Genomic DNA, 57010 nt, shown 5'->3' on the forward strand with positions numbered 1-57010 from the left:
GCTTCTCTACGCCCCATGTCGAAGCTCAGCGCTTCTCTACGCCCCATGTCGAAGCTCAGCGCTTCTCTACGCCCCATGTCGAAGCTCAGCGCTTCTCTACGCCCCATGTCGAAGCTCAGCGCTTCTCCTTGATCTTGGCCTTCTTGCCCCGCAGCTCGCGCAGGTAGTAAAGCTTCGCGCGGCGGACGTCACCACGGGTGAGGACCTCGATGTGGTCGATGTTCGGCGAATGCACCGGGAAGGTGCGCTCGACACCGACGCCGTAGCTCTCCTTGCGGACCGTGAAGGTCTCCCGGATGCCACCGCCGGAGCGGCGCAGCACGACACCCTTGAAGACCTGGACGCGCTGCTTGTTGCCCTCGATGACCTTCACGTGGACATTGACGGTGTCCCCGGGGCTGAAGGTCGGAATGTCGTCGCGCAGCGACGCCTGGTCGACGAAATCCAGCGTGTTCATCGGTGACACTTCCTTGCGGTTCGCGGCGCAGCCGACCACCTGCGTAACTACGCTGGCGGCCGCCGGGCCGATGGATTCGGGCACGTGGTTGTAGGTCGCAGCAGGCGGACAAGGGGTCCGGCCCGCGCGAGCAACTGCTCAATTGTGCCAGATGGGTCGCGAGCCGTGAAATCGCGCGATCCGTCGACAGCACCGCGATGTGTCGGCGAGCTGAAAGCGCGGTATACAACCAGTACCATTAGCCTGGTTATCGACCGGGCGGCAGCGTGGCAGCCCACCGCATTTCATACACCACACTTTCGAGGAGACGGCGATGCGACGGCATCTATCGATGCTGGTCACGGTATCGGCCGCGGTGGTGATCGGTGTTCTGGTAGCGGCGTCCTCGGCTCAGGTCAGCACAGCCCCCGCCGATGCGCGCCCGATGACGTTGCTGGCTGTCGATCCCAGCGCCGTCGCGCAGGCGCCCGCACTGGGCCCGCTGGCCGACGCTCCGCCGGACCCCACTGTGGGCCTGGACGTCCGCGCCAGGCAGGCTGCCGCCGATGCCCAGAACCGCGGCGCCGACATCAGCTTCACCATCCTCGATCGCACCACCGGCCAGACGCTGAGCGGCGGTGACAACAGCCCGTTCCCCATTGCGTCGGTGAGCAAGCTCTTCATCGCCGACGACCTCTTGCTGCAGGTGGCCAAGGGGCAACGGCAGCTCACGCCCGCCGAACGGCAGTCGTTCGACGTGATGCTGCGCTCCTCCGACGACAGCGCCGCCGAGGTGTTCTGGAGCGAGAGCGGCGGCAGCGCGGTCATCGGTCGCGTGACCGCTCGCTATGGCCTGAGCTCGACCAGCGCGCCCTACGACGGGCACTGGTGGAACACCATGAGCACCACCGGTGATCTGGTGCGCTACTACGACATGCTGCTTGACGGCGACGGCGGGCTGCCCGCCGACCAGGCGGCAGTCATCTTGTCCGACTTGGCTGCATCGACACCCAACGGCCTCGACGGCTACCCCCAGCGATTCGGGATCCCCGACGGCCTCTACGCCGAACCCGTTGCGGTCAAGCAGGGGTGGATGTGCTGCTGGAACGGCGGCAACTGGTTACACATGACCACCGGAGTGGTCGGACCCGACCGCCGGTTCGTGATCGCGATGGCCTCGCTGCAGCCCGTCGACGACGCCACCGCACGCAACACGATGACGCAGGCCATCAAGACGATGTTCCCCGGCGGCCGGATCTAGCCGCTCCGCGTCAGCGCGGCGGCCGGCCCGGTCGTTGGATCACCGGCGGGCGAAGTGGCCGGGTCGGTTGGTTGGCGAGCTCGACGGTGGGCAACCCACTGCGCAGTCTCATGGTGGCCGCCGGATCGGCCGCTGGACGTCGAGGACCCACCGCCAGCGGCCGGGTGGCCGTCTGATCGGTTCCGTCGTCTTGTTCCAAGACGCTGCGGGCGACCCGTTCCAGTACACCCTGCACCTGCATGCGGTCGGGACGTCCGTCGAACGCCGGAGACCGGGTCAGGGTGTCGGCAATCCAGCTCGCGATCAGATTGCGGGCATGGTTGACTTCCGCGGCGCCGGCCGCGGTCAGAGCGAAGTGGTCCCCGGTGCGCGAGGCGAACCCGTTCGCAACGAGCCGATCGAAGGTCGGTTCGAGGATCTCCGCGGGCACCCGATGGTGTGCGGCGATGGCAGCCAGGTCCGCGGCACCGGCGACCTGCGCGTGACGGTAGATCTGCAACAGCGCCCACATCCTCGGAGCGTCCAGACGGGTGGCGCCGGAGCGGACCACCGCCTGCAAATGCGCGCCCCGGGTCTCTCGCAGCAGTCGGCTGACGGCGACCTCGAGAACTTTTTCGGCCGGTTCCGTCGTGGGCATGCCGAAGCCCTCGCCCAGATCGGTGCTGCCCGTGGCGGCGGCGTCGCGCAGCGGAACCTGTTTGAGGAACAGCGCGAGCACGAAGCCGACCACCGCCACCGGCGCGGCGAACAGGAACACCTTGCTCAACGAGTCGGCGTAGGCGGCGATGATCGGCACCGCCACGTCATGCGGAAGACGGTGCAACGCCTGTGGCGACTGGGCCGCCGCGGCTGGCGTACCGCTGGCGGCCAGCGCCGCAGGCAACCGGTCGGCCAAGAAGTTGCTGAACAGCGAGCCGAAGATCGCAGCCCCGAAGGAACTCCCGATGGTGCGGAAGAAGGTGACGCCCGAGGTAGCCACACCCAGATCCGTGAAGTCCACGGTGTTCTGCACAGTCAGGACGAGCACCTGCATGCTCAGCCCGATGCCGGCCCCCAGTATCAACAGATACAGCGACTGCAGGACCGTCGACGTGTCGGCGTCCATCCGGGACAGCAGGACGAAACCGAGCGCCATGACCGCTGTACCGACGACCGGGAAGATCTTGTATCGGCCGGTGCGCCCGACGATCACACCGCTAGTCAGCGAGGTGGTGAGCAGGCCGAGCACCATCGGCAGCGTGTGCAGGCCCGACACCGTCGCCGACACCCCGTCGACGAACTGCATATAGGTCGGTAGGAACGTCAGTGCGCCCAGCATCGCAAACCCGACGACGAACGACAGCGCGCAGCACACCGCGAACACCGGGTCGGCGAAGAGCCGCATCGGCAGGATGGGCTCGGCGGCGCGCAGTTCGACCACGACGAACGCCACGATCGCGGCCACCGATCCGACGAACAGCCCGACAATCGTCACCGATCCCCAGGGGTAGGTCGTGCCGCCCCAACTGGTGGCCAGTGTCAGGCCCGCGGCACCCAGGCCCACCAGCACGATGCCCGGGTAGTCGATGGCCGGCCGGGCGGTGCGCCCGAGCGCTGGGATCGCAGAAGCCGCAACGGCCAGCACCACGACGGCGACCGGCACGTTGACCCAGAACGCCCAGCGCCAGCCGAGATGGTCGGTGAACAGCCCGCCGAGCAGCGGACCCACGACGGTCGTGACACCGAACACCGCACCGAGGGCACCCTGGTAGCGGCCCCGCTCGCGCAACGGGATGACCTCACCGATGACGGCCACGGCGGTGACCGTGATCGCCCCGCCGCCGATGCCCTGCAGGGCACGCGAGGCGACCAGCATGCTCATCGATTCGGCGAGCCCGCACAGGACAGACCCGGCGAGGAAGAACAGCACCGCGGCCTGGAACACCGTCTTGCGCCCGAAGGTGTCGCCAAGCTTGCCGACCACCGCGGTCACGATCGTCGACGCCAGCAGATAACTGGTCACCACCCAGGACTGGTGGCCCGCGCCGCCGAGATCGGCGACGACGGTGGGCAGCGCGGTGGCCACGATGGTCTGATCCAGCGCGGCCAGCAGCATGCCCAGCACGACAGCCAGGAAGACCATGTTGCGCCGGCGGCCCGTCACCTGCGCAGCCGCCGGCTCGGGCGGAGCGCCGGTTGATGGACGAGTCACGCCATCCTTCATACCCTGCGGCAGTGCTCGATAACCCGGCCTGCCGCGGACACGCCGGACCTCACCGTTCCAGCAGGTCCGGGCGGCGGTCTCGGGTTCGCTGCAGCGACTGCTCGTGGCGCCACGCCGCGACCTTGCCGTGGTCACCGGAGAGCAGCACGTCGGGCACCGGCAGGTCGCGCCACGTCGGCGGACGGGTATAGCTCGGCCCCTCGAGCAGACCGTCCTTCTCCGGTGAATGCGAATCATCTTGGTGCGAGCGCGGATTGCCCAGTACGCCTGCTAGCAGCCGGACCACCGCCTCGACCATCACCAGAGCCGCCGCCTCACCACCGGCCAGCACGTAGTCACCGATCGACACTTCTTCGACACGCATCCGTCGCCGCGCGTCTTCGGCCACCCGCTGGTCGATGCCTTCGTAACGGCCGCAGGCGAAAACCAGGTGCCGCTCCCCCGTCCAGGCTTGGGCGTCCTTCTGGGTGAACAGTCGGCCTGCCGGTGTCGGGATCACCAAAAGAGTTTCCGCGGTGCAGATCTCGTCGAGCGCCTCACCCCACACCGGCGCCTTCATCACCATGCCGGGACCGCCGCCGTAGGGTGCGTCGTCGACGGAGTGATGCACGTCATGGGTCCAGCGGCGCAGATCGTGCACGTCGAAGTCAAGAATGCCCGACTCGATGGCCTTGCCCGGCAAGGATTGTCGCAGTGGTGCGAGATAGTCGGGAAAGATCGAGATGACGTCAATATGCACGGCCGCGCGTCCTATTCCAAGCCGTCCAGATCCAAAAGCCCGGCGGGGGGATCGATTTCGACGATTCCGTCGGCTATGGACACCGACGTCACGATCGCACTGACGAAGGGCACCAGCAATTCGGCGTCATCGCCGGTGCGAACCGACAGCAGTTCACCTCCGGCCGTGTGCAACACCTCGATGACCGAGCCCACCTCGGCGCCGTCGACGGTGCGCACCGCCAACCCCTCGAGCTGATGGTCGTAGAACTCGTCGGGATCCTCGATCGGCGGCAGTTTGGCGGAGTCGACCACAAACAGGTTGCCGCGCAGCGCGTCGGCCGCATTGCGATCCGAGACGCCGTCCAGCCGGACCAGCAGCCGCGCACCGTGCGGGCGCGACGACTCCACGACGACCTCACGGCCGCCGCCTGCGCGGGAAGGCCTGAGCCACAGACGATTACCCGGAGCGAACCGATCGTCGGGGTCGTCGGTACGAACGTCGACCACCAGTTCGCCGGTAATCCCGTGCGCCTTGGCGACCCGCCCGACGACGAGTTCCATATCGCTCCCCGAGTTGCTTCGCTGCTACCCGCAGGACTACTGGTCGGTGTCCACCACGTCGACGCGGATACCGCGGCCACCGATACCGGCGACCAGGGTGCGCAGGGCTGTGGCGGTACGACCGCCACGGCCGATCACCTTGCCGAGGTCTTCGGGGTGGACATGCACCTCGACCGTGCGCCCGCGCCGGCTGGTGACCATGTCGACTCGGACATCGTCGGGGTTGTCGACGATCCCGCGGACCAGGTGCTCCACCGCGTCGACGACGACCGAGCTCATTCGGCGGCGACCTCAGCGGCCTCGGTGGTCTCGGCGGCCGGCGCGGCCTCAGCGGACTCGGCGGCCGGCTCGGCCTTCTTGGCCGGGGCCTTCTTCTTCTTGGGCGAAGTGGCGTCACCGGCGGGGGCACCGTCGGCCTCGGCCAGCGCGGCGTTGAACAGGTCGAGCTTGCTGGGCTTGGGCTCCTTGACCTTCAGCGTGCCCTCGGCACCGGGCAGGCCCTTGAACTTCTGCCAATCACCGGTGATCTTCAGCAGGTTGAGAACCGGCTCGGTGGGCTGGGCGCCGACCGACAGCCAGTACTGCGCGCGCTCGGAGTCGATCTCGATCAGGCTCGGCTCTTCCTTGGGGTGGTAGCGGCCGATGACCTCGATGGAGCGACCGTCGCGGCGGGTGCGCGAGTCGGCGACGGCGATGCGGTACTGGGGGTTGCGGATCTTGCCAAGCCGGGTGAGCTTGATCTTGACAGCCATGAATGAACTCCTGTGGGTGTCACGCTGCAATTCAGCGATACGGCGGGAGTGCCGGATCCGGTTTTGCCTCGCGTGTGTGACCGCGGTGCGGCGCATCCGTTCCCGGAAGCCGCACGCGGACAGCGGCCCATTCTGCCAGATCGCGCTGATCAGGTGTTAATCGCTCAGAAGACCTTCTGGATGCACTTGGTTTCCACGCGCCGCGTCATCCGCCAGCCTTCTGGCGTGCGGATGAACTCGTCGTCGTACCACAGTCCACAGAACATCACCTGGCCGTTGTCCCCCAGGGACATCGGGTTGAACAGGATGGCCCGCGACGTGGCGGAGTCCCCGTTCAACCGGATGTCGATGTTGCCGAGCATGTGGAAGTAGGCCGGGAAGTTGGGCAGCACGTCGGCCAGCCATGCCTTGACGTCGGGATAGCTGCCCGCGATCCCGCCGAGCTCGGTGTAGTCGATGTGCGCATCAGGGGTGAAGACCAGATCGAGGTCGTCGAATCGGCGACTGTCGATCGCGGTGGAGTAGTCCACCAACAGCTGCTGGATCTCCATCCGGTCGGAGATTTCTTCAAGGCTGAGCATCTCGTGATTCAACACCGGACCGCCAGCACCGGGGCGAGGAAGTCCACACCAGCGAGACGCACTCGACTAAGGTAAGCCTAACCAAGTTATGAGGAGCGTAGACGTGGTTGCGGACGGCCCGACCTTTTCCCTGATCATCGGCTACGGCAGCGACATGGGCACCGCCGAGTACATCGCCATGCAGCTCGCCGACGCCGCCAAGGCGCGCGGCATCGACGTCACCGAGACCGAACTCAACGACATCCGCCTCGACGAACTCGTCGCGACGACGCACTTCGTCGTGGTGACCTCCACCTTCGGCGAGGGTGAGGTGCCCGACAACGGCACCGTCTTCTTCGAAGAGCTCAGCGCCTGCACCGAGGACCTCGCACACCTGCGCTACGCGGTGCTGGCCCTGGGCGACAGCTCCTACGAACTGTTCTGCAACGCCGGCCGGCTTATCGACATCCGCCTGGCCGAACTGGGCGGACGGCCACTGGCCGGGCGCGTCGAATTGGACTGCTACCGCGAAGGCGACGCCCGGGGCTGGCTGGCCGAGATCGTCGAGCTGCTCGAGGATGCCCACACCGCCACATCGCAACCCGCTGCTGCCCCGGCGCCGATCCCCTCGGCCGCAGCGCGGCGCCCAGCGGCAACCCCGTGGCCGGAATCGCACCCCTACCGGGCCACTGCCGTGGTCAATCGCCGGCTGACGGCACCGGAGTCGGACAAAGAGGTCCGCCACATCGAACTGGATCTGGCCGACTCCGGTATCGCCTATCAGGCCGGAGATTCGGTGGCCGTGCACCCCGACAACTCCCTGGAGCTGGTCGAGGCGGTCCTGACGGCGCTGGGAGTCGACGACACCTACGTCACCACCGGATCCCCACTCCCGCTGGGGGAACTGCTCACCCGTCACCTGGAACTCCGGACCCCGTCGCGAGCGTTGCAGTCGCTGATCGCCACCCGCACACGCGATGCCGAGGCCGCCGCCGCGCTTGGTTCCGGTGACGCGTCCTGGTTGTATGGGCGCGATGTCGTCGACCTTCTCGAACTGGCCGACCTGGACGTCAGCGAGGTCCTGGAAACGTTGCGGCCCTTACAGTTTCGCGACTATTCGATTGCGTCCAGCCCACTGGCCCATCCTGGCCGGCTGCACCTGACGGTCGCCACCGTGCGCTATACATCCGGCGGACGCCACCGGGGTGGGGTCGCGTCGACCTTCCTGGCCGATCGCGGGCAGACGGTGCCGATCCATCTGCGGCCCAACCACAACTTCCGGCTACCCGACCCGGACGTGCCCATCATCATGGTCGGCCCGGGAACCGGCATCGCGCCCTTTCGGGCGTTCCTGCACGAGCGCCAGGCCACCGGCGCGCGGGGCAGGGCTTGGCTGTTTTTCGGCGACCGTCGGCGCGCCACCGACTTCCTCTACGGCGACGAGCTGACGGCATTCCGGGATTCCGGTGTCCTGACCCGCCTGGACCTGGCATTCTCCCGCGAAGCGGGCGCGCCGACGTGCTACGTCCAGCACCGGATGGCCGAGAACGCCGCGCAGATTTTCGGCTGGCTGAGCGACGGAGCGCACTTCTATGTGTGCGGGGACGCCGAGAAGATGGCCAAGGACGTCGACCTGGCACTGCACCGGATTGTCGCGTCCGAGGGCGGCATGGACGAGGCGGCCGCGCACTCCTATGTCAACGAGCTCATCAAAGCCCACCGCTACGTGCGCGACGTCTACTGACCCTGGGCGTCACCCAGCGGCTCGGGTTAGGCTCGTGGCCCATGCGCAGACTTCTCGCGGGCATCACCACGGCGTTGAGCCTGCTGATCTCGTCGACCGGAATTGCCAACGCGGACATCGCTGATCAACCGCCGGGGTCGGTGCCGGTGCCGGACGGCCCCGCGCCGGCCTGGATCATCGCCGACATGGACACCGGTCAGGTGCTCGCCGGTCGTGACATGTATGCCGCCCATCCCCCGGCCAGCACGATCAAGACATTGCTGGCGTTGACCGCGCTGGACGAACTGCCCGACCTCAACGCCACCGTCGTCGCCGACAACGCCGACACCCTGGTGGAGTGCAACTGCGCCGGCATCAAGCCGGGCCACACCTACACCGCCCGTCAACTGCTCGACGCGGTCCTGCTGGTGTCGGGCAACGACGCCGCGAACACCCTGGCCGACATGCTCGGCGGCTCCGACGCCGCGGTGGCGAAGATGAATGCCAAGGCAGCCGCCGTCGGGGCGAGCAACACCCACGCCACCACTCCCTCCGGGCTAGACGGCCCGGGCGGTCCGGGATGGACCACCCCGCACGACCTGGCGGCCATCTTCCGGGCGGCGATGGCCAACCCGGTGTTCGCCGAGATCACCGCACAGCCGGTGGCGATGTTCCCCACCGACGCCGGCGACAAGCCGCTGGTCAACCAGGACGAGCTGCTGGTGCGCTATCCCGGGGCGATCGGCGGCAAGACCGGCTTCACCGACGCCGCACGCAAGACCTTCGTCGGCGCCGCCGACCGGGACGGCCGCCGGCTGGTCATCGCGATGATGTACGGCCTGATCCACGAGGGCGGCCCGACCTACTGGGACCAGGCCGCCGCACTCCTGGACTGGGGATTCGCCCAGAACCGCTCGGACAGCGTCGCCGCGCTCTAGCTGCGCCGCGATTTCGCAATGCATTCGAGACCGCCGCGCGTCGTCATCGAGGTGATCGCTGGTTAGCCTCGGCAGTCATGCCGGCCCGCCCGTTGGTCGCGGTGCTCAGCATCGCCATATCGCTGTTGCTGGCGTCGCCCGTTGCGGCCCAACCGGGCGCCGAGCTGGCCGGCGCGGCCGTCACACCACCCGACGGACCGGCGCCCGCGTGGCTCGTCGCCGATCTGGACAGCGGCCGCATCCTGGGCAGCCGCGACCCGTACGGCGCCCACGCCCCGGCCAGCACCATCAAGCCACTGCTGGCGATGGTCGTCATGGATCAGGTCAACCCGGCAGCCGCGATGCGTGCCACGGCAGCGAACACCGACGTCGAATGCACCTGCGTCGGTCTGGTTCCCGGAGCGGTCTACACCGCGCGCCAACTACTCGACGCGCTGCTGATGGTGTCGGGCAATGACGCCGCCAACGCCCTGGCCGACATGGTCGGCGGCTATCGGGTTGCGGTCCAGAAAATGAACCTCAAGGCCTACCAACTCGGCGCCCGCAGCACACGGGCCGGCTCGCCCTCGGGATTGGACGGGCCGGGCTGGGAGTCGGTCACCACGCCCCACGACCTCGCCGTGATTTACCGAGCCGCGCTGAATTACCCGCTGTTCGGCCAGATCATCCACCAGAGCACCGCGGCGTTCCCGGACGGCAGGGGTGGGGTCAAACAGATCGCCAGCCATGACCACCTGCTGCCGAACTATCCCGGGTTCATCGGCGGCAAGACGGGTTACACCAGCCTGGCCAAGGAGACCTACGTCGCGATGGCACAGCAAGGTGGCCGGCGGCTGATCGCGGTACTGATGTATGGCAGCGACGAGTTGTGGGATCAGGGCCGCGCTCTGCTCGACTGGGGCTTCCGGGTCAACTAGAAGACACGGCCGCGCAGGATCACCCGGTCCGGATTGGCCAGGACGTGCGCTCCGTCGCGCGGATCCTGCTGGAAACACAGCAGATCCGCGGGGGCGCCCTCGTCGAGCGCCGGCTTGCCCAGCCAGCGGCGCGCATCCCAGCACGCCGCACCCAACGCCTCGGTCGGGCTCATCCCGATGCCCCTGAGCGCGGCGACCTCATCGGCGACGCGGCCGTGCTCGATGTTGCTGCCCGCGTCGGTGCCGGCGTAGATCGGCACGCCGGCCTCTCGGGCCGCGGCGATCCGCTGCGGGCAGCGAGCGTAGAGCTCCCGCATGTGGCTGGCATAGGTCGGAAATTTGGTTGCGGCATCGGCGAATCCGGGGAAGTTCTCGATATTGATCAAGGTCGGCACCAGCACGGTGCCGTGCTCGACCATCAACCCGACGGTGTCGTCGGTCAGGCCGGTGCCGTGCTCGATGCAGTCGATGCCGGCCGTGATCAGACCCGGCAAGGCGTCCTCGCCGAAGACATGGGCGGTGACGCGCACCCCTTCGTCATGCACCGCGGCGATCGCCGCGCGCAGGACGTCGTCGCTCCACAGCGGCGCCAGGTCACCCACCGACCGGTCGATCCAGTCGCCGACGAGTTTCACCCAGCCGTCACCGCGGCGGGCCTGCGCCACCAGCGCCTCGGGCAGCTGCCATTCGTCCTCGAGTTCGATGGCATGACCCCGCCCGTAGCGCTTGGGACGGGCCAGGTGCTTGCCGGCCCGGATGATGCTGGGCAGGTCGTGGTGGTCGTCGAGGCTTCGGGTGTCGGTCGGAGAACCGCAGTCGCGCAACAACAGTGCGCCGGCGTCGCGCTCGGCCTCGGCCTGGGCGATCGCCTCGTCGAGCGGCATCTCGCCGTGCTCACCGAGTCCGACGTGGCAGTGGGCGTCGACCAGGCCGGGAATGATCCAACCGCCGTCCCACAGGGTCTCGGCGCCGGCGACCGGGTCGCGGTGCAGGACGCCGTCGGCGATCCACCACTGGACGGGCTCACCGTCGGGCAAGCCGCGCCCCCGGACGTGAATGGCGCTGGTCGGGCGCACTACTTCTGGCCGGGGAACTTCAGCTTCGACAGGTCGAAGTCGGCCAGGCCGGGCGGCAGCTCGTTGAGCCCCTCCGGCATCTTCGACAGGTCGGGGAAGCCACCGGGCAGCCCGCCGGCAAGCAACGGATTGCGGGCCTTCGGCGGAGTCGGCCCGCGGCCCCCCTTCTTGCCCTTTTTGCCCTTGGCGTTCTTCTTCGCCGAGCGACGCCCGAACGGCATGCCCATGGCACCGGCCATCTGCGACATCATCTTGCGGGCCTCGAAGAACCGGTCGACGAGCTGGTTGACCTCGGAGACTGTCACACCCGAACCGTTGGCGATGCGCAGCCGCCGCGAGGCGTTGATGATCTTCGGGTCGGCTCGTTCCTGCGGGGTCATGCCGCGGATGATCGCCTGCAGCCGGTCGAGCTGTTTGTCGTCGACGGTGGCCAGGGCGTCCTTCATCTGGCCGGCACCGGGCAGCATGCCCAGCAGGTTGCCGATCGGCCCCATCTTGCGGATCATCAGCATCTGCTCGAGGAAGTCCTCCAGCGTCAGCTCGCCGGACCCGATCTTGGCGGCAGCATCCTCGGCCTTCTGCTGATCGAAGACCTGCTCGGCCTGCTCGATGAGGGACAGCACGTCGCCCATGCCCAGGATGCGGCTGGCCATCCGGTCGGGGTGGAAGACGTCGAAGTCCTCGAGCTTTTCCCCCGTCGAGGCGAACAGGATCGGCACGCCGGTGACCTCGCGCACCGACAGCGCCGCACCACCACGGGCGTCGCCGTCGAGCTTGGTCAGCACCACGCCGGTGAAACCGACGCCGGTCCCGAAAGCTTCGGCGGTCGCCACGGCGTCCTGGCCGATCATCGCGTCCAGGACGAACAGCGTCTCGTCGGGGTGGACGGCGTCGCGGATGGCGGCGGCCTGGGCCATCAACTCTTCGTCGATGCCGAGGCGGCCCGCGGTGTCGACGATGACGACGTCGAAGTGTTTTGCCTGCGCTTCGGCCAGGCCGGCGGCGGCCACGGCGACCGGGTCTCCCGGCGGCGAGTCGTGCGAACCCTCAGCGGTGCCCGGGTGCGGCGCGAATACGTTGACCCCGGCCCGTTCGCCGACGATCTTGAGCTGGCTGACCGCACCGGGACGCTGCAGGTCGCAGGCCACCAGCAGCGGGGTGTGACCCTGCCCCTTGAGCCATTTGGCGAGCTTGCCGGCCAGGGTGGTCTTACCCGCGCCCTGCAGGCCGGCCAGCATGATGACCGTCGGCGGGTTCTTGGCGAACGCCAGCTGGCGGGTCTGGCCGCCGAGGATGCCGATGAGCTCCTCGTTGACGATCTTGACGACCTGCTGGGCCGGGTTCAGGGCCGCGGAGACCTCGGCGCCCTTGGCGCGCTCCTTGATGCGGTTGACGAACTCGCGGACCACCGGCAGCGACACGTCGGCTTCGAGCAGCGCCAGACGGATCTCGCGGGTGGTGGCATCGATGTCGGCGTCGGTCAGCCGGCCCTTGCCACGCAGGCCAGCGAGCGCACCGGTCAACCGGTCGGACAGGGATTCGAACACGAGGTAAGCCTAGCGGGGCGACGGCGCCGACGGCGCGATGCCCACCGGCGCGAGTGGCCAGTTGACGCACGCGTTTGGCCCCGATCCGTGCCATAGGTGGCCACTCGCGCGCACCACAATGGGCCACGCGAGGTCGCGCTAACTCGCCTCTTGCACCGGCTTGGCCGGTGGCGGCGTCGGCAGTATGGCGTAGAGCTCACGTTCGAGCTGCGCTCGCACGTCGTCGACCGTGGCCGCCCCCGGTATGGAGATGCCGAACACGTCGACCACCGATGAGCCCAGTGTCGTGATTTTCGCCCAGGCGATGTCCACGTCGGCCCGCTCGAACACGACGGTGAGCATGGCTAGCAGCCCGGTGCGGTCGGTGGTGCGGATCTCCGCGAGCAGCTGACCTTCGGCGCTGCCGTCGCGCCACAGGATCCGCGGCGGGGCCGGTGCGGCGTTGACCGGCACCGCCGGCTTGGCCTCCCCGGCCCGGGCAGTGCCGTTCTGCGCCGCGTCACGGTCCCGTTTCTCCAGTGCCGTGATGACGTCGAGGTCTCCGTCGAGGGCCAGGATGAACTGTTGACGGAGCAGCTCTGCCGCGGGCGGGGAACCGAAGTGCGGCGAGACGACGAAGGTGTTGATCGCCGAACCACCCGCACTGTTGACCGATGCCGAATGCACCCGCAGCGAATTGAGGGCCAGCACCCCGGCCGCCTTGGACAACAGGCCGCGCCGATCCGGGGCGATCATGACGACGTTGTAGGTGTGCGCGCTGTCGCCAGGCACCAGTTCGACGTGCACCCCCCGGTCGGCGGCTAGCGAAAGATGATGGGAGTCAATTGGATCCGCCTGCGGCAGCGGTTCACCGGCCAGAACCAGCCGGCAGCGCCGCACCAGATCCCCGATCAGCGAGGCCTTCCAGTCACCCCACACCCCCGGCCCGGTCGCCAGCGAGTCGGCCTCGGCCAGCGCATCGAGCAGCTCCAACAGGACCGGATCGCCGTCGAGCGCGTCGACGACGCGGGAAATGGTGCGCGGGTCCTGCAGGTCCCGGCGGGTCGCGGTGTCGGGCAGCAGTAGGTGGTAACGGACCATGGCCGAGAGCATGTTGATGTCCGACGGCCATAGCCCCAGCCGGGTGCCGACCTGCACGGCCAGGTCCGCACCGATGACGCTGTGATCGCCGCCGCGGCCCTTACCGATGTCGTGCAGCAGCGCACCCAGCACCAGTAGATCGGGGCGCGATACCCGGGTGGTGAACGCGCTTGCCCGCGAGACGGTTTCCACCAGATGGCGGTCCACGGTCCAGATGTGCACGACGTCGCGGGGTGGCAGGTCACGCACCGCACCCCATTCGGGGAACAGCCGCCCCCACAGGCCGGTGCGGTCGAGCGCTTCCACGGTGGCCACCGTCGTCGGACCCGCCGCCAGCAACACCAGCAGATCCTTGAGCGCGTCGCGCGGCCACGGGGTACGCAGTTCGGGTGCCGAATCGGCGAGCCTGCTGAGTGTCGAACCCGAGATCGGCAGCCCGGTGGTGGCCGAGGCGGCCGCAACCCGCAGGATCAGTCCCGGATCGCGCTCCGGGCGGGCGTCGCGAGCCAGGATGACCTCGCCGGCGAACTCCACGACACCTTCGTCGAGCGGCCGACGGGACGGCCGACGAAGAACCGAAAGGCCCCGTCGGGGAAGGGCATTGGCCGCGGTTCGCAGTCCGGCATCGACGTAGTAGCTGATCGTGCGCGCCGCGTCGGAGAGCACCCGGGCGAGGTCGAAGCGGTCACCGATGCGCAGCGCGGCGCCGATGTCGTCGGCGTACTGGGCCAGCAGCTGGTCGCGACCGCGTTTGGACACCCGATGCAGCTCGGTGCGCACGTCGAGCAGCGACAGGTGCGCCCCGCCCAGTGAGCCGGTCGGCGAGACCACCGAGTGGTTCGGATAGACGTCGGCCAGCTGGGCTATCGCGAGCGCGTTGAGCAGCTGGACATCGCGTAGGCCGCCGCGGCCGCACTTGAGGTCGGGCTCGGCCCGGTGCGCGATCTGTCCGCTGCGCTGCCAACGGGCCTGGGTGTGCTCGACGAGTTCGTCGAAGCGCGACGTGATCCCGGTACGCCACTGGCGCCGGGCGCCGCCGATCAGCAGCGCCGACAACTCGGAGTCGCCGGCGATGTGGCGCGCCTCGAGCATCGCCAACCCCGCCGAGATGTCCTCACTGGCTACCTTGAGCGCCTCAGGCACGGTACGCACGCTGTGGTCGAGCCGAATGTTGGCGTCCCACAGGGGGTACCACAGCTGTTCGGCGACCTGGGTCACCAGGTCGGCGGGCATGTTGTCGTGCAGCAGCATCAGATCGAGATCGGAGTACGGAACGAACTCCCGGCGCCCGAGTCCGCCGGTGGCGACGATGGCGAACCCGCTGGTGGAAGTGATACCGATCTCGGTGGCCTTGGTGGCCAGCCAGAATTCGTGCAGGTCGAGCAGTGCGTCGCGCAACGCGGCCGAATCAAGCTGGCGCTGACCGCCTTCCAGTAACTGATGAGCCGCGGCGGTGAGATCCTTGGCGGGTTTGGGCGGTGCGACCGCCGGCCGGCCGGCGACGCGAGCCGCCGCCGGTGCCTCCGATCGGGAGGCGCCGGCGGCGGAATCTCTTGATTTCTTTGTCATTTCAGTCCTCCTGCGGCCGACCCCAACTAACGCTTACTCGGTGTGGCCGTAAGAAGACGTCACATCGGACGCGTCAGAGAGCGTCGGACCCCCGCTCACCGGTGCGAACCCGGACGACGGTCTCCACTGGGCTGACCCACACCTTGCCGTCACCGATCTTGCCGGTACGTGCGGCCTGCACGATGACGTCCACCACCTTGTCGACGGCGGAATCATCGACCAGTACCTCCACGCGAACCTTGGGCACGAAGTCGACGGAATACTCCGCGCCGCGGTACACCTCGGTGTGGCCCTTCTGACGTCCATATCCCTGGACCTCACTGACGGTCATCCCAAGGATACCCGTCTGCTCCAGACCGGTCTTGACGTCTTCCAGCGTGAACGGCTTGACGATCGCAGTAATCAGCTTCATTTCCCTCATTCCTCCGCGCCGTGACGACCGAGAACCGAGCCGGTGCCGGCTGTTGCGAAGTCGTATGCGGTTTCCGCATGTTCGGCTTCGTCGATGCCGGTTGCCTCTTCCTCGCGATCAAGTCGCAGTCCGATGGTGTACTTCACGATCAAGGCCAAGATAGCGGTGCCCACGGCCGAATAGAGCAAAACGGCACCGGCGCCAACAGCCTGTCGCCACAGCTGGTCAACCCCGCCGCCGTAGAACAGTCCGGTGACGGCCGCACCGGCCTCCGGGGTGGCGACCAAGCCGATGAGCAAGGTGCCGAGGATGCCGCCGACCAGGTGGACGCCCACGACGTCGAGCGAGTCGTCGAAGCCGAACTTGAACTTCAGCCCGACCGCGAGGGCGCAGAGCACGCCCGCGACGACGCCGATCACCAGTGCGCCAACCACATTCACCGACGAGCACGACGGCGTGATGGCAACGAGGCCGGCGACGATACCGGAGGCCGCGCCCAGCGAGGTGGCATGACCGTCGCGGATGCGCTCGGTGACCAACCAGGCCAGCATGGCGGCGGCGGTGGCCACCGTCGTGGTGACGAATGTCGAACCCGCCAGGCCACCGGAACCGATTGCCGAACCGGCGTTGAAGCCATACCAACCGAACCACAGCAGACCGGCACCGAGCATCACGAAGGGCAGGTTGTGCGGGCGCATCGGGGTACCGGGCCAGCCTGACCGCTTGCCGAGGATGATCGCCAGTACCAGGCCGGCGGTACCGGCGTTGATGTGCACCGCGGTACCACCCGCGAAGTCAACTGCCTTGAGCTTGTTGGCAATCCAGCCGCCGGTCTCGGCGGTGACACCGTCGAAGGCGAACACCCAGTGTGCGACCGGGAAGTAGACGAATGTCGCCCACAGACCGGCGAACACCAGCCAGCCGCCGAACTTCAGGCGGTCGGCCACCGAACCGGAGATGAGGGCCACGGTGATGATGGCGAACATCAGCTGGAAGGCGACGAAGACCGTGGCGGGGATCGTGCCGACCAACGGGATGTTCACCGCGTCGACCGCCGCGGTTCCGGTGCTCGGATCCGCCGATACCGCGGCAACCGAGTTGCCGCCGATCAGACCCTTGAGGCCGAAGTACTCGGTGGGGTCACCGAAGAGGTTGAACTTGTCGTTGCCGAAGGCCAGCGAGTAGCCGTAGAGCACCCACAGCACCGTCACCACACCCATGGCACTGATGCTCATCATGATCATGTTGAGCACGCCCTTGGCACGCACCATGCCGCCGTAGAAAAAGGCGAGGCCTGGCGTCATCAGCAACACCAGCGCGGCGCTCGCAAGCATCCACGCGGTGTCGCCGGTGTCCGGCGCGCCCAATACCGGGAATTGGTCCACTCGCAGTTTCCTCCTTCACCCATGCCACGGTTAGGCACCGTTGACCTAGGCCAAGACAATGCGCAGTGGTTGTTTCGACTAGGACGCCTGGGTGTTTCGCGCGTGTGAACGGATTGGCAGTCTTCGTTTCGCGGGTGTTACATCCCGCAATTCGCCCCGCTGGGAAGCGATTTGCGGCTAGCCGAGCAGCGCATCGACGAAGGCAGCGGGCTCGAAAGGCGCGAGGTCGTCGGGGCCCTCGCCCAGCCCGACCAACTTTACCGGCACACCCAGCTCCTGCTGGACTCGGAAGACGATGCCGCCCTTGGCGGTGCCGTCGAGTTTGGTCAGCACCACGCCGGTGATGCTGACAACATCAGCGAAGACCCGTGCCTGTGCCAGCCCGTTCTGACCGATGGTGGCGTCCAGCACCAGCAGCACCTCGTCGACGGCGGCACGCTTGCTCACCACGCGCTTGACCTTGCCGAGCTCGTCCATCAGGCCGGTCTTGGTGTGCAGCCGCCCGGCGGTGTCGATGACGACGACGTCAGCACCGGCGGCGACGCCCTTGTCGACGGCATCGAATGCCACTGACGCCGGATCGGCGCCCTCGGCACCGCGGACCACCTCGGCGCCGACCCGCGACGCCCAACTCTGCAGCTGATCGGCGGCAGCGGCACGGAAGGTGTCGGCCGCGCCGAGCACCACCCGTCGCCCATCGGCCACCAAGACGCGGGCCAGCTTGCCGACGGTGGTGGTCTTGCCGGTGCCGTTCACACCGACCACCAACAGCACCGACGGCTTGTCGGCGTGTGGCAGGGCCTTGATCGAGCGGTCCAGCCCCGGGTGCAGTTCGCTGATCAGCACCTCGCGCAGCACCGCCCTGGCGTCGGCCTCGGTGCGCACGGGGCTGGCGGCCAGCCTGCTGCGCAGTTGTTCGACCACCGAGGCGGTCACCACCGGTCCGAGGTCGGCGATCAGCAGGGTGTCCTCGACTTCTTCCCAGGACGCTTCGTCGAGGTCACCGCCGCCGAGCAGGCCGAGCATGCTGCGGCCGAGTGCGTTCTGGGACTTGGCCAGCCGCCCGCGCAGCCGCTCCAAGCGGCCTTCGGTAGGTGCGATGGCGTCGATATCCGGGGCCACCACGGCGGTCTCGGCGGCCGGCGGCGCCGGCGGAGAGGGCGCCGCGGGCGCGGGTGCAGGGGCTTCGGCGACCGGCGGCTCGGGCAGCCGCACCTCGGCGATGGGGCGCTTGACCGAGTCTCGCGGTACGGCGGCGTCATCCCCGACCCCCGGGCGGCCAGCACCGAAGTCCGGTCCGGCATCGCCGTGCTCGTCGGCGACCGGCGGAGCCGCCGTCGCAGTCCCTGACGATTGTGTGAACGTTATGCCCGACGAGGCTGCGTAACCGCCGGAGCGGTCGATCGATGTGGCACCCTCTGAGCTGCGGCGCAGACTGATCCGCCGCCGCCGGTACCGCACCAGACCGAGGACGAGTGCAGCGACGATCAGGACGGCGATGACCGCGATAGCGATCCAGAGACCCTGTGACACCGTGCCATTCTTTCAGGGCGCGATACGCTGCCGCGTCGCCCCTGTCCAACGGGGTACGCGCTGACGATGGCTGGCACTGACCCGGGGCCGATGGTGACGCGCAAACTGCGCCACATCGATGCCTGCCTGACCGGACCCGTCGAATACCAGACCGTCACCACCGGTTTCGAGAAGTATCGGGTGCCCTACAACGCGCTGACCCAGACCGACCTCGGCGCCGTCGACCTGAGCACCCGATTCCTCGGCAGTCGGCTGCAGGCACCGGTTCTGGTCGGTGCGATGACCGGTGGCGCCGAGCTGTCCAGGACCATCAATCGCAACCTCGCCGAAGCGGCGCAGAAGCTCGGCATCGGCATGATGCTGGGCTCCCAGCGCATCATGCTCGACGACTCCCCCGCCGGCACCGCGGCGGCGGCCAGCTTCGAGGTCCGCGAGCTGGCGCCCGACATCCTGCTGATCGGCAACATCGGCCTGGCGCAGCTCTCCGACGACGTGATCCCCAAACTGGCCGCCGCGCTACGCCGGGTCGGCGCCGACGCGCTGGCCGTGCACATCAATCCGCTGCAGGAAGCCATGCAGGACAACGGCGACACCGACTTCAGCGGTACCTTGCAGCGGCTGCGCCAGCTGGCCGAGGAGCTACCGTTCCCGGTGCTGGTCAAGGAGGTCGGCCACGGCATCGGTTCGGCGGCCGCCGAACGGCTGCGCGGGCTGCCCATCGCGGCGGTCGACGTGGCCGGCGCGGGCGGGACGTCCTGGGCGCGGGTCGAACAGCTGGTGCGCTACGGGCAGGTGCGCTACCCCGGGGTCGCTGAGTGGGGCGTGCCTACCGCGCAGGCACTACAGGAAGTGCGCTCCGCCCTGCCAGGGATGCCGCTGGTCGCCTCGGGCGGCATCCGCAGCGGGATGGACGCGGCCAAGGCGCTGGCGATGGGTGCCGACGTGGTCGCTCTGGCCCGCCCGCTGCTGGCGCCCGCGATCGAGTCGCCGGCGGCGGCACTGGAGGCGCTCGACGGTTTCATCGAGGAACTGCGGGTGTGCCTGCACGGTGCCGCGGCGGCCGACCTGGGCGCGCTGCGCGCCATCGGCGTCACGCCCGTGAACTGAGTCGGCGACCACCGAGAAGCCGGCGTCAGTTGGGCTGAGCGGCGCTCGCGACCAGTTCCTGGCCCCGCATCCGTTGCGAGATGACCGTTGTGATGCCGTCACCCTGCATGGTGACGCCGTAGAGCGCGTCGGCGATCTCCATCGTCGGCTTCTGGTGGGTGATCACGATCAGCTGGGACTGTGAGCGCAGCTGCTCGAACAGTCCGATCAACCGGCGCAGGTTGACGTCGTCGAGGGCGGCCTCGACCTCGTCCATCACGTAGAACGGCGACGGGCGAGCACGGAAGATCGCGACCAGCATGGCCACGGCCGTCAGGGATTTCTCGCCACCGGACAACAACGAGAGCCGCTTGACCTTCTTGCCCGGCGGCCGGGCTTCGACGTCGACACCGGTGGTCAGCAGATCGTTGGGGTCGGTCAGCAACAGCCGACCCTCGCCCCCGGGGAACAGGGTGGCGAACACCTGCTCGAATTCGCGCTCGACGTCGGCGTAGGCCTCGGCGAACACCTGCAGGATGCGGCCGTCGACGTCGGCGATGACGTCCATCAGGTCCTTGCGCGCGGCCTTGACGTCCTCGAGCTGGGTGGCCAGGAAGTTGTACCGCTCCTCCAGTGCGGCGAACTCTTCGAGCGCCAGCGGGTTGACCCGGCCCAGCTCGGCCAGTTCGCGTTCGGCACGCTTGGCCCGCCGCTCCTGAGTGGGCCGGTCGAAGGGCATCGGCGCCGGGGCCATCACCTGCTCGCCGCGTTCCTTGGCCTGCTCGTACTCGGCCATCTCCAGCTCCGTCGGCGGCAGGGTCACGTCCGGGCCGTACTCCGCCACCAGGTCGTCGGCGGCCATGCCGAACTGTTCGAGCACCATCTCCTCGAGCTGCTCGATGCGCATTGCAGCCTGCGCCTTGGCCACCTCGTCGCGGTGCAATGAGTCGGTCAGTGCGGTGATCCGGTTGTTCAGCGCAGTCACCTCCTCGCGCGCGGCGGCCATCGCGGCGGCACGTTCCTGGCGTTCGGCGGCCAACTCGTCGCGGCGCCGCGACGCGGCCGCCACCACACCGCCGAGCCTGCCGGCGACGACGCGCCCCGACTCGGCGACAGCGGCCGCGACCGCAGCGGCGTGCTCACGCGCAGCCCGGGCCCGTTGTGCGCGCACCCGCGCCTCTCGCTCGGCGGCCGCGGCTCGCCGCAACGAATCAGCCCGGCCCCGAACGGCATTCGCGCGCTCCTCGGCGGTACGAACCGCGAGCCGCACCTCGACCTCGACCGCGCGGGCCTCCTCGGCGGCGGCCTGCATCTCCTGGCGGTCGATCGGCGCGTCCTCGACGGGGGTCTGGCCTTCCTGCGCGGCGGCCAGCCGGTTCTCCAGCTCGGTGAGTTCTTCGACGGTCTGCACGCGGCCGGCCTCGAGCTGCTCGCGCTGGCCGAGCTGACGACGCCATTCCTCTTCGGCAGCCCGCGCCTCCTGGCCCAGCCGGCCGAGCTGCTCGTAGATCGCCGAGATCGCGGCGTCGGATTCGTTGAGCGCGGCCAGGGCCTCCTCGGCCGCTTCGCGACGGTCGGCCTGCTCACCGAGAGCCCCGGACAGCGCGGCCGACAACTCGCCGACCTGCGTCTCGGCAGCGACGAGCGCGGCTTTGGCCTTGTCGATCTCGGACGCGATCTCCAGGGTGCTGGGCTTGCGATCGGAGCCGCCCGTCACCCATCCGGGGCCGACGAGATCGCCGTCGAGGGTGACCGCACGCAATTCCGGTCGGGCCCTGACCAATTCGAGGGCGGCGCGCAGGTCGTCGACGACGGCGGCGTCGTCGAGCAGCGCGGTCATCGCGCCCTGAAGTCGTGCCGGCGCGTCGATCAGATCCAGCGCGCGCTGCGCCCCCAACGGCAATGGTCCGTCCTGCGCTCGGGGCTTGATCGGCCAGTCCCCCAACATAATTGCGGCTCGTCCGCCGTCGGCTTCCTTCAGCGCCCGCACCGCGGCGCTGGCCGCACCGAAGTCGTCGGCGGCCACCGCGTCGGCGGCCGAGCCGAGCACCGCGGCCAGCGCGACCTCGTAGCCGGCGCGCACTTTCACCAGCTTGGCGATTGTGCCGAAAAGCCCTGCGCCACTATGGTTCTGGGTCAGCCAGGCGGCGCCGTCCTTGCGCTCCAAACCCACCGACAGTGCGTCGATGCGGGCCCGCAGGGAAGCCACCTGCCGCTCGGCAGTGCGCTCGGCGGTCTGCAGCTCGGCCACCCGCTCGTCGGCCAGCCGCAGGGCGGTCACCGTGCGGTCGTGCTGCTCGTCGAGACCGACCTCGCCCTGGTCGAGTTCGCCGACCCGGCCCTGCACCGTCTCGAACTCGGCCCTGGCGTGTTCGGTGCGGGCCGCGGCCTCCTCGATGGCCGCGGTCAGCCGCGCCACTCCCTCGTCGATGGACTCCACCCGCGCGCGGACCGTCTCCACCTGACCGGCCAGTCGGGCCAGGCCCTCGCGGCGGTCGGCCTCGGCGCGCACGGCGGCCATGTGGGCACGTTCGGCGTCGGCGGCCGCCCGTTCCCGCTCCCCGAGCTCGGCGCGCGCATACTCCAGCCGGGACTGCGCTTCGGCGAGTTCGGCCAGCACCTCCTGTTCGCGGGCAGCCACCTCGTCGGCCTCGGCCTCCAGCGCGTCGGGATCCGGGCCGGCGCTGACGGCGGGCTCGGCCTCCAGGTACTGGGCACGCTCGCTGGCGATCCGGATCGTGGCGCTAACCCGCTCGGCCAGTGCGGAGAGCCGGAACCAGGTCTGCTGGGCGGCGTCGGTGCGCTCGGACAGAGTGGCGACCGCCGCTTCGTGCGCAGCGAGCGCCTCGGTGGCCACCGCCAGCCGTTCGGCGGCCTCGTCGTGCTCACGGCGCAGGGTCGTCTCGGTGGAGTTGGCGCCGGCGAACTCGGCGCGGCGGGCCACCAGGTCGTCGGCGGCCAGCCGCAGGCGGGCGTCGCGCAGGTCGGCCTGGATGGTCTGGGCACGCCGGGCCATCTCGGCCTGGCGGCCCAGCGGCTTGAGCTGACGGCGTAGTTCGGTGGTCAGATCGGTCAGGCGAGCCAGGTTGGCCGACATCGACTCGAGCTTGCGGACCGCCTTTTCCTTGCGTTTGCGGTGCTTGAGGACACCGGCGGCTTCCTCGATGAAGGCGCGGCGGTCTTCGGGGCGCGACTCGAGGATCTGGGCCAGCCGACCCTGCCCGACGATGACGTGCATCTCCCGGCCGATGCCGGAGTCGCTGAGCAGTTCCTGAACGTCCATCAGCCGGCAGCTGCTGCCATTGATCTCGTACTCGCCGGCGCCGTCGCGGAACATCCGGCGGGTGATGGACACCTCGGAGTATTCGATCGGCAGCGCGTTGTCGGAGTTGTCGATGGTCAGCGTCACCTCGGCGCGTCCGAGCGGCGCGCGCGAGGAGGTGCCGGCGAAGATGACGTCCTCCATCTTGCCGCCGCGCAGCGTCTTGGCACCCTGCTCGCCCATCACCCAGGTCAGGGCGTCGACGACATTGGACTTACCCGAGCCGTTGGGGCCGACCACGCAGGTGATGCCGGGTTCGAACCGCAGAGTCGTCGACGAGGCGAAGGACTTGAAGCCCTTCAGCGTCAGACTCTTGAGGTACACGAGCAGTGAGATTACCGGCGCGGCGATCAGCGCTCGCGGAACCCGCTCATCGGCTCGCCGGATTCGGGGAAGTCGGTGGTCAGCTCGGCGACGACGGTGTCCACCGAGCCGGGGGTGGAACCGCCGCGCAGCAGTTCCAGCAGCCGCTCGCAGTCGGCGCGTGGGCCCTGCGCGACGACGAGCACCCGGCCGTCGGGCTGGTTGGCGGCGTAGCCGACCAAGCCCAGCTCCAGCGCTCGAGACCGCGTCCACCAGCGGAAACCCACGCCCTGGACGTGGCCGTGCACCCAGGCAGTCAGCCGGACCTGCTCGGTCATGACCCGGTGTCGGTGACGCCGAAGCGCACCTCGGCGCCGTTCTTGAGGGTGCGCCCGACGGTGCAGACCTGATCGATGGCGCGGTTGACCACCACCAGCAGGCGTTCGATCTCCTCCGGGGAGAGCGCCGACAGGTCGATCTCGAGGTTCTCCTCGAGCAGCGGGTAGCGCTCCTGCTCACGGTCGGCCGCCCCGGAGACCTTGATCACCGCCGGGTAGTCGTCGCCGAGGCGGCGCCGCAGCGGCTGGTCGCTGCTCAGGCCACTGCAGCCGGCCAGCGCGATCTTGAGCAGCTCACCGGGTGTGAAGACGCCGTCGTCGGTCTCCGAGCCGATCAGGACTTCCGCGCCGCGGCTGCTGCGGCCGGTATAGCGGCGCACGCCGGTGCGCTCCACCCACAGTTCGGTCATGTGTCGTCCACTCCTTCGTTTTCCGCCCAAACCGACGTTTCGGCGAGAATGTGCGAGTAAATCACGCCAAAACGTCGATCTCGATGTCCATCAACGCCGCGGACGGGGCTGACATTTCGGGCAGTAGAACGACGAGCGGTTCATGAACTTCTCCCGCCGGATCACCGATCCGCAGCGCCGGCAGTGACGGTCTTCGCGACCGTAGACATTCAGCGACCGGTCGAAGTAGCCGGACTGCCCGTTAACGTTGACATAGAGCGAGTCGAACGACGTTCCACCCTGGCCCAGTGCCTCGCGCATCACCTCGGCCGCGGCGTCCAGCAGCTCGCCGAGCTCGCGCCGGGTCAGTTTCTCGGCCAGCCGGGCGCCGTTGATCTTGGCCCGCCACAGCGCCTCGTCGGCGTAGATGTTGCCGATCCCCGACACGACGGTTTGGTCCAGCAACTGGCGTTTGATCTCGGAATGCTTGCGGCGCAACACCGTAACCACGGATTCGCGGTCGAACAGCGGGTCCAGCGGGTCGCGGGCGATGTGGGCGACGGGAGCGGGCACCCGGCTGCCGTCGACGGTGACCAGATCGGCCAGTTGCCACCCGCCGAACGTGCGCTGGTCGACGAAGCCGAGCGCGGTGCCGTCGTCGAGCAGGACTGCGATGCGCAGGTGGTCGGTGTTGGGCACCTCGCCGAGCAGCATCTGCCCGCTCATCCCGAGGTGCACCACCAGCGCCGTCTCGTCGGTGTCTGATTCTCTTCGCGCAAGCGGCTCATCGGAGTCGAGAATCAGCCACAGGTACTTTCCGCGCCGGTCCGTCGCACTGATGCGCGCACCCAGCAGCCGCGCGGTCAGGTCGGCGGCCCCGGCTTCATGGCGGCGCACCGCACGGGGGTGGTGCACCCGCACCGCCGCAATCGACCGGCCCGCGACATGCGCCTGCAGACCGCGACGCACGACCTCGACCTCGGGAAGTTCAGGCATCGCCGTGACGACGGAAGTGGTTGTTGCTCAAGCGTTTTCCAACGCATTCCAGGCCGCCGCGGCGGCCTTCTGCTCGGCCTCTTTCTTCGACCGGCCTACGCCGCAACCGTATTCGCGCTCCATCACCATCACCACGGCGGTGAATTCCTTGTCGTGGTCGGGTCCGGTGGAGGTGACGACGTAGGACGGCGGACCGAGATTGCGGGCCGCGGTGAGCTCCTGCAGGCTGGTCTTCCAGTCCAGGCCGGCGCCCAGCGTCGGGGCGGTGTCCAGCAGCTCGCCGAACAGCCGCAGGATCACCTCCCGAGCGACATCGATGCCGTGGTGCAGGTACACCGCGCCGAGTAGCGACTCCATGCCATCGGCCAGGAGGCTGGACTTGTCCGCGCCACCGGTGTTCATTTCGCCCCGCCCCAGCAGCAGATGCGCGCCGAGACCCTGCTCGGTGAGCCCGCGGGCCACGTCGGCCAGCGCCTGGGTGTTGACCACGCTGGCCCGCAGCTTGGCCAGGTCACCCTCGGACCGGTCAGGGTGGCGATGGAACAGTTCATCGGTCACGGTCAGCCCGAGCACGGCGTCGCCGAGAAACTCCAGCCGCTCGTTGGTGGGCAGACCGCCATGCTCGTAGGCGTAACTGCGATGCGTCAGGGCCAGGGTCAGCAGTTCTTCGGGCAACATCACGCCCAGGGCCGCCTGGAGACTCTCGCGGGTCGGGCTCACGAAGCACCGGCCCCCGGCTCGGGGTGGTTTCCCTTCTCCGGGGCCTCCTCCGCGGTGGGACGCATGCCCACGAGCTTGGCCCACCGGGGGTCGATCAGGTCGTGGTCGTGATCCGGCTCGGCGGTGGCCAGCGCAACGCCGCACTGCGGACACAGCCCCGGGCAGTCCTCGCTGCACAACGGTGCGAACGGCAAGGCCAGCCCGACGGCGTCCACGATCGGCTGTTCGAGGTCGACGGTCTGGTCGACGACGTGACCGACTTCGTCCTCTTCGGTGGTGGATTCGGTGGCGCTGTCGGGATAGGCGTACAACTCGGTCAGGAAGATTTCGATCTCGCCGGTGACCGGGGTCAGGCACCGTGAGCATTCGCCGCTGGTGGGCGCCTGCACGGTTCCGCTGACCAGGACGCCCTCGGAGACCGACTCAAGGCGCAGATCCAGGTTCAGGTCCGCACCGGGCTGGATGGCGATCAGGTCCAGCCCGATCCGCGAAGGGCTCGGCACGCTCTGCCGCAGCTCCATCATGGTGCCCGGACGTCGACCCAGCCGCGAGATGTCGATCACGAGCGGCGAGCGCGAACGGTGCCGTTGGTGTGCACTCTTGAGCGTCGCCATACAGGTGATCTTAGGGCTCGGCCCGGCCCGATCGAGCCAATAGGCGGTGGCGGCGGGGTTCAGCGCTGGACGTAGTCGTGGGTGCCCGCGGCGGTCCGCAGCTGGTGGCGACCCCGGCTTACCGAACGCAGCGTGCCGTTGAGGTAGTCCTCGAACTGGGCCAGCTTGTTGTCGACGTAGATGTCGCACTCGCCGCGCAGCCGGTCGGCTTCGGCGTGCGCGGTGTCGATCAGCCGGCTGGCTTCAGCGTTGGCGGCCTGCACCACCTCGGTCTGCGAGACCAGACGCTGTTGCTCCTTGATCCCTTCCTGCACGGCCTTCTCGTAGGACATGTTGCCGTTCTCGACGAGCCGGTCCGCCTCGGCCTTGGCCCGGCTGCTGGCGGCCTCATATTCGCGCTTGGCGGTCGCGGCCAGGCGGGTGGCCTCTTCGCGGGCTTCGTGAACCATCCGCTCGCTGTGCTGGCGAGCCTCGGCGACCATGCGGTCAGCCTGAGACTTGGCGTCCGCGAGCAGCCGGTCGGCCTCCGCGCGGGAATGGCTGAGCAGCGAGTCGGCCTCGACGGTCGCGGTGGACACCATGGAGTCGGAATGTTCCTTGGCCTCCCGCAACAGGTTGTCGCGGGCGTCGAGGACATCCTGGGCGTCGTCGAGTTCACCCGGGATCGCGTCCTTGATGTCATCGATCAGCTCCAGCACATCACCGCGCGGAACCACACAACCAGCCGTCATCGGCACGCCGCGTGCCTCTTCGACAATTGCGCTCAGTTCGTCGAGTGCCTCAAAGACTCGGTACACGGCGCCACCCTCCTGGCCTTGTTGGTAGTGACCAGTGTGCCTGTTGTTACGGCTGTGACTGTGCTGGCGTGTCGGTGTGTCGAAAAGAACTTCCCGGTGGGCTGTCCAGCACGAGCGCATCCGCGACCCGATCGAGACGCACCGGACGGCCGGGCGCCACAGGTCAGGTGCGCTGGGCCAGCTTCGCCTGTAGCCGCCGGTTAACCGATTCCGGCAGCAGGGCCGAAACGTCACCGCCCAGTGCGGCAACCTCTTTGGCCAGCGAGGATGACACGAAGGAGTACTGCGGCGTGGTCGCCACGAAAAAAGTGTCGACGCCCGCGATGTGCTTGTTCATCTGGGCCATCTGCAGCTCGTACTCGAAATCGGTTCCGGTGCGCAGACCTTTGACGATCGCCGTGAAACCCCGCTGGTTGACGAAATCGACGACCAGCCCCTGGCCGGACTCCACCCGCAGGTTCGGCAGGTGCGGCGTGGCCTCGCGGATCATCGCGATGCGCTCGTCGATCGCGAACATGCCCGCCTTGTTCGGATTGATCAGGACGGCGACGATCACCTCGTCGAACTGGGCGGCGGCACGTTCGAAGATGTCGACGTGCCCCAGCGTCACTGGATCGAACGATCCCGGGCATACCGCGCCACTCATGAGCGGAGACGCTAGCAGGCGGCCAATTCGATGCGGGTATCCCCATAACGCCGTTCGGGCCACGGCGTCCAGCCCGGTGGCCAGGTCAGCGTCGGCGCGGATGCCGGGCGCTCCACCACGACGACGCTGCCCGCCGCCACCCAGCCGTTGCGGTCAAGAGCCGTCAGCACGTCGGCGATCTCGGCGCCGGTCACGGCATAAGGCGGGTCGGCGAGCACCAAGTCCATCGTTCGTTCGGCCGCGCCGGCCACCACCGTGGCCGCTGTGCCGCGGCGCACCGTGGCGCCCGCCAGACCCAGGGCCGTAACGTTGCGTGTGATGACCGCGGCTGCGCGCGAATCACTTTCGACGAACAGCGCCGAGGCCGCACCGCGCGACAGCGCCTCCAGCCCGAGCGCGCCAGAGCCGGCGTAGAGGTCGAGCACGTGCATACCGTCGAAGTCGCAGCGGGCGGTCAGCACGTTGAACAGCGCTTCGCGGACCCGGTCGGTGGTGGGCCGCGTTCCCCGCGCGGGCACGTCGATACGCCGGCCACCGGCAGTGCCCGCGACGATACGGGTCAGGTTTGTCCCCCCGCCGCTTCACCTGACGCGCCGATCACCACCAGCAGGTCACCGCCTTCGACCTGCGCGGTGCTGCCGACCGCGACCCGGCGGACGGTGCCTGCCTTGTGCGCGGTGATGGCGGCCTCCATCTTCATCGCCTCGATGGTCGCGATGGTCTGGCCTGCAGCCACGTCGTCGCCGACGGTCACCCCGACGGTGACCACTCCGGCGAACGGCGCGGCGACGTGGTCGGGGTTGGTGCGGTCGGCCTTCTCGGCGGCCGGCACGGTCTCGGCGATGCTGTTGTCGCGCACCAGCACCGGACGCAGCTGGCCGTTGATGATGCACATGACCGTACGCATCCCGCGCTCGTCGGGCTCGGAGATTGCCTCCAGCCCGACGATGAGTTCGACGCCGCGCTCGAGTTGAATGCGATGCTCGTCGCCGTGGCGCAGGCCGGAGAAGAACTGGTTGGCCGACAGCCCCGACGTGTCGCCGTACTCCTCGCGGTGTGCCTCGAATTCTCTGGTGGGGCCGGGAAAGAGCAGCCGGTTGAGCGCGGCCTGCCGGGTCGCGCCGGGTTCGGCGAGCACCTTCTCGTCCTCGACCGACAGCGGCTGTTCGGGCTTGGCGGGCCCACGGCCCTCTAATGCCCTGGTGCGCAAAGGTTCTGGCCAGCCGCCAGGGGGATCACCCAGCTCGCCACGCAGGAAGCCGATCACCGAGTCGGGGATGTCGTGGCGGGCAGGGTCTTCGGCGAACTCCTCGGCGGTGATTCCCGCGCCGACCAACGCCAGCGCCAGATCGCCGACCACCTTGCTCGACGGCGTTACTTTCACCAGCCGGCCCAGGATCCGGTCGGCGCCGGCATAGGCGTCCTCGACATCCTCGAACCGATCACCCAAGCCCAGCGCCGTCGCCTGCGTCCGTAGGTTGCTCAGCTGGCCGCCCGGGATCTCGTGGGTGTAGACGCGGCCGGTGGGTGCGGGTAAGCCGGCCTCGAAGGGGGCGTACACCCGCCTCAGCAGCTCCCAGTAGGGCTCCAGGTCGCAGACCGCGGCCAGGCTCAGGCCGGTGTCGAACGGGGTGTGCGCCGCGGCGGCGATGATCGCCGACAGCGGTGGCTGGCTGGTGGTGCCCGACAGCGGGGCCGCCGCGCCGTCGACGGCACTGGCTCCCGCATGCCACGCCGCGGTGTAGGTGGCCAACTGGCCGCCCGGGGTGTCGTGGGTGTGGACGTGCACCGGCAGGTCGAAGCGGCTGCGCAGCGCCGACACCAGTGTCGCCGCTGCGGGTGGGCGCAGCAGGCCGGCCATGTCCTTGATCGCCAGCACGTGAGCGCCCGCCTCGACGATCTGCTCGGCCAGCCGCAGCCAGTAGTCCAGTGTGTACAGCGTCTCGGCCGGGTCGGCCAGGTCGCCGGTGTAGGACATCGCGACTTCGGCCACCGCCGAACCGGTTTCGCGCACCGCGTCGATGGCCGGTCGCATCGATTCGATGTTGTTGAGAGCGTCGAAGATTCGGAATATGTCCACGCCGGTACGGGCGGCCTCGTCGACGAAGGCATGCGTCACCGTCTCCGGGTACGGCGTGTACCCCACTGTGTTACGGCCGCGCAGCAGCATCTGCAGGCAGATGTTGGGGATCGCCTCCCGCAGCGAGGCCAGCCGCTCCCACGGGTCTTCCTTCAGGAAGCGAAGCGCCACATCGTAAGTCGCACCACCCCAACATTCGATCGACAGCAGCTCCGGCATCATGTGCGAGATGTAGGGGGCGACTTTCAGCAGTCCCGACGAGCGCACCCGGGTCGCCAACAGCGACTGGTGGGCGTCGCGGAACGTCGTATCGGTGACGCCGACGGCCGGGGAGTCCCTGAGCCAACGGGCGAATCCTTCGGGACCCAGTTCGACCAACCGCTGCTTGCTGCCCGGCGGCGGATCACTGGACACGACGTCGACGTCGGGGAGCTTGTCCTGCGGATAGAACCGGGGCCGGTCGCGGTAGGGCGAGTTGACGGTCACCTCGGCCAGGAACTTGAGCATCTTGGTGCCGCGGTCGGCCGACGTGCGTGCGGTCAGCAGTTCCGGACGCTCGTCGATGAACGAGGTGGTGACCCGCCCGGCCTGGAAGTCGGGATCGTCGAGAACCGCTTGCAGGAACGGGATGTTCGTCGACACACCGCGGATGCGGAATTCGGCGACCGCCCGCTTGGCCCTGGCGACGGCGGTCGGAAAGTCACGACCGCGGCACGTGAGCTTGACCAGCATGGAGTCGAAGTGGGCGGTGACATCGGCACCGAGATGAGTGCCGCCGTCGAGCCGGATACCCGCTCCGCCCGGGGAGCGGTAGGTGGTGATGCGACCGGTGTCGGGCCGGAAGCCATTGGCGGGGTCCTCGGTGGTGATACGGCATTGCAGTGCCGCACCATGGGGCCGGATCGCGTCCTGGTTCAGACCCAGATCGGCGAGGGTCTCGCCGGCCGCGATCCTCAGCTGCGCCGACACCAGGTCGACGTCGGTGATCTCCTCGGTCACGGTGTGCTCCACCTGGATCCGGGGATTCATCTCGATGAAGACATGCCGACCGCGCTCGTCGAGCAGGAACTCCACGGTGCCGGCGCAGCGGTAGCCGATGGACCGGGCGAACGCCACGGCGTCGGCGCAGATCTGGTCGCGCAGCGCGGGATCCAGGTTGGGCGCCGGGGCGAGTTCGATGACCTTCTGGTGGCGGCGCTGCACGCTGCAGTCGCGCTCGTAGAGATGAATGACGTTGCCGTGATTGTCGGCGAGGATCTGGACCTCGATGTGGCGCGGGTTGACCACCGCCTGCTCGAGAAACACCGTTGGATCGCCGAAGGCGGATTCCGCCTCGCGGCTGGCCGCTTCGATGGCTTCGGGCAGCGCCGCTGGGTCCGTGACCCGGCGCATGCCGCGCCCGCCGCCACCGGCGACCGCCTTGACGAACAACGGGAAATCCATGGCCTGGGCGGCTTCGACGAGTTCGGCCACCTCCGACGACGGCGCCGAGGAGGCGAGTACCGGCAGCCCGGCCTCGCGGGCAGCGTCGATCGCCCGCGACTTGTTGCCGGTCAGCTCTAGGATCTCCGCACCAGGGCCGACGAAGGTGATGCCCGCTGCGGCGCAGGCGGCGGCGAGTTCGGGATTCTCCGAGAGGAATCCGTAACCGGGATAGATGGCGTCCGCCCCGCATGCCAACGCCGTGTCGACAATCTCCTCGACCGAGAGATACGCGCGTACCGGATGGCCGATGTCACCGATCTGATAGGACTCGTCGGCCTTGAGCCGGTGCAACGAGTTGCGATCTTCGTACGGGAAGACCGCCACCGTCCCGATGCCCATCTCGTAGGCGGCACGGAAGGCACGGATCGCGATTTCACCGCGGTTGGCGACGAGGACTTTGGAGATCACAGGCAGACCCTACCTTCGGGTTTCGGCCGCAGCGTCACGCTAGATGAGCGTCGACCAGTAATTCCAGAACCGGACCAGGATCATCAGAACGATCGCGGTGAACCACAGGGCCACGATCGACCAGCGCCAGGTATAGAGCACCCGGGCGACCGGGTTACCGGCTAGCGGCCGCAGCGCGATCGCGGCGGTCACCACCAGCAGTGGGATGGTCACCGACCACACCACCATGCAATACGGGCACAGCGCGCCGATCCGGTAGAGCGTCTGGAAGATCAGCCAGTGCACGAACACCGCACCGCCGGCCACGCCCACCGCCAAGCCCGCCCAATACCACCGCGGGAGCCGCACCTTGGCCACCGCGAGCACACCGGTGACCACCACCACCGAGAACCCGGCGACACCCATGAGCGGGTTGGGGAATCCGAACACCGAAGCCTGGTGGGTCACCATCACCGAACCGCAGGACAGCACCGGGTTGATGCTGCAACTCGGCACATAGGCCGGGTTCTTGAGCATCTCGACCTTCTCGATCATCAGCGTGAGGGAGGAGACGAGTCCGATGACGCCGGCGATGAGCACCCACCACGCGCTGGGCGGCCGGACCGTGACGCCACCCGCCGCATCCGCCGGCACGGCGGGCTGGGTGGGTTCGACCGGGGCCGGTGTCGCCAGGCTCATGGCGCGGCGGGAGCCGGGGCTGCCGGAGCCGGGCTCGGCGCCGACGCGAGTCCGGGGACGTTGCCGACGATCGCCTTCACCTTGGCGATCAGGTCATCCGGGGAGGCGGGGCTGATGTCCTGGCCGTTGAGCCGAATCGTCGGCGTCGCGGTGATCTTGGTGGCCGCGGCCAGCCCCTCCACCATCGAGGAGTACTTGCCGGAGTTGATGCACGAGGAGACCTTGTCGGTCGGCACCCCGGACTGGCGGGCGGTCTCGATCAGCGCGTTGTTGTCCGGAGCGGCGCCGGAGTTTTCTTCCGGCTGCTGGGCGAACAGTGCGGAGTGGAACCGGACGAAGGCTTCCTTGTCCACGTCGGCGACGCAGTACGCGGCGTTGGCGGCGCGGGTCGAGTAGTTCTTGTTCGACGACGAGTTCAGGATCGCGACCGGGTAGTAGTCGACGGCGACCGCCCCGCTTTGGACCAGCTTGTCGATGGTGGAGCTGTAGGCCTTCTCGAAGTCGCGGCAGTGCGGGCACTGGAAGTCCTCGTAGACCGCCAGCACCGCCTTGGGCTCGTCGGTGCCGTCCTTCTTGATCAGCGCACTCGAGGTGATCTGGACCGGCTTGGCATCGCCGGCGGCGAGCTTCTTGTCGTGGCCCATCACGATGTAGAGCACAAGACCGACGGCGAAGATGACGACGATCGCGGTCAGCCCCAGCTGGATAGCCAGGTTGCGCTTACGGTCCTGTGCGCGCAGGTCGTAACGCGGTGCGCTTTTCTTATTGGTGGCCACGGGTCGGCTGATCCTCGCTGTTCAGAACTCGGTGTTGGCGCCTCTAGCGTACCGGCGCGGCGAGGACACCCGGTCAACCCCGGGCAAGGTGCGCGCGCAGCGCGGAGATCATCTCGGCGTTGGCCCGGCTGACGTGCCCACCCAGCGCATTCAGGTTGAGGAATGCGTGGGTCATCGAACCCATCCGTCGCAAGTCGGTCGGTACGCCCGCTGCCTGCAGCTTTGCGGCGTACTGCTCGCCTTCGTCGCGCAGCGGATCGAACCCCGCGGTGATGACCAGCGCCGGTGCGAGCCCGCTGAGATCGTCGGCCAGCAACGGCGAGACTCGCGGATCGGCGATGTCGACGCCGGATCCGTCGACATAGGCGTCGGCGAACCAGTCCATGTCGCGTTTGGACAGCAGGAAGCCGTCGGCGAACAGGGTGCGTGAACGGGTTCCGCCGCGCAGGTCGGTGGCCGGGTAGATCAGGCACTGCAGACTCGGCTGGCGGCCGCCGGCGTCGCGGGCCAGCTGGGTCACCACGGCCGCCAGGTTGCCTCCCGCACTGTCACCGCCCACCGCGATGCGGTCGGGGTCGGCGCCCAACTCCGCGGCGTTCAACACGGCCCACAGGTAGGCGGCGTAGGCGTCGTCGACGGCGGCGGGTGCCTTGTGTTCAGGCGCCAGCCGGTAATCGATGGACACGACGTGCACACCAGCGTCACGGCAGATCAGCCGGCAGGCCGAATCGTGCGTTTCGAGGTCGCCGAAGACGAATCCGCCGCCGTGGTAGAAGACCAGCAGCGGCGCGCCGTCGCCGTCGCCGGGGCGATAGTGCCGGGCTGGAATGGTTCCGGCGGGCCCGGGAATGTCGAGCGGGGAGATCGCGGCGACGTGGACATCGGCCTCGTCGAGGCTAGCCGTGGCTTCCCGGTTCTGACGCCGAGTGGCGATCGGATCCCCGGTGACCGCCAGGCTGCTCATCCCGACCGCGCGCTGGGCGGCGAGCATCATCTGGATCGACGGATCGAGGGTGTTGCCGTCGATGGCGATCGCCCGGCCACCGGACACCAGTCGTTTCAGCCCGCCGGGCAGGTGCGGGATGACCTTGACCCCGGCGCGGTTGCCGACCGCCAGCGCCTTCTTGAGCCAGCGGCCGCGTTTGGCCGCCGTCTCCGACGGCAAGTCAGTGGGGGCCGTGCCTGACACACTCCCTGTCATCGCTGCTCCCTCGCTTCGGCCGGGTGTGCGAAAGACTCGTGCGCCGCAGCGTACGGCACGACGCCATCCCCGGTTGCAGGGTGGCCGCGCCGGCCCGCTGGCCTGCATTCTTTGTTGACCAGCACAACAATTTGCTCCGGCCGGCGAGCGGATCGGGAGACACCCGCGCCCGACCTGCTCAAATGACTTATCGGGGTGGGTACTATCGTCTTCCCGAAGTCGGTGAAACGCCAGAGCCGATCACGCGGGTCCCGACCCGGAAACCTTCGATCCCACAGGCAGGTGACATGACGCCGGCGGCCGAGATCCCCACCGTCACGCTCAACGACGACAACACCATCCCAGTGTTGGGCCTCGGCGTGGCAGAGCTCTCCCCCGAGGAGACCGAGAGCGCGGTGGCCAGCGCGCTGGAGGCCGGCTACCGCCTGGTCGACACCGCCTCGATCTACGGCAACGAAGAAGCCGTCGGCCGCGCCGTCGCCGCCTCGGGCATCGCCCGCGAGGAGCTGTTCATCACCACCAAGCTGGCCACCGCCGACCAGGGCTTCCAGTCCTCGCAGGACGCCGTCAAGGCCAGCCTCGAGCGGCTGGGCATGGAGTACGTGGATCTCTACCTGATCCACTGGCCGGCGGAGCAGAACGGTAAGTACATCGACGCCTGGGGCGGCATCCTGCGCTCTCGCGAGGACGGCTACATCAAGTCCATCGGCGTCTCGAACTTCACCCCCGAGCACCTGTCGAACATCGTCGACCTGAGCTTCTTCACCCCGGCGATCAACCAGATCGAGCTGCATCCGCTGCTCAACCAGGCCGAGATGCGTGCGGTCCATGCCGAGTACGGCATCGTCACCGAGGCCTACAGCCCGCTGGGCGTGGGCAAGTTGCTGGAGCATCCGGCGATCAGCGCCGTCGCCGCCGCGCACGGCAAGTCCCCGGCGCAGGTTCTGATCCGCTGGAGCCTGCAGCTCGGCAACGTGGTGATCCCACGCTCGTCGCACCCGGCGCGGATCGCCGAGAATGCCGACGTGTTCGATTTCGAGTTGACCGAGGCCGAGGTCGAGACCCTCAACGCACTCGACGACGGCACCCGGTTCCGGCCGAACCCGGAGACCTACACCGGTACGTAACAGTCCAGTACCGCATCAACTGTCGAGCAGCCAGTCGTTCGGGCTGAACAACTCGCAGTGCACCCGGTTGTTCGCCACCCCGCGTGCGCTCAGTTGTGCACGCACCGCCTGCACGAAACCGGTGTTGCCGCAGAGGTATATCTCGGCTCCGTCGACCAGCTCGACATCGTCGAGGTTCATCAGTCCCTCGTGGACTCCGGCGCAGTCGCCGTCCACGCCGTCGGCGTACCAGAGGGCCAGGCTGGCGTCAGGCAGGATGCCGACGAGTTCGCGGTGCCGTTTGGACAGCGGATGGCTCGCCTCGCTGCGGTCGGCGTGCAGAACCTGCACCGGCGCGCTGTGCGCATGCTCCACAAGGTGTTCCAGGATGCCGATCATCGGAGTGACACCGATGCCGGCGGAGATCAGCACCACTGGCGCACCGCTGGGCGGTTGCGGAAGGTCCCCGAAGGGCACCGTCACATCGAGCAGATCCCCCACCCGCACGCATGAACGAATCCAGTTCGACACCTCCCCAGCCGGATGCTCACCGTCGGACTCCACCGGCTTGACCGCGAAGGTCAGCTCGGCGGCACCCGGCGGATTGACCAGGCTGTACTGACGCAGCTGGCGCGCTCCGTCGGGCAGCGTCACGCCCACCGAAACATATTGGGCGGGAATTGCATTCGAGACCCCTTCCCCGGCCACGGTCACCAACACCGTGCCGGAGGGGTCGTCTTCACGGGCGGTGACCCGCAGTCGGCGGAAAACGTCCCCGGCTGCGACGCCGGCACCCCGGTAGAGATCACGCTCCAGCGCGATCAGGGTGTCGGCCATGATCCAGTACACCTGGTTCCAGGCCGCGGCGACCTCGGCGATCACGGTGTCGGCGCCCAGCACCTCGACGATCGCGGCGAACAGGTGCTCGTGCACGATCGGATACTGGTCGGCGGTCACGCCGAGTGAGGCGTGTTTGTGGCCGATGCGCGACAGCAGCTCGGCGGGATGGGGCAGCTCGGGGTCCACCAGATGGGTGGCGAACGTGGCAATCGACGCCGCCAGGGCACGCTGTTGGGATCCCTGCGCCTGATTGCCGCGGTTGAACAGGTTGCGCAGCAGCTCGGGGTGGCGGGCGAACATCCGCCGGTAGAACACCTGCGTGATCTCGTCGACGTGTGCGCCCACCAAGGGCAGGGTCGCCCGGACGACTTCAACGTGCTGCGGTTCCAGTTCCCGGGGCTGTGCCGTTTCGCTTGCGGGAGCACTCATTTCGGATTCCTTTCTGAGGTGAGTCGCATGACGATGGGCAGCATCTGGCTGCCGACTAGATCAGCGACGGTGTAGCGGTCGAGCTCGGCGTAGAAGGCTTCTTTGGCGTCGGCGAGCACGCGGCGCAACCGGCAACCCGCGATCAGCGGGCAGCCGGATTGCCCCGTGCAGTCGACCACTTCGCGATCGCCTTCGAGCCGGCGCACCAGCCAGCCCAACGACGCCTCGCGACCGGCGGGGGTGAGTTCCAGCCCGCCGGCGCGGCCGCGCCGAGAATGCACCAACCCCAGTTCGGTCAATCGCGAGACCGCTTTGGCGACGTGGTTCTCCGATGCGCCGGCCGCGGCGGCCACTGCCTTGGTGGTGACCCGCTGCTCGCGGCTCTGCCCGGTGGCCAGCAGCATCATGGCCCTCAGCCCGAGGTCGGTGAACCGCGTGAGCTGCATGAACGTGACGTTAGATTAATCCGCATCCTTGGTGCGCATTTTCTGTGTGTGGCCTTGAATACGCAGATCGGTGCGGATTTTTGACCTGCGGTGTTCGCCGCCGGAGGCCTGATTCGCTGCGCGTCTACCCGCTCGGGCAGGTCGCCGCGGCCTCGCGCAACTCCTCGGCGGAGGGCTGGTCGACCGGTAGCGAATACCCGCGCAGCACCGCGATGAACTGCATTGCGTACTGGCACCAGAACGCATGGTTGGGCGGCATCCAGTCGGCCGGCTGCTGGTCGCCCTTGTCCTGATTGACCTGCCCGGCCACGGCGAGCAGGTTGGCGGGGTCGTTGGCGAAACGAATCCGCATGGCGTCCGGCCAATTTCGGGCGCCCATGTCCCAGGCGTAGGCCAGCGGCACCAAGTGGTCGATCTGCACAGCCGCCCCGACCTGAGCGCCGCGGGTGAAGGTGATCACCGCGCTGGTGTAGGGGTCGTGCAGCACGCCGGTGGCCACCGCCTGCGGGCAACGACTGGTCGCCACGTACGTCTTGTCCACCAGGTCGCGGTCGAGGATGTCGTCGCGGGTGTCGCAGCCGTTGTGCCCGCCGGGTGCGCTGTTGTCGTCGTCCCAGGCCTCGCCGAATGCGGCGCGCCGGTAGTCGTGGCCGCGGGCGCGTTCGGGGACAATCACCACACCGGCGAGGACGTCGGTGCCGGCGGCCACCGTCGGCACGTCGGCGCGGGCCACCGGATGTTCGGCGTCCCCGGCCGACGACGACACCTGCCAGGCAACGACGACCGACAGAACGGCGATCACCGCCAGCCAGACCAGCGGCCGACGCCTCACGACTTGTCCAGGTACTCGATGCGGTCGCCACCGGTGAACTGCCCGGCGAGAATGGCCATGCCCGGGTTGGCGGGGTCACTGGCATACAACGACTGCGTCAGTTCACGGGCCTCGGTGATGAGCTCGAGGTGATCGGCCAGCGACAGGAACCGCAGTGTGATGGGACGGCCGGACTGGTTGAGCCCCAACACATCCCCCTCGCGGCGCTCCTGCAGATCCAGATCGGCCAGTGCGAAGCCGTCCAGTGTGCCCGCGACGGCCCTCAGTCGCTCGCCGGCGCGCGAGGCTTCCGGGAACTTGCTCACCAGCAGGCACAGGCTGGCATGCGCGCCGCGGCCGATGCGGCCCCGCAGCTGGTGCAACTGGCTGATGCCGAACCGGTCGGCGTCCATGACCACCATCATCGTGGCGTTCGGGACGTCGACGCCGACCTCGATGACCGTGGTGCACACCAGCACGTCGATCTCACCGGCGCGAAACGCCGCCATCACCGCATCCTTGTCGTCGGCGCCGAGCCGGCCGTGCATCAACCCCAGCCGAAGACCCGCCAGCGGCCCGGCACGCAACCGGTCGTAGAGAGCGATGACCGTCTCGGCCGGTGGACCAGCCTGCTCGGTGGGGGGCTTGTCGTCCTCGTCGATGCGGGAGGCCACGACGTAGGCCTGCCTGCCGGCGCCCACCTCCTCGTTGACCCGCTGCCACGCCCTGGCCAGCCACTGCGGCTTGTCCTTGACGAAGATCGTGTTGGTGGTGATCGGCTGGCGACCCCGCGGGAGTTCCCGCAGCGTCGAGGTTTCCAGGTCGCCATAGACGGTCAGCGCCACGGTGCGCGGGATGGGCGTGGCCGTCATCACCAGAAGATGCGGTGTCAGACCAGCGGGAGCCTTGGCGCGCAACCGGTCCCGCTGCTCGACACCGAAACGATGCTGCTCGTCGACGACCACCAGACCCAGCCGGGAGAATTCCACGGCATCCTGTAGCAGCGCGTGGGTGCCGATGACGATGCCGGCCTCTCCGGACGCCACTTCCGCGCGCACCTCCCGCTTCTGGCCGGCCGACATCGATCCGGTCAGCAGCGTCACCCGAGTGGCGTTGTCGGCGCCGCCGAGCTGACCCGCCATCGCCAGGGGTCCCAAGACGCTGCGGATCGACTGGGCATGCTGGGCGGCAAGGACTTCCGTCGGCGCCAGCAGCGCGCACTGGTAACCGGCATCCACCATCTGCAGCATCGCCAGCACCGACACAATCGTCTTGCCGGAGCCGACCTCGCCCTGCAGCAACCGGTTCATCGGCTTGGCCGAGGCCATCTCCGCGGTGATCACGCCGAGCACGTCACGCTGGCCGGCGGTCAGCGCGAACGGCAGGCGCTGCATCAGCGCGGCGGCCAAGCCGTCCTCGCGGTACGGCGCGGGCGGACCGGATTGGCCGAGTTCGCCGTGCCGACGTTGGGCCAGCGCCCACTGCATGCCGATGGCTTCGTCGAAGGTCAGTCGCTCGCGGGCCGCCTCCCGTTCGGGCTCCCGCTCGGCGCTGTGGATGGCACGCAGGGCGGTGTCTTCGGATATCAGGCCGCGTTGGCGGACAAGGCTTTCCGGCAGGGGGTCGGCAATCGGGTCGAGCACGGCGAGCACTTGGCGCACACAGGCGTAGATATCCCAGCTCTGCAACTTGGAGCTGGCGGCATAGATCGGGAAGAAGTCCCGCTCGAACGCCGACATCTCCAATCCGCCACCCGGCGCGGTCGCGGTGTCGGCAATGGTCTTCAGCGACTTGCTGCCGAACACCCGGCCCTTCGGCGAATCCAGCACCAGGAAGTCCGGATGGGTCAACTGCATCGTGCTCTTGAAGAAGCCGACCTCACCGGAGAGCATCAGCCGGACACCGGAGACCAGATCCTTCTTGAGGTACTTGGCATTGAAGAACGTCGCGGTGACCTTGCGCCGCCCCTGCCCCAGCGTGATCACCAGGTACTCGCGTTTGGGCTGACGGTTGGTCCAGCGGATCTCGGCCTTGTCGATCACACCGACCAGGGTGATGTGTTCGCCCTCCTCGGGAGGTGCCTCGTCCTCACCCCACACCGACATCCCGTGGATGTACTTGCGCGGATAGTGCCGAAGCAGATCGTCGACGGTGCGGATTCCGAAGATCTCGTCGAGCAGACCGGCGGCCTTGCCGCCCACGATGCCGTCCAGCCGGTCGGTGAGGCTCACCACGCCTACTCCACCCCGATCAGCAGTGCGTCGCCGCGGTGCCCGGTGGGATACGTCGCGAGTTCGATGCCGGGATGGCGGCGGTGGATGTGCGCCGCCAAGGCCGCACCGACGGCCGGATCGGTGCCCTGGCCCAGCAGCACCGTCACCAACTCACCGCCGGCGACCAGCAGCAGATCGATCAGTCCGGTCCCGGCGGCGGTGATGTCATCGGCGACGACCAGCACCTCGTCACCGGCGATGCCGAGTCCGTCCCCGGGCTGGCAGGTGCCCGCCCAAGTCAGCGCTTGCTCGGCGGCGACGCGGACCGAGCCGTGCCGGGCCGCGGCGGCGGCCCGGGCCATGGTGTAGCCGTCGTCGACGGCTTGGCGACCCTCGTCGTGGACGGCCAGCGCCGCCAACCCCTGGACCATCGATCCGGTCGGCAACGCGACGACGTCGATGCCCCACCCGATTCCGGCGGTGCAGCCGGCCACCAGTTCCTCGGCGGCGACGTAGCCGTTGGGCAGCACCATCACCTGGGCGGCACCGGTGTCGACCAGGGCGCGCAGCAGCTGGTGGGCGCTGACCCCGTTGGCCGGATCGGCCAACGCGGGATCGGGCCGCAGCACGCAGGCCCCTTCCTGGCCGAACAGTTCCTCGGCACCGTCGCCGTCGACGACGGCCAGTACCGCGCGCTCCCGGCTCCACCCGCCCGGGGACACCCGCGTCGAGGTGGTGCTCAGCACCGAGATCTGGATCCGGCTGACCTCGCCGGCGGTCAGCCCGGCCTCCACCGCCGCGCCGGCATCGTCGGTGTGGACATGCACCGAATAGTGGACAGCATTGGCGTGGCCCGGGTCGACCGGCGCCGTGCCGCCGCCGGAAGCCGCGATCGCCACCGACTCGCCGAGCTCCTGAAGCCGGGTGCGCAACCGCTCGAGGGCGGCCGGGTCGCAGTCGGCGAGCAGGTACATGACTTCGAACTGCAGTGGGGCCGACTCGATGACACCGCCGTCGGCCCGCGGCGGACTCGGCTCGTAGACGCGGCGGTGCGGCGGGTGACCGGTGACGGTGGCGATCAACGCGTCGACGAGGACCAACAGCCCGCGTCCGCCGGCGTCGACCACTCCGGCTTCGGCCAGTACGTCGAGTTGCTGCGGGGTGCGTTCCAGCGCGGTGACGGCGGCGTCCCCACCGGCGGCGAGCGCCTCGCCCAGCTCGGCACCGTCGGCCGCCCACTGTTCCACCGCGTCGGCGACCGCCTGCAGCACCGACACGATGGTGCCGGCCACCAGCTGCCCACCCATGGACGACACCACCAGCCCGACGGCATGGCGCAGGGCGGCACCGAGCAGAACGGCGTCGATGTCGGCGAGTGCACCCCCGGTGTCGGCGGCGGCCGAGGCGGTCACGTCGGCCACGCCCCGCAGGATCTGCGACAGGATCACCCCGGAGTTGCCCCGGGCGCCGTGCAACGCTCCCTCCGAGAGGGCGCTCGCCACCTGCGTGACGTCCCCGGAACCGGCCGCCGATTTCGCGTGGGCCAGCGCCGAGCGCATGGTGAACAGCAGGTTGATCCCGGTGTCGGAATCGGCCACCGGGAACACGTTGAGCCGGTTGATCTCGTCGGTGTGGGTGATGAGGTCACCGACCGCGGTGTGGGCCCAGTCGCGCAGGGCCGACGCATCCAACCGCCGGTCGGGCATCGACACCTCCTCGCGGTCAGGCACGCACACGGCGTTCGTCGCGCCAGCCTATCCAGTTCGCCCGACAGTTCGGCGTCACCGCCAACAGCCACCGCCCAGGGCGACGAAAGACGCAGCTAAGAGGGCCTAGCGAGGCTGATGAGCCGATGCCCGGGGGGCGGATTTTGGCGTTCAGTTCACCGGACGGCTATCCTAGGCAGGTTGTCGGGTCACCCGTCGCACGGTTGTTGGCCCCAGTATTGATCGACTACTGATTTGAGGAGTTCTACATGGCTGCCGTGTGCGATATCTGCGGAAAGGGCCCCGGCTTCGGCAAGTCGGTGTCGCATTCCCATCGCCGGACCAGCCGCCGGTGGGATCCGAACATCCAGACCGTGCACGCCGTGACCCGTCCCGGCGGCAACAAGCACCGCGTCAACGTCTGCACCTCCTGCCTCAAGGCAGGCAAGGTCACCCGCGGCTGAGCCTGCGCTCAACCCTCACGGCAGCCGCCAGTCGATCGGCGCGGCGCCCATCCCGGTCAGCAGTTCGTTGGCGCGGCTGAACGGCCTCGAGCCGAAGAAGCCGCGAGACGCCGACAGCGGTGACGGGTGTGGCGACTCGATTGACACGCACCGGCTTCCGCTTCGCTCCTGCCCGCTCGGCTTCATCCCCGAGTCGCTTCGCTCCTGCCCGCTCGGCTTCATCCCCGAGTCGCTTCGCTCCTGCCCGCTCGGCTTCATCCCCGAGTCGCTTCGCTCCTGCCCGCCGGGAAGCGCCAGCATCGGTTTGAGCGTCGACGCGTCTCGCCCCCACAGGATCGCCACCAGCGGCTCATCGCGGGCCACCAACGCGCGGATCGCGCACTCGGTGACCGCTTCCCAACCCTTGCCGCGATGCGACGCCGGAGTACCCGGCCGCACCGTGAGCACCCTGTTGAGCAACATGACGCCGCGCTGCGACCACGGCGTCAGATCACCGTTGGACGGTGCCGGATACCCCAGATCGGCGCTGTACTCGGTGAAAATGTTGACCAGACTGCGCGGCAGCGGCCGCACGTCGGGCGCCACCGAGAAACTCAACCCCACGGCGTGCCCCGGCGTCGGGTACGGATCCTGGCCGACGATCAGTACCCGCACCTGCTCGAACGGGAAGCTGAAGGCGCGCAGAACGTTCGGCCCGGCGGGCAGATAGCGTCGCCCCGCGGCGATCTCGGCCCGCAGGAACTGGCCCATCTGGGCGATCTGGTCGCTGACCGGGGCGAGGGCCTGCGCCCAGCCCTGGTCGACGAGTTCAGTCAGTGGTCTGGCCGTGGTCGTCACGGACGCCAACCTAACCCGTGCGGTCAGTCGAAGGACTGCCAGCCCACCGGCCCGTCCCACATCCGACCGTCCACCAGGACCTCGGGTGCACCGTCGGTCACCGTGCCGATCACCCGCCACCCGGCCGGTACCGGGCCTGGAAAACAGGCGACGAGCGCGTGATCTTCACCACCGGCGAGCACCAGCGACCACGGGTCGACTGCGGCCGCGGACGCGGCCGCCGCCACCGCCTCCACGTCGGGGCGCAGCGCCGCACCCGAGAGTCGCATCGCCACACCGGAAGACACCGCGATGTGGCCGAGGTCGGCCAGCAGACCGTCGGAGACGTCGCTCATCGCCTGCGCGCCGGCCTCGGCGGCGGCGATCCCCTGCCCGTAGGGCGGAGCCGGCACCAGATGGCGCCCGCGCAGCTCGGTAAACCCGTCGATGTCGTTGTTCCACAGCAGAAATCCCGCCGCAGACCGGCCCAGGTCACCGGCGACGGCGATCACCGACCCGGCGCGCGCACCACCGCGCAAGACCGGTGCGCGGCCACCGAGATCACCCAGGGCCGTCACCGAGATCACCCACTGCGGACTGCTGACCAGATCGCCGCCGACGATGCCCGCGCCCAGTGCCTCAGCCTCCTGCCACATCCCGTCGGACAGCGCCTGCACGTCTGCCGCAGCGGTGTCCGACGGCGCCCCCAGTGCGACGACGAAAGCGCTCGGCCGCGCTCCCATCGCCTCGACATCGGCGGCGTTCTGCGCGATGGCTTTTCGGCCCACCTCGGCCGGACCCGCCCAGTCCAGCCGGAAGTGGCGGCCTTCGACCAGCATGTCGGTGGTGACCACGACCCGTCCGTCGGAGGTGGCGAGGACCGCGGCGTCGTCGCCCGGTCCGACCGTCACATTCGCGGGCTGGCGGCGGGCAGCCACCAGCCGGTCGATCATCGGAAACTCACCAAGCTGACGCAGGGTGGGTTCGCCACCGTCGGTCACCGTGCCTCCCTCCTGCGCTCACGCACGCTGATCGGTGCGGCAACCTGCGGTACCTTTGGTCCCTGCCAGGACACGAGTCTAGGTGCGGACATTTGAGACGAGGAGTCGACGGGTGGTGGAGGCCTACATGCTGATCCAGACCGAGGTCGGCCGTGCCGAAGTCGTCGCCAAGCAGGCCGCCGGGCTGCCCGGCGTGCTGTCCGCGGAGTACGTGACCGGCCCCTACGACGTGGTCATCCGCGTCGGTGCGGCCAGCGAGGCCGAGCTGACCGCGACCGTCGTGCCCAGCATCCAGCAGATCACCGGTATCACCCGAACGCTGACCTGCCACATCGCCGATGCCGGCTGACGGTCGTTCCGCCGACGCCACAACGGATGGTCCACCGCGCGCGGTGCTGATCGCGGCGGTCACAGTTGCCGTTGTCGCCATCGGCGTCGTGCTGGCCGTCGCCGCAAACCGCACGCCCGAGGCACAGCCGGTGGTCATCGCGGCGGTGCCGGCGCCCCAGGCCGACTCGGCCCCGTGCCGGGCGCTGCTCGACGCCGTGCCTGCCCGGCTCGGCGACTTCGACCGGGTGACGCCTGCGCAGCCCGCACCGGCCGGTGCCGCGGCCTGGCGCGCCGGGGACGACGGCGATCCGGTGATCATGCGCTGTGGCGTGGACCGGCCGGCCGAATTCGTCGTCGGCTCCCCCATCCAGATGGTCGACGCGGTGCAGTGGTTCCGGCTCGACGACGCCGCCTCCGACCACAGCACCTGGGTCAGCGTGGACCGGCCGGTCTACGTGGCGCTGACCCTGCCGCGCGACTCGGGGCCGACACCCATCCAGGCGCTCTCCGACGCGCTCGCGCGCACCATGCCGGCGGTGGCGATCAGCCCGAACCCGGCGCACTGAAAGCTCAGCGCAGACCGGTACCGCGCGCCAGTGCGGTCTCGACCATCGTCGCCACCAGTGTCGGGTAGTCCACTCCGCTGGCGGCCCACATCCGCGGGTACATCGAGATCGTGGTGAAGCCCGGCATGGTGTTGATTTCGTTCACCACCGGGCCGTCCTCGGTCAAGAAGAAGTCGACGCGGGCCAGCCCTTGGCAGTCCAGCGCCTTGAAGGTGCGGATTGCCAAGCGGCGCAACTCATCCGCGACGTCGTCGTCGATCTGGGCCGGCACATCGAGTTCGGCGCCGTCGTCGAGGTACTTGGTGGCGAAGTCGTAGAAGCCGTCCACCTGCCCCGGCAGCCCGGCGACGCGGATCTCACCGATCGCACTGGCCTGCACCGACCCGTCCGGGAATTCCAGCACCCCGCACTCGAGTTCGCGGCCCGGGACGGCCGCCTCGACGATGACCTTCGGATCGTGGCTGCGGGCGGCGGCGATGGCGGCCGGCAACTCGTCGGCGCTGCCGACCCGGCTGACCCCGATCGACGAGCCGCCGCGCGCTGGTTTGACGAACATCGGAAAGCCAAGGCGTTCAATCTCATCCAGCGTCAGTCCGGGGCATCGCGGTCGCAGCACCACGTGGTCGCCGATCGGCAGTCCGTCCGCCGCCAGGAGCTTCTTGGTGAATTCCTTGTCCATGCCCGCCGCGCTGGCGAAGACACCCGCGCCCACATAGGGCACGCCGGCCAGCTCGAGCAACCCCTGGATGGTGCCGTCCTCCCCGTAGGGGCCGTGCAGGATCGGGAACACCACGTCGACCGCCGCCAGCACTTCGTCGGCCGACTGACCCAGCGACACCAGTTCACCGCGCCGCAGCGGGTCGGCGGACAACACCAGTGCGGTGCCCGACTCGCCGGTGACCTGCGGCAGCTTTCGATCGGTGATGGCCAGGGTCTCGGGGCGGCCGTCGCCGAGCACCCAGGAGCCTTCCGGGGTGATGCCGACGGCGACTACCTCGAACCGTTGCGGGTCCAGGTTGCGCAGAATGCTGCCGGCCGACACACACGAGATCGCGTGCTCGGAGCTGCGGCCTCCGTAGACGACCGCGACCCGGATGCGAGAGCCGCGCGGCTCCGGCGACGCCGGGTCGTGGGAGGGCAGACGGGAAGTCACAACCTAGAGAGGCTACAGCCCGGGCGCTGCCCCCACGATCCGGCGCCGTGAGCAGCCACGTCGTCGCTCATGGCGCGTCGAGGGCGGCGAGGACGTCGGCCAGCAGGTCGTCGGTGTCCTCGATACCCGCCGAAATCCGGGCGAAGCCGTCGGCCACCGGGTCTCCCCACCGGGCCCGCCGATCCACCGAGGTGTGCAGTCCACCGAAGCTGGTCGCCGCGACCAGCAGCTCGCTGTCGCGCACCAGGGCGTGCACCGCCGCCGCGTCGGCCAGCTCGATCGAGACCAGTCCGCCAAACCGGCGCATCTGGGCGGCCGCCACCGGGTGGGACGGATCGTCGGGCAGCCCCGGATAGCGCACCGCGCGTACCCTCGGGTGCCCGCGCAGGGCGGTGGCCAGGGCGAGCGCGTTCTGGCACTGCCGTTCGACGCGCAGGCCGACGCTGCCCAGGCTGCGCAACACCAGCCAGGCCTCCATCGCACCGAGGATCCCCCCGGACAGCAGGCGCTCCCGATCCAGGGCCGCCATCAGCTCGGGGTCGCTGCCAGCGGCATATCCGGCGAGCAGATCACTGTGCCCGGCCAGGGCTTTGGTGGCGCTGGCCACCACCAGGTCGGCCCCCAGCGCCAGCGGCTGCTGCCCCAGGGGCGTGGCGGTGGTGTTGTCGACGAGCAGGCGCGCGCCGCGGCGGCGGCAGATGCCGGCTAGGCGGCGCAGGTCCACCACGTCCAGCGCGGGGTTCGTCGGCGTCTCGGCCAGCACCACATCGGCGCCTTCGGCTGCCGCGCAGATCTCCTCGGCATTGGCCTCGATCACGCTGATGCCTTGCGGTGCAAGCTTTTCCGCCGCGTAGCGACGCACCTGATAGTAGCCGTCGGCCGGCACGACGAGCACCGAGCCGGGTACGGCGGTCACCCGCAGCGCTGCGGTGATGGCCGCCATCCCGGAGCCGAAGACGAGTGCCGCGGCGGCGTCTTCCAGCGCAGCCAACGCGGACTCGAGCCGGCGCCAGGTGGGATTGGAGCTACGGCCGTAGGTGTCGGATTCGCTGCCCTCATCCGGGGACAGGTGAAACGCCGAGACCAGCACGGGTTCGGGACCGACCGGCTGGCCCGGAACCGGTTCGGAACTCGCGGCCTTGACGGCGCGGGTGGAGTCGCCCCAGTGCTCGGTCATCGGCCACTCACTCCGGTTTGGTACTGCGTCCGAGTAGCAGTACGACGGCCTGGTCGACCGACAAACCCTTGTGGCACACCCGGTGCACCGCATCGGTGAGTGGCATCTCGACGTCGTAGCTCGACGCCAGGGCGAGGATCGACTCGCACGAGGTGACCCCCTCGGCCACGTGTCCGTCGGCGGCCTGTTGCGCGGCCTGGATGGTGTCGCCGCGACCGAGTCGCTCACCGAAGCTACGGTTGCGCGAATACGGCGAGGTGCAGGTAGCGACGAGGTCACCTACACCGGCCAGTCCGGCCAGCGTTGCCGACTTGGCGCCCACCGCGATTCCGAGACGCATGATCTCGGCCAGCCCGCGGGTGATGATCGCCGCGGCGGTGTTCTCCCCCAGGCCCACCCCGGCGGCCATCCCACAGGCCAGCGCGATGACGTTCTTGCACGCCCCGCCGATCTCGGTGCCGATGACGTCGGCGTTGGTATACGGGCGGAAGTAGCCGGTGCTCAGCGCCCGCTGCAGGGCGACGGCCCGTCCGGAGTCGGTGCAGGCCACCACGGTGGCGGCGGGTTGCTCGTCGGCGATCTCGGCGGCCAGGTTGGGTCCGGAGACCACCGCCACCTGACTGGGGTCCACCCCGCTCACCTGGGCGATGACCTGGCTCATCCGCATCAGGCTGCCCAGTTCGATGCCCTTGGCGAGGCTGACCAGCGTGGCGCCCTGGGCGAGGAAACCGTGCCAGCGCTCGAGGTTGGGCCGCAGGGTCTGGGACGGGACGGCCAGTAACACCGTGGTCATGCCGTCGAGCGCTTCGGCCGGGTCGGTGGTCGCGCGGATCGCCGCGGGCAGGGCGATATCGGGCAGGTAGGGGGAATTGAGATGGGTGGTGTTGATCTCCTCGGCCACCTCGGCGCGGCGGGCCCACAACCGCACCTCGGAGCCGGCGTCGGCCAACACCTTGGCCAGGGCGGTTCCCCAGGCTCCGGCACCCATCACCGCGGCAGTTCCCACCGAGCTGGTCATGCTGATCAACGTAACGCACCGCTGGGTCGGGGCATTTTGCGTCTGCCGACACCGCCAGAGCAGGATAGGTACATGAGCGGCGCTGCCGATGTCGGCGTGATCATCGCGGTCAAGCGCCTGTCTGCCGCCAAGACCCGGCTCGCGCCGGTGTTCTCGTCGGACACCCGCGAGCAGGTCGTGCTCGCGATGTTGATCGACACGATCGCCGCGGCCCGCGCGGTCGATGCCGTGCAGTCGATCACCGTCATCACCCCCGACGACACCGCGGCGGCCGCGGTCCGTGAGCTCGGGGCCGAGGCGATCGCCGACCCGACACCGGCCACCGACCCCGACCCACTGAACACCGCCGTCCGGTTCGCATCGGCAGCCGTGACGCGGCGAACACCGAATACCGTTGTGCTGCAAGGTGATCTACCCGCACTACGATCTGTTGAGCTGGACGAGGCGCTGGCGCAGGCCCGCGTATACCGGCGCAGCTTCGTGGCCGACCGGCACGCCAGCGGCACGGCCGCGCTGTTCGCGTTCGGCGCTGCACTGGAGCCGTTGCTGGGCAAGGATTCGGCCCGCCGCCATCGCGATTCCGGCGCGGTGGAACTCACCGGCGTCTGGCCGGGCCTGCGGTGCGACATCGACACCCTGGAAGACCTTCGAGCGGCCCGCCGGCTCGGTGTCGGCCCGGCGACGACCAGGGCAATCACTCGACACTGATGGTGAACAAAGACTGAACGGCGGTCGACTTTCGGCCGCCGGCAACCGCACGCCCCACCGATGAGGGATGATCGCAGATGTGACCGAGACTGAAACCGAAGCGCGATCCGCGGACGACGACTGGCAGCCCGGTGACGCCGCGCCGGAGGCTCCGCCCGCGGCCACGGCTACCACCGTCGACAACGAGCTGCCCGAGAATCGGTACCTCAACCGCGAGTTGAGCTGGTTGGACTTCAACTCCCGGGTACTCGCGCTGGCCGCCGACACGTCCCTGCCGTTGCTGGAGCGGGCGAAGTTCCTGGCGATCTTCGCCTCCAATCTCGACGAGTTCTACATGGTCCGGGTCGCCGGGTTGAAGCGCCGCGACGAGATGGGCCTGTCGGTCCGCTCGGCGGACGGGCTGTCCCCGCGTGAGCAGTTGCGCCGCATCGGTGAACGCACTCGCCAGATCTCGTTGCGGCAAGCCCAGGTGTTCCTCGAGTCGGTGCGCCCCGCACTGGCCGAGGAGGGCATCCGCATCGTCAACTGGGCAGAGCTCACCGACACCGAGCGCAGCGAGCTGTCGACCTACTTCCACGAGCAGGTCTTCCCGGTACTCACCCCATTGGCCGTGGACCCCGCCCATCCCTTCCCCTTCGTCAGCGGCCTGAGCCTGAACCTGGCGATCACCGTCAAATCGCCCGACGACGGCGGCGAGCACTTCGCCCGCATCAAGGTTCCCGACAACGTCGATCGGTTCGTCAAACTCAAGGGCACCGACGGCGATACCGACGTGGTCCGCTTCCTGCCGACCGAGGAACTCATCGCCGCGTTCCTGCCGGTGCTGTTCCCCGGCATGGACATCGTGGAGCACCACGTCTTCCGGATCACCCGCAACGCCGACATGCAGGTCGAGGAAGACCGCGACGAAGACCTGCTCCAGGCACTGGAACGCGAACTCGCCCGGCGCCGCTTCGGTTCCCCGGTCCGGCTCGAGGTCGCCGACGACATGACCGAGCACATGCTCGAGCTTCTGCTGCGCGAGCTCGACGTCCATCCCGGTGACGTGGTGCAGGTTCCGGGGCTGCTCGATCTTTCGTGCCTGTGGCAGGTGTACGGCGTCGACCGCCCGGCGCTCAAAGACCGCCCGTTCGTGCCGGCCACCCACCCCGCCTTCGGTGAACGCGAAACTCCGAAGAGCATCTTCGCCACGCTGCGTGACGGTGACGTCCTGGTGCACCACCCCTATGATTCGTTCTCCACCAGCGTGCAGCGCTTCATCGAGCAGGCCGCCGCCGACCCGGATGTGTTGGCCATCAAGCAAACCCTGTACCGCACCTCCGGTGACTCGCCGATCGTCAACGCGCTGATCGACGCCGCCCAGGCCGGTAAGCAGGTGGTTGCACTCGTCGAGCTCAAGGCGCGCTTCGACGAACAGGCCAACATCAAATGGGCCCGCACACTGGAAGATGCGGGCGTACATGTGGTCTACGGCCTGATTGGGCTGAAGACGCACTGCAAGACGTGTCTGGTGGTGCGCCGAGAGGGTTCGACGATTCGCCGGTATTGCCACATCGGCACCGGCAATTACAACCCCAAAACCGCGCGCCTCTATGAAGATGTCGGCCTGCTGACCGCCGCCCCCGACATCGGCGCCGACCTGACCGACCTGTTCAACTCGCTCACCGGCTACTCGCGCAAACTCGGCTACCGCAATCTGCTGGTCGCCCCGTACGGGGTGCGCCGCGGAATCGTCGAACGCATCGAGCGCGAGATCGACGCCCACCGCCAAGGCGGCAACGGGCGGATCAGGCTCAAGGCCAACGCCCTTGTCGACGAACAGGTCATCGACGCGCTCTACCGCGCCTCACAGGCCGGGGTACGCGTCGAGGTGGTGGTCCGCGGCATCTGCGCGCTCAAGCCCGGAGCCGAGGGTTTCTCGGAGAACATCGTGGTGCGCTCCATTCTCGGCCGCTTCCTGGAGCATTCGCGGGTCTTCCACTTCAACGCGATCAACGAGTTCTTCATCGGCAGCGCCGACATGATGCATCGCAATCTGGACCGGCGGGTCGAGGTGCTGGCCCAGGTGAAGGATCCGCGACTCACCTCCTATCTCGACGAGGTGTTCGAGTCGGCTATGGATCCGTCGACCCGATGCTGGGAGCTGGGGTCCGACGGCCATTGGACGGCGGCGCCGCAGGACGGCCGCCAGGTGCGCGACCACCAGGTGTGGTTGATGGAACTTCACCGCCAACACTGAGTGCACCCCCGCTAGTGATCGCCAGTCCCCGCCCCGGCGTGGACCCGAATTAACCTGCAGGAGTTGAGGTGGCCAGGAGAGCGTCAGTTGACCGCTCGAAGACCAAATCGACAAAGAAGGTTTCGGTCAAGAAGGCCACAGCGGCGCCGCGTCGGGTGGTAGCGGCCGGCGCCGCGCTGTGGCGGCCCGATCCCGAGACCGGCGAGCCGCTGCTGGCGGTGATACACCGGCCGCGGTACGACGACTGGTCGCTGCCGAAGGGCAAAGTCGACCCCGGTGAGAACGAACCGGTGGCCGCGGTGCGCGAGATATGGGAGGAGACCGGTCAACGGGCCCACCTCGGCCGTCGGCTGATCCAGACGCACTATTCGGTTCCGCAGGGCCACAAGACGGTCCACTACTGGGTGGCCCGGGCGTTGGGCGGCGAGTTCACCCCCGGCGACGAAGTGGACCGGCTGGAGTGGCAGCGCGCCGCTGATGTCGCGAAATCCCTTACCTATCCTCATGACCGGAACGTGCTGGCGGCCTTCGCCGCCCACCCCGCCGACACCCAGACCGTCCTGATCGTTCGGCACGGCACCGCGGGGCTGAAGTCCCGCTACCGCGGGGACGACCGCAGCCGGCCGCTGGACAAGAACGGCCGCGCGCAAGCCGAGTCGTTGGCCGGACAGCTGATGGCGTTCGGGGCCACCGACATCTATGCCGCCGATCGCGCCCGCTGTATCCAGACCGTGGAACCGCTGGCACAGGAGCTGGGCGTCAGAATCTCGACGGAATCGAGCCTGACCGAAGAGGCCTATGCGGTGGATCCCGCGGCCGCGCATGCTCGGGTGGCTGAAATCGCCGGGCGGGGCGGCACACCCGTGATCTGCACGCAGGGCAAGGTGATTCCCTACCTGCTGGCTTGGTGGCGCGACTCCGGCAAGCCGGACAAGTCACGCAATCGCAAAGGCAGCACGTGGGTGTTGTCATTGCACGACGGCCGGATTCTGGCCGCCGACTACATCGACAGTGCGTTGGCCACCAAAGCGTGACCGCACCCGAACCGGGCCCTCACACGCGAATACGCCGCGGGCACTGGGCCCGCGGCGCATTCGACACGGTGATTTAGCGGCGGCCCTTCTTGGCGGGGGCAGCCTTCTTGGCCGGAGCGGCCTTCTTGGCGGGCGCAGCCTTCTTGACCGGAGCGGCCTTCTTGGCGGGCGCAGCCTTCTTGACCGGAGCGGCCTTCTTGGCGGGCGCAGCCTTCTTGACCGGAGCGGCCTTCTTGGCGGGCGCAGCCTTCTTGACCGGAGCGGCCTTCTTGACCGGGGCCTTGGCCGGGGCCTTCTTCACGACCGCCTTGCGGACGGCCTTCTTGGCGGCGGCCTTCTTGACCGGGCCGGCGACAGCGCCGCGCTTGACGGCCGGACCTTCAGCCGGAAGCTTCTGCGCACCGGAGACGACGGCCTTGAACTGGGCGCCGGGACGGAAAGCGGGAACGGAAGTCGGCTTCACCTTGACGGTTTCGCCGGTGCGCGGGTTGCGCGCAACACGGGCGGCACGACGCCGCTGCTCGAAAACGCCGAACCCGGTGATCGTCACGCTGTCGCCCTTGTGCACTGCGCGCACAATGGTGTCGACGACGTTCTCCACAGCCAGGGTTGCCTGCCGACGATCTGAGCCCAATTTCTCCGTGAGTACGTCGATGAGCTCTGCTTTGTTCATTCAATTCCTCCGCGGCCAGTGGTCCACTTTGGACCGACTGCAGAACACGGTAAACCCTTGTGCTGCAGATTTCCAAGAGCCACGCCCAATTTCAGGCACGACTTAGGTGGATTTCAGCAATCCGCTTGCCGCCCTAGGGCGGTGATACACCGGGGCCCGAACCCCCCATTCAGGGCGGGAATTCGGCGTTCCGACCCTTTCAGGAGGTCAGCGAAATGCGCGGCTTCCAACTCGGCCGGGCCGCCTCGAAAGCCTCAATCTCGGAACGTTTCCGCAGCGTAAGGCCAATATCGTCGAGTCCTTCGAGCAGCCTCCACGCGGTGTAATCGTCAATCGTGAACGGCACCACTACCGTTCCCGCAGTGATATTGCGATCTTGAAGATTCACAGTGATTTCCAGGCCCGGATTCTGCTCGATCAGCTTCCACAGCAGTTCGACATCGTCTTGGGCGACTTCGGCGGCCAGAAGCCCGGCCTTGCCCGCGTTGCCGCGAAAGATGTCGGCGAATCGGGACGAGATGACAACCCGGAATCCGTAGTCCATCAGTGCCCAGACCGCATGCTCGCGGGACGACCCGGTGCCGAAATCCGGTCCGGCGACCAATACCGAACCCCGGTCGAAGGGGCTCAGATTGAGCACGAAGGAAGGATCCGTGCGCCAGGCGGCAAACAGTCCGTCCTCGAAACCCGTTCGGGTGACCCGCTTCAGGTACACCGCCGGAATGATCTGATCGGTGTCGACATTGGAGCGGCGAAGCGGAACCCCGATGCCGGTGTGGGTGTGGAATGCCTCCATGGCGTTCTCCTTAGCAGGTCAGTTGTCGAGATCGGCAGGTGAGGACAGCGTTCCGCGCACCGCGGTGGCCGCTGCGACCGCCGGCGAGACCAGGTGGGTCCGGCCGCCTTTGCCCTGACGGCCTTCGAAATTTCGGTTCGACGTCGAGGCGCAGCGCTCCCCGACCGCAAGCTGATCGGGATTCATCCCCAGGCACATCGAGCATCCCGCCTGACGCCATTCCGCACCGGCGGTGGTGAAGATCTCACCCAGCCCTTCGGATTCGGCCTGGGCGCGCACCCGCATCGAGCCGGGCACGACTAGCATCCGCACGCCGTCGGCGACCTTGCGGCCGCGCAGGACGTCAGCCACCACCCGCAAGTCTTCGATCCTGCCGTTGGTGCAGGACCCGACGAACACGGCGTCCACCGGGATCTCGCGCATCGGAGTGCCCGCACGAAGGCCCATGTAGGTCAACGCCTTCTCGGCGGACTGGCGCTCGGAATCGCTGGTCATCAACTCCGGATCGGGCACCGCATCACCCAGCGGCACACCCTGTCCGGGGTTGGTCCCCCACGTCACGAACGGGGTCAGCGTGGTCGCATCGATGTAGACCTCGGTGTCGAACTCCGACCCCTCGTCGGTCTTGAGCGCCTCCCATGCGGCCACGGCCGCGTCCCAGTCCGCACCCTTCGGCGCGTACTGCCGGCCACGCAGATATTCATAGGTCGTCTCGTCGGGCGCCACCATGCCGGCGCGGGCGCCGGCCTCGATGCTCATGTTGCAGATCGTCATGCGGCCCTCCATCGACAGCGATTCGATGGTGCTGCCGCGATATTCGATGACGTAGCCCTGGCCGCCACCGGTACCGATCTTGGCGATGACCGCCAAGATGATGTCCTTGGCGCTCACGCCGGCGGGCAGCGCGCCGTCAACGTTGACCGCCATCGTCTTGAACGGCCGCAGCGGAAGTGTCTGAGTGGCAAGCACATGCTCGACCTCGGAGGTGCCGATACCCATCGCCAGCGCGCCGAAGGCGCCGTGCGTGGACGTGTGACTGTCACCACAAACGATGGTCATCCCCGGCTGGGTCAGCCCGAGCTGCGGACCCATCACGTGCACGATGCCCTGTTCGGCGTCGCCCATCGGGTGCAGCCGAACGCCGAACTCGGCGCAGTTGCGCCGCAACGTCTCCACCTGGGTGCGCGAGATCGGATCGGCGATCGGCTTGTCGATGTCGACCGTCGGCACGTTGTGGTCCTCGGTGGCGATGGTCAGGTCTGGACGGTGCACCGGCCGGCCGGCCAACCGCAGTCCGTCGAAGGCCTGAGGGCTGGTGACCTCGTGGACGAGGTGCAGATCGATGTAGATCAGATCGGGCTCGCGACCCGCGCCGCTCCCGGCGCCGGCGGCCACGACATGGTCATCCCACACCTTCTCGGGCAGGGTTCTGGGTTTGGCGGGCTGGGCCATGGTGTCTCGATTCGTTCGTCGACCCCCGGACGTGAATCTAGATATCTCACATTCCGGGAAGTTAGTATCTCGATATGAGACAGGATAGCGGCATCGGCGTGCTCGACAAAGCCATGTGCGTACTGCACTCGATCGCCGAGTCCCCCTGCGGGCTGGCCGAACTCTGTGAGCGCACCGGGCTGCCGCGGGCCACCGCGCACCGGCTCGCGGCGGGTCTGGAAGTCCACCGTCTGCTGGCCCGCGACAGCGCGGGACGCTGGCGGCTCGGCCCGGCCATCACCGAATTGGCCGCTCAGGTCAACGACCCGCTGCTGGCGGCGGGCGCGGCGGTGCTGCCCAGGCTGCGGGAGATCACCGGGGAGAGCGTCCAGCTCTACCGCCGCGAGGGCAGCACCCGCATCTGCGTGGCCGCCCTGGAACCACCTGCAGGGCTTCGCGATACCGTGCCCGTCGGCACCCGGCTGCCGATGACAGCCGGATCGGGCGCCAAAGTCTTACTCGCCCACAGCGACGCCGCCACCCAACAGGCGGTGCTACCCGAGGCGAAATTCACCGAACGCACGCTGGCCGAGGTTCGCAAACGGGGCTGGGCGCAGAGTGCCGCCGAACGTGAACCGGGCGTGGCGAGTGTCTCGGCTCCGGTCCGCGACCGCAACGGCGCGGTCATCGCCGCGGTGTCCGTCTCGGGGCCCATCGACCGGATGGGCCGACGGCCCGGTGCGCGTTGGGCAGCCGACCTGCTCGCCGCCTCCGAGGCGCTCACCCGGCGGCTGTGATCCGCGCGACAGCAGCGCCGGCCGGCCTGCCAAACTGACGACATGGGAACCAATCAACGCAACCAGATTGTTATGAGCGAGGCCGAGATCGCCGATTTCGTGGCGTCCAGCCGCACCGGCACCATGGCGACCGTCGGTCCCGACGGCCAACCGCACCTCGTCGCGATGTGGTACGGCGTCCTCGACGGCGAGATCTGGATCGAGACGAAAGCCAAGTCCCAGAAGGCGGTCAACCTTCGGCGCGACCCGCGGGTGAGCTTTCTCATCGAGGGCGGCATGACCTATGACACGCTGCGCGGCGTCTCGTTCGAGGGTGTCGGCGAGATCGTCGACGACCCCGACACCATCTTCAAGGTCGGCGTCAGCGTCTGGGAGCGCTACAACGGGCCTTACACCGACGATCTCAAGCCGGCCGTCGACATGATGATGAACAAGCGGGTGGCGGTCCGCATCGTCGCCCATCGCACCCGGTCCTGGGATCACGGCAAGCTGGGCCTGCCGGCGATGCCACTGGCCGGTTCCACCGCTCCGCAGCAGTGAACACCGGCGGGCCGGCGCGGGGCGCTGGCCGAAGCCCGCCGCTGGCGATGGTCCGCACCGGTGAATGCCAGCGTTCCGTGCCGCAGTAGCGCCGCCGACAGCGGTCCTGCGCCGGCACCGGTGTCGCGCCCTATGGACCGTGCTGGACTGTGGTGCGACCAGTTCCGACGTGCACAGGGGCCACAACGACGAATCGCCCGGTCA

53 protein-coding genes are annotated in these 57010 nt (G+C 68.5%); 14 read left to right on the top strand and 39 right to left on the bottom strand.

Annotation, left to right across the window (positions count from 1 at the left end):
- Positions 1–115 precede the first annotated feature (115 nt).
- On the bottom strand, positions 116–457 hold the full coding sequence (gene rplS, locus ACXDF8_RS10865; RefSeq protein ID WP_457223374.1) for a 50S ribosomal protein L19: 342 nt from the start codon (positions 455–457) through the stop codon (positions 116–118).
- Between the two features lie 313 nt (positions 458–770).
- On the opposite strand from rplS, the gene ACXDF8_RS10870 reads away from it, so the two are divergent.
- Positions 771–1697, top strand: coding sequence for a serine hydrolase (locus ACXDF8_RS10870; protein ID WP_457223248.1), 927 nt, complete (start codon positions 771–773; stop codon positions 1695–1697).
- 10 nt (positions 1698–1707) lie between these two features.
- Here the strand turns inward: ACXDF8_RS10870 and ACXDF8_RS10875 are convergent, their stop codons facing one another.
- The 6 genes from ACXDF8_RS10875 to ACXDF8_RS10900 form a co-directional block, all read right to left on the bottom strand.
- Complete coding sequence (locus tag ACXDF8_RS10875) at positions 1708–3888, bottom strand: MDR family MFS transporter (protein WP_457223249.1); 2181 nt, start codon at positions 3886–3888, stop codon at positions 1708–1710.
- A gap of 61 nt (positions 3889–3949) precedes the next feature.
- Positions 3950–4639, bottom strand: coding sequence for a tRNA (guanosine(37)-N1)-methyltransferase TrmD (gene trmD / locus ACXDF8_RS10880; protein WP_457223250.1), 690 nt, complete (start codon positions 4637–4639; stop codon positions 3950–3952).
- A gap of 11 nt (positions 4640–4650) precedes the next feature.
- On the bottom strand, positions 4651–5181 hold the full coding sequence (gene rimM, locus ACXDF8_RS10885) for a ribosome maturation factor RimM (protein ID WP_457223251.1): 531 nt from the start codon (positions 5179–5181) through the stop codon (positions 4651–4653).
- Between the two features lie 36 nt (positions 5182–5217).
- Positions 5218–5460: an RNA-binding protein gene (locus ACXDF8_RS10890; RefSeq protein ID WP_099040063.1), complete on the bottom strand. Its 243-nt coding sequence runs from the start codon at positions 5458–5460 to the stop codon at positions 5218–5220.
- The gene (rpsP, locus tag ACXDF8_RS10895) at positions 5457–5933 is read right to left on the bottom strand and encodes a 30S ribosomal protein S16 (RefSeq protein ID WP_457223252.1); all 477 of its coding nucleotides are present in this window, start codon (positions 5931–5933) and stop codon (positions 5457–5459) included. Before rpsP ends, ACXDF8_RS10890 begins: the two co-directional genes overlap by 4 nt.
- 164 nt (positions 5934–6097) lie before the next feature.
- The gene (locus ACXDF8_RS10900; RefSeq protein WP_457223253.1) at positions 6098–6514 is read right to left on the bottom strand and encodes a nuclear transport factor 2 family protein; all 417 of its coding nucleotides are present in this window, start codon (positions 6512–6514) and stop codon (positions 6098–6100) included.
- A 154-nt stretch (positions 6515–6668) separates the two neighbouring features.
- On the opposite strand from ACXDF8_RS10900, the gene ACXDF8_RS10905 reads away from it, so the two are divergent.
- The 3 genes from ACXDF8_RS10905 (at position 6669) to ACXDF8_RS10915 (ending at position 10071) form a co-directional block, all read left to right on the top strand.
- Positions 6669–8237 (top strand): diflavin oxidoreductase, encoded by a 1569-nt coding sequence (locus ACXDF8_RS10905; protein ID WP_457223375.1) that lies wholly within the window; start codon positions 6669–6671, stop codon positions 8235–8237.
- Positions 8238–8278: 41 nt separating this feature from the next.
- Positions 8279–9154: a D-alanyl-D-alanine carboxypeptidase family protein gene (locus tag ACXDF8_RS10910; RefSeq protein ID WP_457223254.1), complete on the top strand. Its 876-nt coding sequence runs from the start codon at positions 8279–8281 to the stop codon at positions 9152–9154.
- Between the two features lie 77 nt (positions 9155–9231).
- Positions 9232–10071, top strand: a complete 840-nt coding sequence (locus ACXDF8_RS10915; protein WP_457223255.1) for a D-alanyl-D-alanine carboxypeptidase family protein — start codon at positions 9232–9234, stop codon at positions 10069–10071.
- Here ACXDF8_RS10915 and ACXDF8_RS10920 read toward each other — a convergent pair.
- The 6 genes from ACXDF8_RS10920 to ftsY form a co-directional block, all read right to left on the bottom strand.
- Positions 10068–11147 (bottom strand): metal-dependent hydrolase family protein, encoded by a 1080-nt coding sequence (locus ACXDF8_RS10920; protein WP_457223256.1) that lies wholly within the window; start codon positions 11145–11147, stop codon positions 10068–10070. The genes ACXDF8_RS10915 and ACXDF8_RS10920 overlap by 4 nt on opposite strands.
- Complete coding sequence (gene ffh, locus ACXDF8_RS10925) at positions 11147–12694, bottom strand: signal recognition particle protein (protein WP_457223257.1); 1548 nt, start codon at positions 12692–12694, stop codon at positions 11147–11149. The genes ACXDF8_RS10920 and ffh overlap by 1 nt, the downstream gene beginning before the upstream one ends.
- Positions 12695–12832: 138 nt before the next feature.
- Positions 12833–15343 (bottom strand): [protein-PII] uridylyltransferase, encoded by a 2511-nt coding sequence (locus ACXDF8_RS10930; RefSeq protein ID WP_457223258.1) that lies wholly within the window; start codon positions 15341–15343, stop codon positions 12833–12835.
- Positions 15344–15416: 73 nt separating this feature from the next.
- Positions 15417–15755 carry a P-II family nitrogen regulator gene (locus tag ACXDF8_RS10935; RefSeq protein ID WP_078020040.1) on the bottom strand — a complete coding sequence of 113 codons (339 nt, stop codon included), beginning with the start codon at positions 15753–15755 and terminating at the stop codon, positions 15417–15419.
- A 5-nt stretch (positions 15756–15760) separates the two neighbouring features.
- Positions 15761–17140, bottom strand: coding sequence for an ammonium transporter (locus ACXDF8_RS10940; RefSeq protein ID WP_457223259.1), 1380 nt, complete (start codon positions 17138–17140; stop codon positions 15761–15763).
- 177 nt (positions 17141–17317) lie between these two features.
- Positions 17318–18673 carry a signal recognition particle-docking protein FtsY gene (gene ftsY, locus ACXDF8_RS10945; protein WP_457223260.1) on the bottom strand — a complete coding sequence of 452 codons (1356 nt, stop codon included), beginning with the start codon at positions 18671–18673 and terminating at the stop codon, positions 17318–17320.
- A 66-nt stretch (positions 18674–18739) separates the two neighbouring features.
- Between ftsY and fni the strand changes: the two genes are divergently transcribed.
- The gene (gene fni, locus ACXDF8_RS10950) at positions 18740–19780 is read left to right on the top strand and encodes a type 2 isopentenyl-diphosphate Delta-isomerase (RefSeq protein WP_457223261.1); all 1041 of its coding nucleotides are present in this window, start codon (positions 18740–18742) and stop codon (positions 19778–19780) included.
- A 25-nt stretch (positions 19781–19805) separates the two neighbouring features.
- Here fni and smc read toward each other — a convergent pair whose 3' ends face one another.
- The 13 genes from smc to ACXDF8_RS11015 form a co-directional block, all read right to left on the bottom strand.
- Complete coding sequence (gene smc / locus ACXDF8_RS10955) at positions 19806–23405, bottom strand: chromosome segregation protein SMC (RefSeq protein WP_457223262.1); 3600 nt, start codon at positions 23403–23405, stop codon at positions 19806–19808.
- A 26-nt stretch (positions 23406–23431) separates the two neighbouring features.
- A complete protein-coding gene (locus ACXDF8_RS10960; RefSeq protein ID WP_457223263.1) occupies positions 23432–23722 on the bottom strand; it encodes an acylphosphatase in 291 nt (96 codons plus the stop codon).
- Positions 23719–24132 (bottom strand): OsmC family protein, encoded by a 414-nt coding sequence (locus ACXDF8_RS10965; RefSeq protein WP_457223264.1) that lies wholly within the window; start codon positions 24130–24132, stop codon positions 23719–23721. The genes ACXDF8_RS10960 and ACXDF8_RS10965 overlap by 4 nt, the downstream gene beginning before the upstream one ends.
- 90 nt (positions 24133–24222) lie before the next feature.
- A complete protein-coding gene (gene mutM / locus ACXDF8_RS10970) occupies positions 24223–25107 on the bottom strand; it encodes a bifunctional DNA-formamidopyrimidine glycosylase/DNA-(apurinic or apyrimidinic site) lyase (protein WP_457223265.1) in 885 nt (294 codons plus the stop codon).
- 27 nt (positions 25108–25134) lie between these two features.
- A complete protein-coding gene (gene rnc / locus ACXDF8_RS10975; protein ID WP_457223376.1) occupies positions 25135–25785 on the bottom strand; it encodes a ribonuclease III in 651 nt (216 codons plus the stop codon).
- A 38-nt stretch (positions 25786–25823) separates the two neighbouring features.
- Complete coding sequence (locus tag ACXDF8_RS10980; protein WP_457223266.1) at positions 25824–26441, bottom strand: YceD family protein; 618 nt, start codon at positions 26439–26441, stop codon at positions 25824–25826.
- 59 nt (positions 26442–26500) lie between these two features.
- On the bottom strand, positions 26501–27238 hold the full coding sequence (sepIVA, locus tag ACXDF8_RS10985; RefSeq protein WP_457223267.1) for a cell division protein SepIVA: 738 nt from the start codon (positions 27236–27238) through the stop codon (positions 26501–26503).
- Between the two features lie 163 nt (positions 27239–27401).
- Positions 27402–27884: a pantetheine-phosphate adenylyltransferase gene (coaD, locus tag ACXDF8_RS10990; RefSeq protein WP_457223268.1), complete on the bottom strand. Its 483-nt coding sequence runs from the start codon at positions 27882–27884 to the stop codon at positions 27402–27404.
- An 11-nt stretch (positions 27885–27895) separates the two neighbouring features.
- Complete coding sequence (gene rsmD, locus ACXDF8_RS10995) at positions 27896–28447, bottom strand: 16S rRNA (guanine(966)-N(2))-methyltransferase RsmD (protein ID WP_457223377.1); 552 nt, start codon at positions 28445–28447, stop codon at positions 27896–27898.
- Positions 28444–31857 (bottom strand): pyruvate carboxylase, encoded by a 3414-nt coding sequence (locus ACXDF8_RS11000; RefSeq protein WP_457223269.1) that lies wholly within the window; start codon positions 31855–31857, stop codon positions 28444–28446. Before ACXDF8_RS11000 ends, rsmD begins: the two co-directional genes overlap by 4 nt.
- A gap of 39 nt (positions 31858–31896) precedes the next feature.
- Positions 31897–32535, bottom strand: a complete 639-nt coding sequence (locus tag ACXDF8_RS11005) for a vitamin K epoxide reductase family protein (protein ID WP_457223270.1) — start codon at positions 32533–32535, stop codon at positions 31897–31899.
- Positions 32532–33311, bottom strand: a complete 780-nt coding sequence (locus ACXDF8_RS11010) for a DsbA family protein (protein WP_457223271.1) — start codon at positions 33309–33311, stop codon at positions 32532–32534. The genes ACXDF8_RS11005 and ACXDF8_RS11010 overlap by 4 nt, the downstream gene beginning before the upstream one ends.
- 73 nt (positions 33312–33384) lie before the next feature.
- Positions 33385–34512 carry an alpha/beta hydrolase gene (locus ACXDF8_RS11015; RefSeq protein WP_457223272.1) on the bottom strand — a complete coding sequence of 376 codons (1128 nt, stop codon included), beginning with the start codon at positions 34510–34512 and terminating at the stop codon, positions 33385–33387.
- Positions 34513–34799: 287 nt separating this feature from the next.
- Between ACXDF8_RS11015 and ACXDF8_RS11020 the strand changes: the two genes are divergently transcribed.
- Positions 34800–35639, top strand: a complete 840-nt coding sequence (locus tag ACXDF8_RS11020) for an aldo/keto reductase (protein ID WP_457223273.1) — start codon at positions 34800–34802, stop codon at positions 35637–35639.
- 15 nt (positions 35640–35654) lie between these two features.
- Here ACXDF8_RS11020 and ACXDF8_RS11025 read toward each other — a convergent pair whose 3' ends face one another.
- The 5 genes from ACXDF8_RS11025 to ACXDF8_RS11045 all read right to left on the bottom strand — a co-directional run bounded on the left by ACXDF8_RS11025 (position 35655) and on the right by ACXDF8_RS11045 (position 42063).
- The gene (locus ACXDF8_RS11025) at positions 35655–36887 is read right to left on the bottom strand and encodes a globin domain-containing protein (RefSeq protein ID WP_457223274.1); all 1233 of its coding nucleotides are present in this window, start codon (positions 36885–36887) and stop codon (positions 35655–35657) included.
- Positions 36884–37333: an RrF2 family transcriptional regulator gene (locus tag ACXDF8_RS11030; RefSeq protein WP_457223275.1), complete on the bottom strand. Its 450-nt coding sequence runs from the start codon at positions 37331–37333 to the stop codon at positions 36884–36886. Before ACXDF8_RS11030 ends, ACXDF8_RS11025 begins: the two co-directional genes overlap by 4 nt.
- Before the next feature lie 124 nt (positions 37334–37457).
- Positions 37458–38165: an HNH endonuclease family protein gene (locus ACXDF8_RS11035; protein WP_457223276.1), complete on the bottom strand. Its 708-nt coding sequence runs from the start codon at positions 38163–38165 to the stop codon at positions 37458–37460.
- Positions 38162–40378, bottom strand: coding sequence for an ATP-dependent DNA helicase RecG (gene recG, locus ACXDF8_RS11040; protein ID WP_457223277.1), 2217 nt, complete (start codon positions 40376–40378; stop codon positions 38162–38164). Before recG ends, ACXDF8_RS11035 begins: the two co-directional genes overlap by 4 nt.
- A 2-nt stretch (positions 40379–40380) precedes the next feature.
- Positions 40381–42063, bottom strand: coding sequence for a fatty acid kinase ATP-binding subunit FakA (locus tag ACXDF8_RS11045; RefSeq protein WP_457223278.1), 1683 nt, complete (start codon positions 42061–42063; stop codon positions 40381–40383).
- Positions 42064–42332: 269 nt separating this feature from the next.
- On the opposite strand from ACXDF8_RS11045, the gene rpmB reads away from it, so the two are divergent.
- Complete coding sequence (gene rpmB / locus ACXDF8_RS11050; RefSeq protein WP_457223279.1) at positions 42333–42527, top strand: 50S ribosomal protein L28; 195 nt, start codon at positions 42333–42335, stop codon at positions 42525–42527.
- Between the two features lie 15 nt (positions 42528–42542).
- Here the strand turns inward: rpmB and ACXDF8_RS11055 are convergent, their stop codons facing one another.
- Positions 42543–43364, bottom strand: coding sequence for a uracil-DNA glycosylase (locus tag ACXDF8_RS11055; RefSeq protein WP_457223280.1), 822 nt, complete (start codon positions 43362–43364; stop codon positions 42543–42545).
- Positions 43365–43387: 23 nt separating this feature from the next.
- Positions 43388–44344 carry a thiamine-phosphate kinase gene (locus tag ACXDF8_RS11060; RefSeq protein WP_457223281.1) on the bottom strand — a complete coding sequence of 319 codons (957 nt, stop codon included), beginning with the start codon at positions 44342–44344 and terminating at the stop codon, positions 43388–43390.
- 112 nt (positions 44345–44456) lie between these two features.
- Between ACXDF8_RS11060 and ACXDF8_RS11065 the strand changes: the two genes are divergently transcribed.
- Both ACXDF8_RS11065 and ACXDF8_RS11070 read left to right on the top strand, forming a co-directional pair.
- The gene (locus tag ACXDF8_RS11065; RefSeq protein ID WP_457223282.1) at positions 44457–44693 is read left to right on the top strand and encodes an Lrp/AsnC ligand binding domain-containing protein; all 237 of its coding nucleotides are present in this window, start codon (positions 44457–44459) and stop codon (positions 44691–44693) included.
- On the top strand, positions 44683–45240 hold the full coding sequence (locus ACXDF8_RS11070; RefSeq protein WP_457223283.1) for a DUF3515 domain-containing protein: 558 nt from the start codon (positions 44683–44685) through the stop codon (positions 45238–45240). Before ACXDF8_RS11065 ends, ACXDF8_RS11070 begins: the two co-directional genes overlap by 11 nt.
- 4 nt (positions 45241–45244) lie before the next feature.
- Here ACXDF8_RS11070 and ACXDF8_RS11075 read toward each other — a convergent pair whose 3' ends face one another.
- The 3 genes from ACXDF8_RS11075 to ACXDF8_RS11085 all read right to left on the bottom strand — a co-directional run bounded on the left by ACXDF8_RS11075 (position 45245) and on the right by ACXDF8_RS11085 (position 48558).
- Entirely contained in the window at positions 45245–46381 is a 1137-nt protein-coding gene (locus tag ACXDF8_RS11075; RefSeq protein WP_457223378.1) for a D-alanine--D-alanine ligase family protein, read from the bottom strand.
- 79 nt (positions 46382–46460) lie between these two features.
- A complete protein-coding gene (locus ACXDF8_RS11080; RefSeq protein WP_457223284.1) occupies positions 46461–47570 on the bottom strand; it encodes a cystathionine gamma-lyase in 1110 nt (369 codons plus the stop codon).
- Between the two features lie 7 nt (positions 47571–47577).
- The gene (locus ACXDF8_RS11085) at positions 47578–48558 is read right to left on the bottom strand and encodes an NAD(P)H-dependent glycerol-3-phosphate dehydrogenase (RefSeq protein ID WP_457223379.1); all 981 of its coding nucleotides are present in this window, start codon (positions 48556–48558) and stop codon (positions 47578–47580) included.
- Between the two features lie 102 nt (positions 48559–48660).
- Here ACXDF8_RS11085 and cofC point away from each other — a divergent pair, with 102 nt between their 5' ends.
- From cofC to mutT1, 3 genes are all read left to right on the top strand, one after another.
- Positions 48661–49296, top strand: coding sequence for a 2-phospho-L-lactate guanylyltransferase (cofC, locus tag ACXDF8_RS11090; RefSeq protein WP_457223285.1), 636 nt, complete (start codon positions 48661–48663; stop codon positions 49294–49296).
- A 67-nt stretch (positions 49297–49363) separates the two neighbouring features.
- Positions 49364–51535, top strand: coding sequence for an RNA degradosome polyphosphate kinase (locus tag ACXDF8_RS11095; RefSeq protein ID WP_457223286.1), 2172 nt, complete (start codon positions 49364–49366; stop codon positions 51533–51535).
- 68 nt (positions 51536–51603) lie between these two features.
- The gene (gene mutT1, locus ACXDF8_RS11100) at positions 51604–52569 is read left to right on the top strand and encodes an 8-oxo-(d)GTP phosphatase MutT1 (RefSeq protein ID WP_457223287.1); all 966 of its coding nucleotides are present in this window, start codon (positions 51604–51606) and stop codon (positions 52567–52569) included.
- A 73-nt stretch (positions 52570–52642) separates the two neighbouring features.
- On the opposite strand, the gene ACXDF8_RS11105 is transcribed toward mutT1, so the two are convergent.
- From ACXDF8_RS11105 to leuC, 3 genes are all read right to left on the bottom strand, one after another.
- Complete coding sequence (locus ACXDF8_RS11105; RefSeq protein ID WP_457223288.1) at positions 52643–53242, bottom strand: HU family DNA-binding protein; 600 nt, start codon at positions 53240–53242, stop codon at positions 52643–52645.
- A gap of 199 nt (positions 53243–53441) precedes the next feature.
- On the bottom strand, positions 53442–54038 hold the full coding sequence (gene leuD / locus ACXDF8_RS11110) for a 3-isopropylmalate dehydratase small subunit (RefSeq protein ID WP_457223289.1): 597 nt from the start codon (positions 54036–54038) through the stop codon (positions 53442–53444).
- A gap of 18 nt (positions 54039–54056) precedes the next feature.
- On the bottom strand, positions 54057–55490 hold the full coding sequence (gene leuC, locus ACXDF8_RS11115) for a 3-isopropylmalate dehydratase large subunit (RefSeq protein WP_457223290.1): 1434 nt from the start codon (positions 55488–55490) through the stop codon (positions 54057–54059).
- Positions 55491–55564: 74 nt separating this feature from the next.
- Between leuC and ACXDF8_RS11120 the strand changes: the two genes are divergently transcribed.
- Positions 55565–56266, top strand: coding sequence for an IclR family transcriptional regulator (locus ACXDF8_RS11120; protein ID WP_457223291.1), 702 nt, complete (start codon positions 55565–55567; stop codon positions 56264–56266).
- Between the two features lie 42 nt (positions 56267–56308).
- Positions 56309–56806, top strand: a complete 498-nt coding sequence (locus ACXDF8_RS11125; protein ID WP_457223292.1) for a pyridoxamine 5'-phosphate oxidase family protein — start codon at positions 56309–56311, stop codon at positions 56804–56806.
- Positions 56807–57010: the final 204 nt, after the last annotated feature.

Source organism: Mycolicibacterium sp. CBM1 (genome assembly GCF_054073305.1).

Coding starts and splice junctions, on each gene's coding strand:
- rplS (WP_457223374.1), bottom strand. CDS start 457: ATGAACACGCTGGATTTCGTCGACCAGGCGTCGCTGCGCGACGACATT.
- ACXDF8_RS10870 (WP_457223248.1), top strand. CDS start 771: ATGCGACGGCATCTATCGATGCTGGTCACGGTATCGGCCGCGGTGGTG.
- rimM (WP_457223251.1), bottom strand. CDS start 5,181: ATGGAACTCGTCGTCGGGCGGGTCGCCAAGGCGCACGGGATTACCGGC.
- ACXDF8_RS10890 (WP_099040063.1), bottom strand. CDS start 5,460: ATGAGCTCGGTCGTCGTCGACGCGGTGGAGCACCTGGTCCGCGGGATC.
- rpsP (WP_457223252.1), bottom strand. CDS start 5,933: ATGGCTGTCAAGATCAAGCTCACCCGGCTTGGCAAGATCCGCAACCCC.
- ACXDF8_RS10900 (WP_457223253.1), bottom strand. CDS start 6,514: ATGCTCAGCCTTGAAGAAATCTCCGACCGGATGGAGATCCAGCAGCTG.
- ACXDF8_RS10905 (WP_457223375.1), top strand. CDS start 6,669: ATGGGCACCGCCGAGTACATCGCCATGCAGCTCGCCGACGCCGCCAAG.
- ACXDF8_RS10910 (WP_457223254.1), top strand. CDS start 8,279: ATGCGCAGACTTCTCGCGGGCATCACCACGGCGTTGAGCCTGCTGATC.
- ACXDF8_RS10915 (WP_457223255.1), top strand. CDS start 9,232: ATGCCGGCCCGCCCGTTGGTCGCGGTGCTCAGCATCGCCATATCGCTG.
- ACXDF8_RS10930 (WP_457223258.1), bottom strand. CDS start 15,343: ATGACAAAGAAATCAAGAGATTCCGCCGCCGGCGCCTCCCGATCGGAG.
- ACXDF8_RS10935 (WP_078020040.1), bottom strand. CDS start 15,755: ATGAAGCTGATTACTGCGATCGTCAAGCCGTTCACGCTGGAAGACGTC.
- fni (WP_457223261.1), top strand. CDS start 18,740: ATGGCTGGCACTGACCCGGGGCCGATGGTGACGCGCAAACTGCGCCAC.
- ACXDF8_RS10960 (WP_457223263.1), bottom strand. CDS start 23,722: ATGACCGAGCAGGTCCGGCTGACTGCCTGGGTGCACGGCCACGTCCAG.
- ACXDF8_RS10965 (WP_457223264.1), bottom strand. CDS start 24,132: ATGACCGAACTGTGGGTGGAGCGCACCGGCGTGCGCCGCTATACCGGC.
- mutM (WP_457223265.1), bottom strand. CDS start 25,107: ATGCCTGAACTTCCCGAGGTCGAGGTCGTGCGTCGCGGTCTGCAGGCG.
- rnc (WP_457223376.1), bottom strand. CDS start 25,785: ATGTTGCCCGAAGAACTGCTGACCCTGGCCCTGACGCATCGCAGTTAC.
- ACXDF8_RS10980 (WP_457223266.1), bottom strand. CDS start 26,441: ATGGCGACGCTCAAGAGTGCACACCAACGGCACCGTTCGCGCTCGCCG.
- coaD (WP_457223268.1), bottom strand. CDS start 27,884: ATGAGTGGCGCGGTATGCCCGGGATCGTTCGATCCAGTGACGCTGGGG.
- ACXDF8_RS11005 (WP_457223270.1), bottom strand. CDS start 32,535: ATGAGCCTGGCGACACCGGCCCCGGTCGAACCCACCCAGCCCGCCGTG.
- ACXDF8_RS11015 (WP_457223272.1), bottom strand. CDS start 34,512: ATGACAGGGAGTGTGTCAGGCACGGCCCCCACTGACTTGCCGTCGGAG.
- ACXDF8_RS11020 (WP_457223273.1), top strand. CDS start 34,800: ATGACGCCGGCGGCCGAGATCCCCACCGTCACGCTCAACGACGACAAC.
- ACXDF8_RS11025 (WP_457223274.1), bottom strand. CDS start 36,887: ATGAGTGCTCCCGCAAGCGAAACGGCACAGCCCCGGGAACTGGAACCG.
- ACXDF8_RS11030 (WP_457223275.1), bottom strand. CDS start 37,333: ATGCAGCTCACGCGGTTCACCGACCTCGGGCTGAGGGCCATGATGCTG.
- ACXDF8_RS11045 (WP_457223278.1), bottom strand. CDS start 42,063: ATGCCCGACCGGCGGTTGGATGCGTCGGCCCTGCGCGACTGGGCCCAC.
- rpmB (WP_457223279.1), top strand. CDS start 42,333: ATGGCTGCCGTGTGCGATATCTGCGGAAAGGGCCCCGGCTTCGGCAAG.
- ACXDF8_RS11070 (WP_457223283.1), top strand. CDS start 44,683: ATGCCGGCTGACGGTCGTTCCGCCGACGCCACAACGGATGGTCCACCG.
- ACXDF8_RS11080 (WP_457223284.1), bottom strand. CDS start 47,570: ATGACCGAGCACTGGGGCGACTCCACCCGCGCCGTCAAGGCCGCGAGT.
- ACXDF8_RS11085 (WP_457223379.1), bottom strand. CDS start 48,558: ATGGGTGCCGGAGCCTGGGGAACCGCCCTGGCCAAGGTGTTGGCCGAC.
- cofC (WP_457223285.1), top strand. CDS start 48,661: ATGAGCGGCGCTGCCGATGTCGGCGTGATCATCGCGGTCAAGCGCCTG.
- ACXDF8_RS11095 (WP_457223286.1), top strand. CDS start 49,364: ATGATCGCAGATGTGACCGAGACTGAAACCGAAGCGCGATCCGCGGAC.
- ACXDF8_RS11105 (WP_457223288.1), bottom strand. CDS start 53,242: ATGAACAAAGCAGAGCTCATCGACGTACTCACGGAGAAATTGGGCTCA.
- leuD (WP_457223289.1), bottom strand. CDS start 54,038: ATGGAGGCATTCCACACCCACACCGGCATCGGGGTTCCGCTTCGCCGC.
- leuC (WP_457223290.1), bottom strand. CDS start 55,490: ATGGCCCAGCCCGCCAAACCCAGAACCCTGCCCGAGAAGGTGTGGGAT.
- ACXDF8_RS11120 (WP_457223291.1), top strand. CDS start 55,565: ATGAGACAGGATAGCGGCATCGGCGTGCTCGACAAAGCCATGTGCGTA.
- ACXDF8_RS11125 (WP_457223292.1), top strand. CDS start 56,309: ATGGGAACCAATCAACGCAACCAGATTGTTATGAGCGAGGCCGAGATC.